This is a genomic window from Streptomyces smaragdinus, assembly GCF_009604385.1.
Lineage (GTDB): Bacteria > Actinomycetota > Actinomycetes > Streptomycetales > Streptomycetaceae > Streptomyces > Streptomyces smaragdinus.
In genome coordinates, this window is the sequence record NZ_WEGJ01000021.1 from 54,334 (window position 1) to 110,963 (window position 56,630).

Consider the following 56,630-nt stretch of genomic DNA (forward strand, 5'->3'; position numbering starts at 1 on the left):
ATCTCCAAATATTCATCGAATTGCACCTTACGCAGAGTTCGCTCCCCGCTCCGGGGACCCCGCGTCACGGTCTGAAAGAACTCGTCATCGGTATGGATGATCGCCCAACGAGTCGGGCCGATGCCAATACCGAGCGATTTCCCCGGGATGTCGACGCCCCTCCACAGAGAGACCCCGGCCAGGCAGCCTGCCCCCTCTACCTGGTAGAGACGTGCGGCCAGATCAGCTTGCACAACGACTTCTTCGACGCAGGTCACCCTGCAGCCGATCTCCGACAGGCTCCTCGGCTGCCAATACGACAGAGGAAAGGCTCTGCCCGCCACCTCCTCGGTCATACGTCTCCCGTTCGGAACTCGGCCGTCCCCAGCACCGGATGGCCTGGGATGTGCGCCGTCATTGGACCATGTTCGCGGTCGCGTGGAGGGGGAGGTCTCCCGGGAAAGACGGTCCGCGGTACCACCCGACGGCACTCACGGCTTCACGACCCGGTCGCACACCCACACGTACTATCCGCATGTGTCTCTGACTGATCTCAGCCACGGGTTTCGTGACGACGACCAGCGCGCGAGGGTTCGGCGAATAGTCCACGATCGCCTCGCCGACGATCGGCGTCCCCAGGAGTGCCGCTGCCTCATGCGGTTCTGGTGGCAACTCGGTATGACCTACCGAGAGGTCTCCATGGAGGAACTCCGCCGGAACGTGGGCGAGTCAAAACTGGAAGTGATCGAGGGACTGATCACCGCCATCCGGACGTCACACGCCAGGATCGAGACCTGGATCACCACCACCCGCCAGACCTTCCCCGTGATCCATGACCGCGGCTTCTGGGCCTACGACGAGAACGGCTGACGTCCACACACGCTCCTCCCTGGGCAGACCCGCGCCCAAGAGGCACCGGATCACGCCGCTCGCGCATGGTGTGGCCGTGCGGCGCGCACGATGGCGCGAAGCTCGGCGGCGCGTTCGACGACGTGCACGCCGGCTGAGGGCGCGTCCTCGGCGTGCCCGGCGACCCGGCCGGGCGATCCCGCGGACAGCGCCTGCGTGGAACAGCGGGCGCAGACGCGGGCGTGCGCGCCCCTGTGTAGCGGGGCGCCACAGGATGTGCACTCCGGTAGGGGTGCGGCCGGGGCGTACGGGTCGGAGTGGGCCCGTGGGGCGGGAAGTTTGCGGGTCAGGCGGTCGGCGAGGAGTGCGCGGGGGCTGTGGATCCGGGGTGGGAGGCCGGAGGTGAGGAGGCTGCGCGTTTCGAGCTCGGTGACGCCGTGCTCCAGCCAGCGGGCGGCGAGCGGGGCCAGGGCGAGGGTGTCGGCGGCGCCGAGGGTGAGGCGGGGTTCGGTGCGGGCCAGGCGGGTGAGGAGGGCGGCGGCGGGGGCGTGCTCCTCCGGCAGCGGTGCGGCGGCCGGCTGGTCGGCGCGCTCCCCCGCGTGCGCGCGGATCTCGCGCACGGGCGCGGGCGCGGGGTGGGTGGGTTCTTTCACCTGGTTCTTTTCCCCCTGGGGGGACGTTCCCGATTCCCCGGGTGTCGAGGAACCGGGTCCCGGTTGGCCGGGCATCGGTTCCGCCGAGGTCTGCGGAGTGTCATACACGGCGGTCAGCGTACGGACCCGCCCGTCGGTCCCCCGCACGGTGCGGCGCTCGTAGTAACCCAACTCGACGAGCTCATCGAGGGCATTGGCGATGCTCTGACGACCGAGGCCGGTGTTCCTCTCGGCGAGAGTGCGTACGTCCTCACGGGTCCCGTCGGGGAGGGAGAGAAGGTAGCCGAGGAGCCCTCGGGCGGTGAAGCTGAGGCGGCGGTCCTGGAGGACTTCGTTACCCAGGACGGTGAAGCCGCGCGTGCGCGCGGTAAGGTGAACTCGCATCGAAGAGTGCTTTCTTCGTTGTCGGGCCCCGGGGTGTTGGTAGCACCGCCGGGGTCGATCATTTATGGGGTTGTCTGGGCGCGAGCGTAACGGGAGCCGCCGCCGATTCCCTAATTGAGCTGGGGAGTTGTGGTTGCACGCGGGTTCGCCGCGCGCCCCCGCACATCCCTGGCGATCAAGCCAGCGGTTTCGGGAAATCATGTGGCCCCACATGGTGAACCGGGCTACCTACGGAACCCGAACCCCAGACCAGGCCCCGACGTCACATTGCCCGTCGGCGTTGTTCCCCGCAGCCACGACTGTGCCGTCGGCACGCAGGCCAAGGGTGTGCGTCGAACCTGCCGCCACAGCGACAATGCCACGCCACTCACCAACGTCGCACTGCCCGAAACGGTTGTCTCCCGCCGCGAGAACCCGCCCGGACGCAGTGACCCCGACGGTGTGATAGCTGCCCGCATCGAGCGCCACCACGCCCTCCCACTCACCTACCTCACACGCCCCACTCCCCCGGGCTCCGGTCGCCACCACCCGCCCACCGTTTCCGAGACCGACGGTATGGAGATACCCGGCCGACACGGCAACCAGATCCCGCCACCCCCCAACGGCACACTGCCCCCGCCGCCCGTTCCCCACAGCCACCACGGACCCGTCCGACCGCAAACCAACCGAATGCCAGTCACCACACGAGACGGCGACCATCTCACGCCAGAACCCCACGTCACACTGCCCTTCCGCCCCCCGCCCGACGGCCACCACACGCCCGTTCCCGAGCACCCCAAGCGTCCGACGCCACCCTGCGGCAACGGCCACGACATCCCGCCATCCGGCGACATCACACTGCCCGTCGCCGTTCCAGCCGGTTGCCAGCACGGTGCCGTCCGACCGGAGTCCGACCGTATGAGACCTACCGGTGTTCGTCGCGGCATGGACATTCCCGGCGGCCACCGCGACGACGCCTTCCCACCCCGCGACACGGCATTCACCGACGGCCGAATTACCGACGGCGACCACGGATCCGTCCTCACGCCGCGCGACCGAATGGCGCCTTCCGGCCGCCAGCACCGACGAGTTACCCATTCCACCTCCCCTGTCGGACTCCCGCTGCCGAGAACGTCACGGCACCAGTCTGTATCGGGCGCGTTGACGTAGTCCTACGGGACGTTCCAAGCGGAAATCACGGGTTGCCCGTCCTCCGTCCCCAAGAAGCTCAAAGTGCCCGGATGCGGATGACCGAGCAGCCGGCTCGCGGACGCGTCGAGGCCAAGCCACCGCACGGCGAGCACACGCGCCAGGTGGCCGTGCGCGACCACGGCGACATCCCCCTCATTCAGCAACGGCCGCAGGCGACCCAGCACCGCGTCCACACGCGCAGCAACCTGCTGCAGCTCCTCCCCGGGATGACCGACGTCACCGGAAACGACGCCGTCCCTCCACAAATCCCACCCCGGCCTCGCGTCACGGATCTGCTCCGCGGTCATGCCTTCGTAACCGCCGTAGTCCCACTCCACGAGGTCGGGATCCGGCTTGACGCCGGTCAGCCCGGCGAGCTCAGCAGTCCGCACGGCACGACGCAGAGGACTACTGAACACGGCGACCAGACGGCGGTGGGCCAACCGCGGAGCAAGGCCACGAGCCGCCGCCTCGCCCGCTTCCGTCAGCGCAACGTCGGTCCGCCCAGCGTGCTGGCCCGACAGACTCCACTCGGTCTGACCGTGCCTGATCACTATCAGCTCACCCATAGCCGCGCACGCTATCTGATCTTGTGGCGCTCCGAAGCAGCTTCTTCACCACGGCCGTTGACTGCGACCATTGCCCAGACGCCCTTCCCTACGGGAAGGTCCCGTACGCCCCACACGCACAGCCCGTCGAGAATGATCAGCCCCCGCCCCCGGTCATCCGAGGAGCCTGGCGGACTCGTTCGGAGCTGGCAGCGCACGGCGTCCTGCACCTCGATGCGGGTCACTTCGTCGGTGACGTGCACGACGACGTACAGCGACTCGGCGTCCGGCGTGCCGTATCGAATGCCGTTCGTAACGAGCTCGCTGGTGATCAACTCCACCGTGTCGAGGTGGTCTTCTCCAGCGCCCGGTCTATGGCGATCCACGTATGCACGTACGAACCGTCGGCCGACCGCCGCTGATGCGGGATCGCTGTCCAGTCTCAGTTGCTGCAACTGGTCGGGGTTGTCCCACGGGGTCGAATCCTCCGCGGCAATGACGTGATCCCTTGCCCTGGCCGGCATTGGCGCTCCCTGGTCGTTCGATCGGTCGAGCTCTCTCAAGAGGTAACCGCTCGATCACTCTCTGTGGGTATCGTTGAGAGCAGGTGGGACCGTGAACGTCATGAACGCCGTCGGGAGAAGACATGGCAGCGAGATTGCGCACACCCAACTCAGCACTCGCCGGGCTGCTCGACCAGGCGAGACTGACCCGCACACAGCTCGCGCAGCGCGTGAACCGCCTCGGCCGCCAGGCGGGCCTCGATCTCAGCTACAGCCAGTCCACGGTTTCGCACTGGATCGGCGGCACGGTTCCGAGACCTGAGGTCAGGCCGCTCATCGTCGCGGTCCTCTCGGAGCAGCTCGGCCGTCCGGTCACCCACACCGAAGCGGGTCTTCCGCCCGCCCCGTCCCTGCCCGGAGCAATCGGCACGGACACCGTGGAAGAGCTAATAGATCTCGGAAAGGCAGACATGGATCCGTCTCGTCGCAGCGTTCTCTCGGCCGGCGTCTTCTCGGCGGCGCTGTCTGTTCCCGGCTTCGCCGGAGCCTCCGCACTCGCGGCGGATCGATCACCGGGTCCGGGAAAGGCGACCGTCCGGGTGGGTGCCTCCCAGGTCGAAGCTCTGCGCACCATGACCGAGCGGATCGCTGACATCCTCGACGAGCTCGGCGCGGGGCACGCCCGCCCCATGGCCGCGGCTTTCCTGGTCAACACGGTGGGCCCGTGGCTGCGCGCGCAGGCGACGACGAAGGTGCGGCAGGACATGCTCGCCGCGGCGTCCGACCTGACGTATCTGACGGGCTGGATGGCGATGTACGAGAAGGCACACGGCCTCGGCCAGACGTACTACCTCAAAGCGCTGAAGCTGGCGAGCGAAGCCCAGGACCACGTCACGTACTGCCGGACCCTGCGCGGAATGAGCCTCCAGGCATCGAACCTCGGCCACGGACAACGCGCCCTCGAACTGGCGGACTCGGCCGCCGAGGCCGCCCCGTCGGCGGGACCGCGTCTGGTCGCGTTCCTGCGCGGCCAGCAGGCGCACGCCGCCAGCATGGTCGGGGACCGCCGCACGGCACACACCCGGCTCCAGGAGGCGGAGACGGCTCTGTCCCTCGCGGACAGCCGCCGTGACGCCATCGGGGGGTACGACCGGACGGCGTACCTGTTCCACGTCTCCCACGTGCTGTACCAGGAGCGCGATCTCCCCGGCAGCATCAAGGCCCTCCAACAATCGATCAAGGCCCAGCCGGCAGTCGAGCGCCAGGGACGGACACACGCGTACGCCGTACTCGCCCAGCGGCAGTACCGCCTGGGGCACCTCGACGCCTCGTGCGATTCGTGGGGCCGCTTCCTGGACGAGTACGAGCATGTGTCCTCGGCGCGCGGCGACGACCACTTCGAGACCCTGACCGCACAATTGCGCAAGCATCCCACCGTTCGGCCCGTACGCCTCCTGGCGGATCGCACGCGGCGGGTCGCTGCGCTCAAGAATTGATGTTCAGGACACGGCTGACCCGGTCGGCCCCAGGGTTTCCCTCTCGCGTCGCTCAAGCCATTCGAGGTACCAGGAACGGAAGTTGTGACGTCTGCCCTGGCCATCGACGATCGGTACATAGTCCGAGTTGGACCCGACGTCCCGGTCGCGGAGTTCTCCGCGACACGGGCCGACGACAATGAGGTAGCTCGTCATCCCGCAGCCGCTATCACTGATGACGATCGAGCCGCGGTCCCGGTCTTCGGCCCAGCGCCGCTCCGCGTCGGCGCCGAAGGCCGTGTAGTAGTCGTTCAGGTAGTCCTCGTGCTCGTCGCGGACGGTGGGCTCGTGTCCAGTCGCACGAAGGGCCGCCAGCTGGTGGTCGGCCCAGTCCTCCGTCTCGATGAAGGGTCCACTCGGGTTCAGCGGGATGAGTTGGAGGCCGCCGGTATAGACCCAGCCCCAGTTCCCGTCGACCTGACGCAACGACATCAGCCGGAACTCGGGTCCGGGCCCGCCCGCTCCCACCTCCGCCAGGAAGCTGCGGTATTCCGCGGGGAGCGTGACACCGTACTGCGCTTCAACCTCGGCGATTTCCTCGGCGGTCAGGACCGGCTCGAACACACCGACCACGGCCTGGACACGTTCCCGGACTCCGGTCCAGTTGCTCTGTGATTCCATGGCTCTCCTCTGAACGGCAAGCACGTTAGTCCCCGGCACCGACAGGGGGCACGAGCAGCCGACGGCGAATCCCAACCGGCCAACCGCATCAATGTCACACCTCGCTGCCATGCTCAGCGGCCATGGACATCAACCGCTTCTGGCACCTCATCGACGACGCCCGCGCCCAGGTCGCTGACCCCGCCGACGCCGAGGCGGTGGCCGCCCAGGCCGTCGTCATACTTGCCGCCCAGGACCCGGAGGAGATCGTCGAAGCGCAGCAGCGCTTCTGGGATCTGATGGCCGCCAGCTATCGGGCACCGCTGTGGGCCGCCGCCTATCAGATCAACGGCGGCTGTTCCGACGACGGCTTCGAGTACTTCCGGGGATGGCTCATCGCGCAGGGTCGTACCGTCTTCGAGCAGGCCGTCGGCGATCCCGACTCGCTGGCCGATCACCCTGCCGTTCTGGCGGCAGCCGACGGCGGTGATCTCGAATGCGAGGACGTGCTGGGCATCGCCTGGGAGGCGTACAAGCGCGCCACCGGCGAGGAGTTGCCCGGCGGGTCGTTCACCATCAGCTACCCGGCCCTCGACCCCGACTGGCGCTTCTGCTTCGACGATCCGTCGGAGATCGCTCGGCGCCTGCCTCGCCTCGACGCGCTCTTCTAGAGCCGCTCCGCTCCGTGGAGGGATGGACCCGAGCCGCTACAGGTAGTCCCGCGTCGCCGTGACCCGGCCGAAGCGCGGGAAGATCGTCGTCACCGCGAAGTCGTGTTCCTCCGCCGCCAGGCCCGACATGGCGTCGGCGACGAACTCGACCTCGTAGCCGAGGTCGCTCGCGGCCCGGGCCGTGGACTCCACGCCCATGTTGGTGACCAGTCCGCCCATGACGACCGTCTCCACGCCCAGTTTCCGCAGCTGAGCGTCCAGATCCGTCGTCCCGAACGCGCCGACGCTGCGCTTCACCACCACGACGTCCCCGTCCTGCACCACGCCGGGCGCGAAGTCACTGCCCGGGGGCTGCTCGGCGACGTTGGGGCGGTCTACGCGGACCTGAATCACCGGTCGTCCCTGGGCGCGGAAGGCGTCAGCCAGCTCGAGGCATCGGTTCAGCACCTCGTCGCCCGTGTGCGGGGCTACGGGTAGCGCGATGATGCGCGGCATCAGATCGATCAGTACCAGGGCGGTTGTCATACTGCCCGACTTTAGGCCCTGCTCTGCGGAATCACGTGGACGGGTGCGGGTAGCCAGGCATGATGCCGGAATGAGCACCATCGTTAGGTTCTTCGCCGCTCCCGATGACAAGTCGGCCTCTCGGGTTCTCCGGACCGGGCCGCGTCGCGTATTCGAGTCGCTCCCCTTCGGCAACTTCGATCCCGAAGAGGCCGTGCTCGAATGGGAGTCCCTGCTCACCGACGTCAGCTTCGAGGAACTCATCGCCGCCGGCGAGCCTCACCTCATCGCCGGCAAGGACGATGACGGGCCCGTCGTCTTCGCGTTCTCTCCCCTCCTGTGCACGGCGCTCGCCGAGGCCGGCCGGTCCGAGCTGAAGGACGCCGCCGCCGCATGGTTCCTGCGGCAGGAAGGGAGCCGCAGAGTCTTCAACACCGAGCTCGCCGACTTGATCCTCAGCGATGTGGCCGCCCTGGTCCGCAAGGCCCGGGACCAGGGCCGGAGCGTCTACTGCTGGGTCGGGTGAGCGTTCGCGATCGGCGTTACGCGCCGGGTCAGCCCATGCGGGCAATCGCGTCGAGCACCCCCCAGCCACCCACCACGAAGGCGGCGACAAGGGCCGTCGTTCGTACCGACGGGCGGGTGGTCACGCGCCACACCGCCACGTCGGCAAGCCCCGTCGCGATCAGCGCCCACGGGGCACCCGCCTCGCTGCCGGCCGCGAAGGCCAGCAGCGGCAGCACCAGTTGCCCCGCCGCGACGCACGCGGGCAGCGGCAGCCGCAGCTCCCGGAGCAGCAGGCCGTAGCCGAGCCAGCCAGCCGTGAGCAGCGCGAGGGCGAGGGTCCAGAAGCCGGAGTCGTCCGACGGGTCGACCAGCGCCTCCACCGCCGCCGCGGTCGCGAGCGTCAGCAGCAGCGTCATCGCCGCGAAAGCCTCCGCCGCCGGCCCCCGCAGCTGCGCGGACACACCGCCGGCGACAACGGTGACCGCAGCGAACGCCGCCACCCGGGCGCCGTTCCCCCACGAGCTCCAGCTCGCCAGCAGGTTCACCGACACAGTCAGCAGCAGCAGTAAGCCGGTGAGGGTGAGCAGCGGGCTACGGGGCGGGGATGCGTTGGTCATCCGAGGAGTGTGCCAGGAGGCGGGCGTTCGGATTCAGGATCCCGAGGTCGAGCGCGCGGCCAGGACCCAGGCCGCAAAGGCATCCACCCCGTCCACCACCGCCTCGAAGCGCGGCGAGTGGTAGACGTCGAACGAGTGCAGCCCGCCGGGGAGTTCGGCGTAGACCACGGCGTTCTTCGAGACCCGGCGGAGCTGCGCGGCGAAGTTACGAGCCCCCTCGACGGTCCCCAGGCCGTCCCGCGTGCCGTGGGCGATAACGATCGGCGGGGCGTCGGGGTGGACGTAGCCCTGGGGCTGGAGGGCGGGCGCCGGCTCGTCCGGGGGATCGCCGAAGTAGTGGCCGTAGTAGCCGTAAAAGCAGATCGCCCCGGTGACCGAGGTGTCCGCCGACTCGAAGCCGGGCTGGAACTTCGGGTCGTTCGGGGTGAGGGCGCAGACGGAGGCGATGTTGGAGCCGGCGGAGCTGCCCGCCAGGAAGAGGCGGGTCGGGTCGGCGCCGTACTCCGGTGTCAGTACGCCGGGACCTCCAGCTCCGCCCACACCGTCTTCCCCCAGCGGTGGCGGTCGTAGCCCCATCGGTCGCTCAGCATGTCGACGAGGAACAGGCCCCGCCCCCGCTCGGCCTCCGCGACCGGGTCGGCCATGTCGGGGGCGGTGCTCGATTTGTCGGTGACCGCTATCTTCACGCGGTGCGGGACGGGGCGGCTTATCGTGACCCTGAGCAGCGCGCACGGCGTGTGCTGGACGGAGTTGCCGACGAGTTCGGAGACCACCAGGGTCGCCGTGTCGGCTAATTCACGGACGTCCCAGACACTGAGGACGGTATGGATGAGGCGTCGCGCCCGGCGGGCCGACTGTGGTTCGCACGGCATCGTCTCGCTGTACCGGGGGGTGCCCGTCGACGCGGCTCTGGCGGTGTTCATCGACACGGGGTCACCCCTCCGACGGGATGGCTCTGCCCGGCCGTGGACTGAGCCGCTTCTCCACAGTCGCCGCGCCTGGAACATTGGTCGCGGCATCAACGACCGTACGAAGGCCCGGAGAGCGGGCTCAACGGTATTGCGAAAGATTGCGCGACCTCAGGTGAGAGTGCGGATCGCCGACTCGACGAGGGCGCGGGCGTCGGCGCCAAAGACGGCCATCGTCGCGAGTTCGGCGAACGCCCTGCGGTAGTCCGCTATTTCGCGGGGCTGCCTTATGTTGATCTCCGCCGTCAGCGTCTCCACCACGGTGTGGGCGTTGTCGAAGACGTAGAACGCCTCCAGCGGCCACACCACGCGCGGGGCGCTGAACGGGATGACGCCGAGCGAGACCGACGGCAGCGGCAGTACGTCGAGGAGATGCCTGAGCTGGTGCGTCATCGTCGCCGGATCACCTATCCGGGCGCGCAGGACCCACTCCTCCAGCAGTACGACGAAACGGTGCCCGCCCTCGTAGAGGAACCGGCTGCGGGCCAGCCGGGCGGCGACGGCGTCGGCGACGTCGTCGGGGGTCCCCTGGAAGTCGGTGATCGACCGCAGCAGCGCCGTGGCGTAGTCGGCGGTCTGGAAGAAGCCGGGGACGGCGTTGGAGCTGTACACCCGGCAGATCCCGGCCCGCTCGTGCAGGGTGTAGAAGTCCTCCTGGACCTTGCGCATGCCGTTCTTGTGTATGCGCCGCCATTCCACGTACATGGAGTCGACCGCCCGCGCCGTGGCGATCAGGTCCTCCGTCTGGTCCGCCGATCCGCAGGCCGTGCACCAGGCCTTGATGTCCGCGTCGGAGGGGGCGGACTCGCCTTTCTGGATACGGGTCGTCTTCGCCGGATGCCATCCGCACCGGGCAGACAGCTCCTTCCCGGTGAGGCCGGCGTCCTGGCGGAGATGCTGCAGACGTCTCGCCAGGGCTATGCGCGCCGCCTGGGCGCTGGAGGAGGGGGAGGCAGGCATGGGCTCGTACGCCGGATCAGACGGCGAACTTCGCGTGGTCGATGCCGCGGTCCCACACGGCCTCGAAAGCGGCGGCGGCCATGCGCACGATGTCGGGGTCCTCCGTACGTTCGTGTCCCGCCCAGTCGCCGTCACCGGTGAACCAGTGGAACACCACGCGGCGTCCGTCGATCAGCCACAGGTCGTTCCCGGGGACGGCGATGTCGGAGGCGAGGCGCCGGGGGAGCCAGCGGACCTGCTCGCCGACGGAGATGTTCATCGAGGTCTGGGCGTGCTCCCAGCGGATGTAGTCGGTGACCGGCTCGGAGACGATACGGGCCCTGCGTATCCGCACCCCCCGGGCGACGGTCTCACGGACGAGGGGGATCCAGCCCCGCCAGTGCGCCGAATCGGGGTCGGGGTCGGCCCGTCCGGTCCGCAGGAACTCCGTGAAGCCGCCCTCCTCGTCGCGGATGCCGTAGGAGTCGCGCATCTCCAGGTGCACCGCGGTGTGTTCGGCGGATCTCAGCAGGTCAGCGAAGTTCGGCACGCAGCTCGGCGACATCACACGCCTCCCTCAGGATCGGCACCATGCGGGCCGGGATGCGGATCACCGTCTCGTGCGCGGGAATCCCCGTGTCGTGTCCGGCAACCCACTCGGTCTCGCCCACCAGGGCCTTCGTCAGTCCGTCGGCCTCCTCGCCCTGCAGGACGAGATCGGCCGTCTCGCCCTCGACCCACACGGTCGGTGAACCGCCTCCCGTGGTCTCCGGGTCGATTCCGACGAACTCTAGGGCCATGTCGTGTTCCCGTTCCAAGCCAGTTGCGGATACTTGCGCACAACGCTTCCGGGGCGGTCGTCCCGAGGCAAGAGAAGGGGTCGGTTTTCACCCTGACGTGGTGTTCTCCGGGCGGAACCGTACGTTGACCGCTCTTGAAGTGATAGGCGGGTCTACGCTGCCTTTTCCTTGCCCCACAGCCAGGGGTGGTAGTGGGTGCGGCCCAGGACGTCGCCGCTGTGCACGGCCGCCACCAGGCCGATGACCGGTGTGCAGAGCAGCGCGCCCAGGACGGGGGCGATCGCGGCGTACGTGGCGGCGCCGATCACGAGGGCTTCGGCGAGGAAGACGGTGCTCGCGACGGCGCCCGCGAGGAGGCCGCGGAGCAGGGCGCGGGAGGCCAGCCACTCGGGGGCGCGGGCCAGGGCGGCGCCGGTCGCGGCGCCGAGGAGGGTGCAGACGGCCATCGTTCCGGCCGTCGCGGCGGTGCCGCGGAGGAAGACGTCGAGGGCCGCGTCGCGTTTGCCGGTGCCCAGGAACGCGGCGGCAGCCACGCAGGTGAGGGTCCCCCACAGGGCGGTCAGGGCCAGGCCGATGCGGACTCCGAGGCGGAGTCCCCTGCGGACCGTCTGCTTGGTCGTCACGCGTGCCACCGCCCGTCACATGTGCCCCTCACGGTAGGGCGTCGGCCGGGGACGTCGGCACCCGGGGGCGGCCTCCGCTCGCGGGAAAGTGGCCGAAAGCAGCCGGTTCCGCGGCGGACGCGGTGAGCGGGCTGAGCCGACAGTCGGCGGGTTCGGGTGAGGACATGGACCGCTTTGCGATCGTACGGTGCGACCGCCGGCCGGCCGCGTCCGAGGGAGTACGGACAACCTCAGACGCCCCGGCCCCGCCGGTTGTCATGGACAGGAGCCGTTTCTAGTCTGGGAGCGCTCCCGCATCGATTCCGGCACCCGCACCCCGCTCGACACCAGCACCGACTGCCACGCCGTCTCCCGTGCCCGCGGCACGGGATGGCCAGGACGGCGGTCCGGAACCGGCGCGCTCTCACCCCCCGCCAACCGGCGTGCGCCGATGGGCCGTCCAGGCCTGCCCTGCTCCCGCGCGTGCCCCCTCCGGAGGTAGTCCCCCCATGCGCATACGCCTGCACAGATTCCTGCCACGGGCCTGGGTCGCCACCCTCGCCGTCGTCACCGTCACCGGCCTCGGGATCGCCACCCTGAACCCGCTCTCCGGCGACCGGGACATCCCGGCCGCCTCCGTGGCCGGCGAACCCGAGCACGACGGCGCCGACTGCGCGGTCGGCACCACGCCGGCCGGGTCCAACACGCTGCTCCCCGACCCGTTCACCCGGATCAACGGCACCCGCATCACCAGCAAGAGCGACTGGCGGTGCCGCCGCGCCGAGATCCACGAGCTGGCCGAACGCTCCATCTACGGCCAGAAGCCCGCCAAGCCCACCGTGACGGGATCCGTCTCCTCCACCAGCATCACGGTGAACGCCTCCGCCTCGGGCAAGAGCGCGAGCTTCTCGGCGCGGGTGGAACTGCCGAGCGGTACGGGCCCGTTCCCGGCCGTGATCGTCTTCGGCGGGCTGGGGGCCGACACCGCCACCATCAAGGCGGCGGGCGCGGCGGTCATCAACTTCGACCCGTACACGGTCGGACGTGAAGGCACCGCCCGTAACGCCAAGTCCGGCGCGTTCTACACGCTGTACGGCTCCACGAGCAGCACCGGTCTGCTGATGGCGTGGTCCTGGGGCGTCTCCCGGATCATCGACGTCATCGAGTCGAACGGCGGCAACATCCTCAGCGCCGACGGCACCGGCGTGACCGGCTGTTCGCGCTTCGGCAAGGGGGCGATCACGGCGGGCGCGTTCGACCAGCGCATCGATCTGACCATGCCCATCGAGTCGGGCACCGGTGGTGTGCCGGCCATGCGGTCGATCGCGCAGGAGAGCGGCTCGCAGCCGCTGAGCAGCGCATACTCCGAGCAGCCGTGGCTGGGTGACGCGTTCAGCTCGTACACCGGGAACCCGGGCAATCTGCCCGTCGACATGCACGAGGTCGTCGGGCTGGTGGCGCCACGCGGGCTCTTCATCATGGAGAACCCGCACGTCGACTGGCTCGGGGCGCGCTCCGGCAGCGTGTCGGCGCTCGGGGCGGCGGAGATCTACAAGGCGCTCGGCGCGCAGAGCAACATCAGCTACTGGTCGGACGTCGCCGACGGCACCCACTGCGCGGTGCGCAACGAGTGGAAGACGCCGATGACGCAGAGCATCAACCGGTTCCTGAAAAACTCGGGCTCGGCTCCGGGCGTGTTCCGTATCTCGTCCAAGAAGGCCGGAAACCTCGCGAGCTGGCGGAACTGGACCACGCCGACGCTGACGGACGGCGGGACGACCGACGGCGGCACCACGGACGGCGGCACCACCGACGGCGGTACGACGGACGGCGGCGTAACGGACGGCGGGAGCTCCGACGGCGGGTCGGGCCAGGACGGCTGCACGGCCACGTACCGCCTGGTCAATCCGTGGAACGGCGGCTACCAGGGTGAGGTGACGGTCACCAACACGGGCTCGGCAGCCATCACCGGCTGGCGCGTCGGTATGACGATGCCGTCCGGCCAGACGATCACCAGCGTCTGGAACGGCACCAACACCGGCACCTCAGGCGCGGTCACGGTCCGCAACGCGGCGTGGAACGGCTCCCTCGGCGCCCGCGCGTCCACGACGTTCGGCTTCACGGTGAACGGCAACTCGTCGAACCCGACGAACTTCACCTGCACGGTGGGGTAGCGCGATTCATGCCTTACGGCCCTTCCCGGCGCGGTGCCGGGAAGGGCCGTTCGTCTTGCGGCCAAGGTCGGTGAGCAGGGCGCTCAGCGCCTGGGGGCCAGGACAGTCGCGAACCTGTTCGGGCGAGCGCCGGTAGACTGAGCGGCGGCTTGTACCCATTACTGCGTCTTCCCCGCGAACACAGGCGAATGGCCGGAGAGGAATTACACGTCGTAAAGCCAGGACTCGTCACCCGGCTCCTGCTCATCCCGTGACTCACCGGTGTGCAGACGCAGCGCGAGGTCCTCAGCCCATGCAGTAGCCCATGCGTACAGAACCCGAACCTCATCCGGCGTAAGACCGTACTCGGTGAACTCCTCCTCGCCGTACCACTGAGCGGCCTCAAGCCGGTTCTGGAGGCCCTCGAGGGTGAAGCGACCTCGGGAATGAGCTCGTCCCAGGGACTCCAAGTCGGAGCAACTCCACCAACGGGACGCGGAGTGGATGTCAATCAAGTCACGCGGTACGCCGCGCTCGGACAAGGCACGCATCTTCGTCCCGAGCACATCGGGTTCAGCCAGAACGGGCCCGTACGCCATCTGCGCCGGCTTCCGGGTGAAGAACTCACGCAAGACATCCACTTCGCACTCTTCACCCTCCGCGCCGTTGACCTGAAGCCGGGCGGAGTTCTTGCTCGTCTCGATCACCTGTACCCGCCACCCGCGCGCCGTGAGTCCGTCGACGAGGACGTCCGCAATGTCGGGCAGCGGCCGCTGACTGTCGGTAGCGAAGTCAAGGTCCTTGCTCAGCCGCGAGACGATCTCGTGAGCCTGGACTGCGTATCCCCCGGTAAGGACAAGGGGCAGAGGCTCACCGATCTCGATCACGTCCGCCAAGAGACGGGCATGCAGAGCCGGCATTTTCACGCTGCGGCGTCCAGGAAGGCCGGGCGGGTCATCTCGGGCAGGGCGGCGAGTTCGGGGAATCGTCGTTCCCATACCCGACGGGCCGCCGGCACCAGGACACGGCGAAGGAGCGGCCACTGCTCCTCAAGAAGCCGACGGTTGAGGAGAGCACAGATGTCCTCTCGCATCCCCTCTGCCAGCACGTTGCGGTACAGGGAGAGTCGCTGGCGCGGGTCGCTCAGGTCGAATACACGCAATCCAGACCAGACAACTGTGAAGGGCGGCTCGATCAACCCTTGACTGGGACCGCACAGATCAGACAGGCCGAGCGGCACGCGCTTCGCGTACTTGCGGTGATAATCCGCCAGCTCATCGGCCAGATCCGCCTCAGTCACGTCCATGGCCGGATTGTCCCACAGAACGGGTCGACCCCACGGCATGAAGTACGTTCTGTAACCGCAGTCCCACAATCAGCGAGCGTCCGGCAGGTTCGCCGACGCCCGGCGGGCCGCCGTGACGAAATCTGCTCTGGCAGCGCTCAGCTCGTCCGCTCGGGCGTGGCCGCGCAGGGCGGCGACCAGAGCGTCCGCGGCCGTGGTCACCTCCTCGGGGCCTTCGAGGGCGATGCCGCCGTGTGCCCGTTGGAGGTGGGACTCCTCGTCTCCGGTGCCTCGGCCCCGGCGGTCGAGCAGCGTGCGGGCGTCCGCCGCGGCGAGGAAGTCGGCGTAGGTCTGGCGGCGGAGAGTCAGGCGGCGTTGGGCTTCGGCGCCCTCGAGGGTGAGTCTTACGGACTCCAGCAGCGCCTCCGCCTGGCGGTCGCCCGCGTGGCGGGCTGCCTCGGCCTGGCGGAGGCCGGCGCTGCGGGCGTACCAGCCGGTGACGATGCTGCCGGCGAGTGCCGCTCCGGCCGCGATCAGTGCGATTCCCCAGTCGCTCATGTGCCCCCGCCTCTTCGGATTCTTCCTGCACCATGCCCTGGTGGGCTCGTCCGTGCATCGGGTATCGGGCAATCGCGGCGGTACGATCGGTCGCATGCCGCCGGATGATGTCCGTAATACTGCTTCTACCTGCGGAAACAGCGCGTATCTCCGTTCGGGCACCGGTAAAATGGAAGGGTCGGAGCAACGAGCAACGAGCAACGAGCAACGAGCAACGAGCAACGAGCAACGAGCAACGAGCAACCGTGCTCCTTGCCGCCCGATCCGCCGTCGCCCTGCACCGGCTCCTCGACGCCGTCCTCGTCTTCGCCGGTGACGAGCGCGTCACCCGGCTGTTCACCCTCGTCCCCGGCTCCGACTTCGGCGTCGACGCCCTCGCCGCCGTCGAGCGGATCGGCGGGCGGACCGTCCCGTGGAGCGAGGCCCTGCGCGGGTCGTACGACCTGGTCCTCAGCGCCAGCCCCAAGGGCGACGTCCGGCTGATCCGCGGTACGCACGTGCTGTTGCCCCACGGCGCCGGGTACAGCAAGTCCCTCCCGGGCGAGGGCTCCGACTCGGCGTCGGGGCTCGATCCCGTCTTCCTGCGGCGTACGGACCTCGCGCTGCACGCCGTCGCGCATCCCGATCAGGCCGCCCGCCTCGTCGCGTGGGACGACGCCGCCCCCGCCAAGGTCGTCGGCGACCCCACCCTCGAGCGCCTCCTCGCCTCCCGCCCCCTCCGCGACCGGTACCGGGCCGCCCTCGGCACCGGCTCCCGCACCCTGGTCGTCCTCGCCTCGACCTGGGGCCCCGAGTCGCTGCTCCACCGCCACCCGGGGCTGGCCCAAGAACTGGCCGCCCGACTGCCGTACGACGCCTACCAGCTGGCCCTCGTCCTCCACCCCAACGAGCACAGCCGCCTGGGGTCGTACGAGCTCGCCCAACGCCTCGCCCCCGCCTGCGACGCCGGCCTGATCATCGCCGACCCGTACGAGGAGTGGGCCTCCCTCCTCATCGCCGCCGACGCCCTGATCACCGACCACGGCTCCGCCGCCCTGTACTACACCGCCGCCGCAGACCGCCCCGCCGTCGGCGTCCACGAGGACGACGGCGCCGAGCTGATCCCCGACAGCCCCATGCACACGCTCCTGCGCGGCATCCCCCGCCTGAGGGACGCCGGCGCCCTCATACACGCCCTCCGAGCCTGGCGCCCCGGCCCCGGAGCCCAAGCCGCCCGCCAGGCCTTCGACCGGCAGGGGCAAGCCCTCGACCTGCTGAGGTCCGAGCTGTACGCCCTCCTCGGCCTGACCCCGCCGCCCACACCCGCCCGACCCCGCCCCCTGCCCGCGCCCCGCCCCGCCGTCCGCACCCCGGCGGCGTTCGACGTCGACACCGACGTAACGGCCGCCGACGAGATACGCGTGACCCGCCGCCCCGCAGGCCTCGGACCCCCCGGAGACCACCTCGCCGCGGAGTACGACGCCGCGAGCGAGCCGTACATCCGCTCCGCCGGCCTCCTGTACCGCCGCCCCCTGCCCCAGGCCCCCTGGGCCGCCGACGCCTGGATCCGGCACGCCCTCGACGCCTACCCCGGCTGCCGCACGGCCGCGGCGATCCTCCCCGACGGGCTCACCCTCCTCGGCACCCGCGACCGCCCGGCCCTCCACGCCGTCCGAGCCCACCCCCGCAACGAGGCCGGCCGCATCATCCACCCCGACCCCGCCGCCGTGGCCTCCGCCGTCCACACCGGGCGGCAGCCGTCACATCTCCGCTGCCGCATCGGCGACCGCACCTACGACGTCACCGTGCGCCCGGCCACGCCTACCGAGTCCGCCACCCCGTTCTAAAGCCCCTGCCCCCGCCGAATCACCCCCGCCGCCGCCCGACGCTCCCCCGCCTCCTCCCGAAGCCCCTCCGCCTCCGCCAGCTCCGCCATCGCGTCGAGCACCCGCGCCTCGTCGAAGGCGGACCGCCGCCCACGGGCGGACTCCAGCGACTCCTCGTACAACGGCCTCGCCTCCCCGGTCCGCCCGAGCCGGCACAGCACCCCGGCGAGCGCGAAGCCGGTCCGGCGCGTCATCCGCTCACGCCCCAGTGCCAACGCCCGGTCACGCGCCTCGGCAAGCAGCTCGCGAGCCACCTCCAGCTCACCGAGCTTCGCCCGAGCCTCCCCCGACCGATACGTCATCAACAGCACCCCGTACGGATTGGAAATCGCGTCATGCAGCGCGAGCGCCCGTGCGAACTCCCCCGCAGCCGCCTCCCAATCCCCCCGCACCCCGCACAACATCCCCCGGAACTCGACCAGCGAGGCCGCCAGCTTCTCCTCGCCGGCCCCCAACAGCCGGAGAGCCCCCGCCGCCTCATCGAGCTCCCGCCCGGCCTCATCGACCAGACCCGCCTGCCACAGATGACGCGCGAGCTGACACCGCGTACGCATCATCCACGCAGGCCGCCCCCCATGTCGCAGAGCCGAATCCACCGCCATCTGCAGCGCACCGACCACATCAAGCTGCTGAGGATGATCGAGCGCATACGTCCACAACGGCTCGGACAGCGCCACCACCTCGACATCCATCCCCCGCTCATGGGCCAGACGCAGCGCCGCGAACAGCGTGTGCCGCTCCTCGTACAGCCACCCGGCAGCCCGCCCCTCCAACGGAACGTCCGGCGCCCCTTCGACAGCCCCGACCGAATCCGCCACGATCAGCCGAGACCCCGCAGCCAACAGATCCGCCCGCTGAAACTGCCGCACGAGCCAGCGCACCAACCGCACGAGCGCCGCGTCCACACCCCCGTCCCCCCGCGACCGCCGCAGCGCGTGGGCCCGCAACGGACCGGGCAGCCGCAGCCGCCCGCCCTCCCCCGCCATCAGCTCACCCAGATCAAGTAACCCCGCCCGGTCGAGCTCCTCAAGTGCCTCCTCGCACGCATCGGGCCCCAGCCCCAACAGCGCGGTCGCCGACTCCACCGTGAAAGCGGGCCCAGGGTGATGCGGCAGCAGCCGATACAGCCGAGCGGCGCCGTCCGACAGCCCGTCGTACACCACGTCCCAGAACCGCTCGACCCCATCGACCCCCGCCACCTCCCACTCCTCCCGCAGCTGCGGCACCAGCCGCGTCAGCGACCGCAGCCGATGCCCCCGCACCCAGCCCCCGGCCACATGCAGCGCCGCCGGCAGTCCCTCGCACAGCCGCACCAGCGCCCGCACCGCCTCGGGCTCCGCCGCGGGCCGCGGGTCCCGCACGATCAGCTCCAGCAGCTCGGTGGCCGCCCACTCCTCCAACGGCGGCAGCGCGAGCCCCAGCGCCGCCCCGTCCGCCAGATCACGCAGCGGGGCATGGCTGGTGACGATCACCAGGCTCTCCCCGGACGCGGGCAGCAGCGGCACGACCTCCGAGGCGTACCGGGCGTTGTCGACGATCAGCAGCAGCCGGGCGCCGGCGGTGCGGCTCCAGTACTGCGTGCACCGCGCCTTGAACGATCCGGCGACGAAGCCCGGCTCCACGCCCAGGGACTCGAGCAGCTGTCCCAGCACATCGCCGGGGTCCAGGCTCCCGCCCAGCCGGTAGTCGTCGAGGTCGACCGACAGCACCCCGTCCGCGTAGCGCTCGCGCAGCAGCCGGCCGATCAGCCGGGCCAGCTCCGTCTTCCCCATCCCCTGCGGTCCGCTCAGGGCGACCAGCAGCGGCCGGTCCCGGCCCGTCCACTCGTCCACCGCCGCGAGTACGCGGTCCCGCTGCTCGTACCGGTCGACGAAGCACGCCGGCTCCGGCGGAAGCTCCACCCTCGTCACGTTCCTGTCCTCTCCCCGTCGGCGGTCCCGTCCATACAACAGCGCACTGCAGCACCGTAGTTACCCGGCGCCACAAACGGGTTAGCTTCCCGAACGGGAATTCGGCTACTGTGCGGCCTCGTTACTCACCAGCCTCAGGGGAAAACATGCGTCTCATCTCCGCCGTCGGCGTCTCCGCCGCCCTGCTGTTCGCGCTCACCGCGTGCGGGGGTTCCGACTCCGGCGACAGCGACTCCGCGTCGAGCGCCGAGCCCAGCGCCGTCGCCACCGACTCCGGCTCCGACTCCGGCAAGGACACCGGCTCCGAGCCCGATCTCGAGGCCTGCAAGGCCGCCCTGGCCAAGCAGTTCGCCGACGAGAGCACCGAGAACGCCTCCCGTCCCCCGGAGTGCGACGGCGTCGACAACAAGGCCATCGGCGAACTCACCGAGGAGGTCTTCAAGGAGGAGTTCGACAAGCTCAAGGACATGGACCTCGAGGACCTCGACACCGCGACGCCCTGACCTCCCGCCACGGCGCCCGATCCGGCATCGGCCGGGCCGGGCGCCGTGCGCGTTTCCCGCCGGGGTGTTGACAACAGGCCATCACCCCTGGCTTCATGAAACATATCGATGGGAGCGCTCCCACTCCTGTGCGTGTACAACCTCTTTCATCAGCGACGAGAGAAAGCAGCACATAGTGGGACTCATACGACCGCTCCACATCCAGACCCTCTCCCCGCGCACCCGCCGTTGCGCGCCGCCGCCCCCCTGAGCCGACCCGCCGCATCCGCACGCCCGCACCACGGTCCGCCGCCCTTCCCCCGGCGCGACCGCCCCCACACGCGGGCAGGCACGGCGTGACGCGCCGGCACCCGGGCCGCCACCTTGCCCGGGTCCCGGCGCCGTGTCGCCACCGGCTGCCCATCGACGACGGAAAGGGACTCCGTTGCGCCTCCCCGACCTGCTCCGGCGCGGAAAGCCGGACACGCCACACCCCCGCAGACGCCCCGCCGGCGTCCTCGCCCTCGCCGCGACGGTCGTCGCCGGGGCCCTGCTCCCCCTGTCGGCGCCCACCCCCGCAGCCGCCGCCCCGGCGTTCGCGTACGGGGAGGCGCTGCAGAAGTCGCTGCTGTTCTACGAGGCCCAGCAGTCGGGCCCGATCCCCGACTTCAACCGCGTCAGCTGGCGCGGCGACTCCGGGATGGACGACGGGAAGTCCGCCGGACTCGATCTGACGGGCGGCTGGTACGACGCCGGTGACCACGTCAAGTTCGGGCTGCCGATGGCGTTCTCCGCGACCATGCTGGCCTGGGGCGGGATCGAGCAGAAGGCCGCGTACACCTCGTCCGGCCAGCTGGAGCACCTGAAGAACAATCTGCGCTTCGTCAACGACTACTTCGTCAGGGCGCATCCCTCCGCCAACGTCCTGTACGGCCAGGTGGGCAACGGCGAGGCCGACCACAAGTGGTGGGGCCCGGCCGAGGTGATGCCGATGGCCCGGCCCGCGTACAAGATCGACGCCTCCTGTCCCGGCTCCGACCTCGCGGGCCAGACGGCCGCGGCGATGGCGGCGTCCTCCCTGGTCTTCCGCGACTCCGACCCGGCGTACGCGGACCGGCTCGTCAGCCACGCGCGCCAGCTCTACACCTTCGCGGACACCTACCGCGGCAAGTACAGCGACTGCATCACCGACGCCCAGGCGTACTACAAGTCCTGGAGCGGCTACAACGACGAGCTGGTGTGGGGCGCGATCTGGCTGCACAAGGCCACCGGCGACGCGTCGTACCTGGCCAAGGCCGAGTCGTACTACGACAACCTCTCGACCGAACCGCAGACCTCGACCCGCTCGTACCGGTGGACGATCTCCTGGGACGACACGTCGTACGGCTCGTACGCGCTGCTCGCCAAGGAGACCGGCAAGCAGAAGTACGTCGACGACGCGAACCGCTGGCTCGACTGGTGGACGACCGGGGTGAACGGCCAGCACGTCCCGTACTCCCCCGGCGGACAGGCCGTCCTCGACAGCTGGGGGTCGCTGCGGTACGCGGCCAACACGTCGTTCGTCGCCCTGTCCTACTCCGACTGGCTGACCGGCGACGCCACCCGCAAGCAGCGCTACCACGACTTCGCCGTCCGGCAGGTCAACTACGCGCTCGGCGACAACCCGCGCCACTCCAGCTACGTCGTCGGCTTCGGCACCAACCCGCCGACCAAGCCGCACCACCGCACCTCGCACGGCTCGTGGACCGACCAGATCAACAGCCCGGTCGAGAGCAGGCACGTGCTGTACGGGGCACTCGTCGGCGGTCCCAGCTCGCCGAACGACTCGTACACCGACGACCGGTCGAACTACACCAACAACGAGGTCGCCACCGACTACAACGCGGCCTTCACCGGCGCGCTGGCCCGGCTGTACGGCGAGTACGGCGGCGCACCCCTCACGAACTTCCCGCAGCCCGAGCAGCCGGTCGGCACGGAGATGTCCGTCCAGGCGTCGGTGAACGCCGCCGGGACCAACTTCACCGAGATCAAGGCGTACCTGGTCAACAAGTCGGCGTGGCCGGCGCGGGCGCTGACGGACTCGTCGCTGCGCTACTACTTCACGCTGGAGGACGGGGTCAGCCCCGGTCAGATCAGCTACACGACGAACTACAACCAGTGCGGCAGGGTCAGCGGGCCGACGCAGTACGAGGGCAACGTCTACTACCTGACCGTGGACTGCTCGGACACCGTGATCGCCCCGGCCGGACAGTCGGCGTACCGCAAGGAGGTCCAGTTCCGGATCTCCTCCTCCGGTGCCTGGAACCCGGCGAACGACTGGTCGTACCAGGGGGTCTCCACCACGCCCGGCTCGACGCCCGTGGACGCGGCGAACATCGTGCTGATGGAGGGGCCGGACAAGCAGTGGGGCGCCACGCCCGACGGCACGAACCCGGACCCCGATCCGGACCCCGACCCGGACCCGGATCCCGACCCCGACCCCACGCCCGACGGGCCGTGCGCCGTGACGTACACCGTCAACTCCTGGGGCACCGGCTTCACCTCCGAGGTCGTCGTACGCAACACCGGCACCGCGGACATCACCGGCGGCTGGAACCTCCGCTTCACGTTCAAGGGCGCCGAGCGGGTCACCAGCGCCTGGAACGCCACCGTCACCCAGTCCGGCGCCGGCGCGAGCGCCACCAACGCCCCGCACAACGCCAACATCCCCGTCGGCGGCTCGGCGTCCTTCGGCTTCCAGGGCTCGGGAGCGTCCACGGACCCGCCCGACGACTTCACCCTCAACGGAACGGAGTGCACGTCATGATGCGGACCGCCCTGCTGTCCGCCGCCGTAGCGTTCCTCACCCTCACCGGGGCGACGAACGCACAGCCCCCGGCCGAGGCGGCCGCCGCGGACTACCGTGACTCGACGGCCGCCGTCGACGACCGGGTGGACGACCTGCTCGCCCGGATGACGCTCGACGACAAGATCGGCCAGATGACGCAGGCCGACCGGGACGCGATCCTCACGCAGTCGGACGTGGCCACGTACCGCCTGGGCTCGATCCTCTCCGGCGGCGACGGCACCGTCAGCCCGAACAACGCGCAGACCTGGGCCGACACGTACGACAACCTCCAGCGCCAGGCCCTGTCCACCCCGCTCGGCATCCCGATGATCTACGGCATCGACGCGGTGCACGGCGCCAACGCCGTCCGGGGCGCGACGATCTACCCGCACAACATCGGCCTCGGCGCCACCCGTGACCCCGAGCTCGTCGAGCGGATCGGCGGGGCGGTGGCCGAGGAGGTGTCCGGTACGGGCATCGACTGGACGTTCGCGCCGTGTCTGTGCGTGGCGCGCAACGACCGCTGGGGGCGGACGTACGAGTCGTTCGGCGAGACGCCCGAGCTGGTGACGTCGATGGCGACGATCGTCGACGGCTTCCAGGGCACCGGCGGACCCGGCTCCAAGCCGTCGTCCGTGCTCGCCACCGCGAAGCACTACATCGGTGACGGCGGCACGACGAACGGCACCGACCAGGGCAACACCCAGCTCACCGAGGCGGAGCTGCGCGCGTACCATCTGCCGCCGTTCAAGGAGGCGGTGGAGCGGGGCGTCGGGTCGGTGATGGTGTCGTTCAGCAGCTGGAACGGCGCCAAGCTGCACGGGCACAAGTACCTGCTCACCGATGTGCTGAAGGGTGAGCTGGGCTTCGACGGCTTCGTGGTCTCCGACTGGGCGGGCATCGACCAGCTCGACGGGCGGACCGGCTTCACCGGGGCCGAGGTGAGCCAGGCGATCAACGCCGGGCTCGACATGATCATGGTGCCGAACGACTACAAGACGTTCATCGGCCTGCTGCGCGACGAGGTGAACGCCGGGCGGATCCCGATGTCCCGCATCGACGACGCCAACCGGCGCATCCTCACCAAGAAGTTCGAGCTCGGCCTGTTCGAGCACCCGCTGACGGACCGCTCGTACACCGGGACGGTCGGCTCCGCCGCACACCGGGACCTGGCCCGCCAGGCGGTGCGCGAGTCGCAGGTGCTGCTGAAGAACGACGGCGGAGTGCTGCCGCTCGCCAAGTCCGGCAAGCTGTTCGTCGCGGGCAAGTCGGCCGACGACATCGGCAACCAGAGCGGCGGCTGGACGATGAGCTGGCAGGGCCACAGCGGCGACATCACGCCCGGCACCACCGTGCTCGAGGGCATCCGGGCGGCCGTCACCGACCCGTCACGGGTCACCTTCGACCGGTACGGCAACGGCATCGACGGCAGCTACACCGCCGCCGTCGCCGTGGTCGGCGAGACCCCGTACGCGGAGGGGCGCGGCGACCGGACCGGCGCGATGGGGCTGGACACGGAGGATCTGCAGACGCTCACCCGGCTGCGGGCCAGCGGGGTGCCGGTGGTGGTCGTGCTGGTCTCCGGTCGGCCGCTGGACATCGCCGCGCAGCTGCCGGACTGGCCGGCGCTGGTCGCGGCGTGGCTGCCGGGGACGGAGGGCGGCGGGGTGTCGGACGTGCTGTTCGGCGACTACCGGCCGACCGGGAAGCTGCCGATGACGTGGATGCGCAGCGTCTCGCAGCAGCCGATCAATGTGGCGGACGGGAAGGATCCGCTGTTCGAGTACGGGTACGGGCTGACGTACGACGCCGGCACGGACCCGGATCCGGATCCCGATCGCGACCCGGGTGACGAGTCCTGCACTGCGACGACGAAGGTGGTCAACGCCTGGTCGGGCGGCTTCCAGGCGGAGGTCACGGTACGCAACCCCGGCACCGTCCAGCTGACCGGCTGGGAGGCGGCCTGGGACCTGGGCTCGCGGACGATCACCAATCTGTGGAACGGCCAGCTGACGACCTCCGGGGGCCGCGCCACCGTCCGCAACAGTCCCTGGAACGGCACGGTGCCCCCGGGCGGCACGGTCACCTTCGGCTACACGGCGAACGGCTCGGCGGACAACCTCCCTCCGCCGGCCTGCACGGGCGCGACGACCCCCTGACCCGTCGCGCGTCCCCGCCGGTCACCGCCCATCGCCGGCACGGGCGGTGGCCGGCGGCGTTGTCAGGCGAGCCGGAGCCAGGTGAGGCCGAGGTCGCGGGCCCGGGCCGCCTCGGCCGGGTCGAGGGGGGTGCGGCCGGAGACCTTGGCGAGCAGGGTCGGGCGGTCCCAGCCGAACTCCGCGACGCGGTCGGCGCCTTCGCCGAGCAGCAGGGCCTCCGCCACCCGGGCGGCGGACGGCGTCGTCCAGGGCGGGCGGCCGAGGGACAGGGCGAGGTCCAGGCCGTGGAGGACGAGCTCGTTGACGCGGGTGGCCATGAACTCCGTGAGCAGCATCGCGTCGCCGTGTCTGGTCGCGACCCGCCGGCCCTCGGGCTGCGCGGCGGCCAGCTCCAGCGTCCGGCGCCAGGCCGCGTCGAACGCCCCCGCCGGGTCGGTGAGCGCGGCGGCCTCCTCCCGCGCCGCCGCCTCGCGGCGGGCGTTGGCCTCCGGGGTGAAGATGGCGGGCCGGAAGTAGGCCACCGCGTCGGTGTCGGCGGTGGGTGGCTCGGGGGCGGCGAGCATGCCGTCGAGGCGGCCGGTGGCGGTGACGATGTGCGCGATCAGCTCGCGTACCGTCCACGGCGGGCAGACCGACGGGCGCGCGTGGTCCGTGTCCGTCAGGCTCGTGAGCGCCGGGCCCAACGCCTGCGCCTCGTCGCGGAATCCGTTCAGTATGTGTGCGGTGATCATCTCCGCACGATACCTACGGCTCCCTCGCGGGCGCGGGGATCACGGGGCCGCCGTTGACGGCGGGGAGGGCGAACTGGCTGGCCTGGGCGGTGTACATCGCGGCGTACCGGGCGCCGGCGGCCATCAGGTCGGCGTGGGTGCCGTGTTCGGTGAGGGCGCCTTCGGTGAGGACGTAGATGTGGTCGGCGTGCTGGACGGCGGCCATGCGATGGGTGACGAGGACGACCGCGCGGTGGGGTGTGGCGAGTTCGCGGATCTTGTCGAACGTGGCGATCTCGGCCTCGGGGTCGAGGGCGGAGGTCGGTTCGTCGACGATGAGCAAGCGGGCGTCGCGGCGCATCCAGGTGCGGGACAGGGCGATCTTCTGCCACTGTCCGCCGGACAGGTCGGACGCGCCGCGGAACATCCGGGCCAGGAGGGTGTTCCAGCCGTTGGGCAGCTCGTCGATCAGCTTGTCGGCGCCGGACCAGGCCGCGGCGGCCTCGAGCCGTTCCGGGTCGCGGGGGAGGTCGGGGCGGCCGATGTGCAGGTTGGCGGCGGCGGTGAACGGCCACTCCTCGAAGTCCTGGCCCAGCAGCCCGATCTGGGCGAAGACCTCCGCGCGGTCGGCGTCGGTGATGCTGGTGCCGTCCCAGCGGATGTCGCCGCTGTCCGGGAGGTACAGGCCGGCGAGGAGCTTGACGAGGGTGGACTTGCCGGAGCCGTTGGCGCCGACCAGCGCGATCACCTGTCCGGTGCGGACCGTGAGGGAGACGTCCTTGAGGGCGGGCGTGTCCCGGTCGGGGTACGTGAACGTGATCCCCTCGACGGTCAGCGTGTGCAGGGGGCCGGCGAGCGGGGCGCCGGTGGCGGGGATGGCGTGGTCGTGGGCGCGGGCCAGGAAGCGGTCGAGGTCGCGGACGTACAGGCTCTCCTCGTGCAGCTGGTTGACGTTCATCGCCAGGGCGCCCAGGGACGCGGCGCCGGAGCGGATGCCCATCACCGCGGTGCCGGCGGCGGCGAGTTCCATCCGGCCGCCGACGATCAGCGCGATGAGCAGCCCGTACGTACACAGGGCCATGGCGCCGGAGAGGGCGGAGGCGAGCAGCTGGATGGCGGCCTTGTCGTGCGCGAGGCGGGTCTGCTCGCCCTCGGCGGTCTCGGCCATGCTGCGGTAGTGCCGCAGGAGGTACGAGCCGACCTGGTGGGCCCGTACCTCCGCGGCGGCCTCGCGTTTGGTGAGCAGATTGCCGATGAGGCGGCTGGCGCGGACGTGCTCGATCCACTGCATCACCGACACGTACCGCTGCTGCGAGACGCGCATGGCGCCCCAGCCGCGCGGGACGGCGATGAGGAGCAGCAGGGGCAGCAGCACGGGGTGCAGGATGCTCAGCACGCTGCCGGCCGCGATCATCCCGAAGACGGAGTTCACCGCGGGCACGCAGGCGCTGATCATGCGGCGGGCGGAGGCGGCGCCGAACTGGGCGACGTCGATGAGGCGCTGGAACTCGGGTGACTCGACGGCCTCCATCTCCACCCCCGCGACGGCCGTCAGATAGCGCTCGGTGGCCAGCCGCTCCACCTTCGGCTCCAGGCGCCCGGCCGCGGCGGTGGACAGCGAGGCGAACAGCGCGCTGACCACGGCGACCACCCCGCCGGCCACCAGCGCGGGCACGGCGTCGCGGAGCCGGTCGGCGGCCGTACCGCCGGCGAGCAGGGCGTGCAGCACGGCGTTGACGGCGAGCAGCCCGAGCGCCTCGCAGATCCCCTGGCCCACCTCGGCCGCGGCGACGGTCCGCAGGGCGCGCCGGTCGGCGGCCCAGGCGAGGCGCAGGCAGCTGCCGACGAGGCCGGGGAGGGTGCGGATGGCGGACCACATGGTCAGCTTCAGGCGGGCGTCCTCGTGCTGGTTCCACCCCATGTCGTACCGCAGCGGCCCGCCGAACAGCGCCTTCTCCGCCTCGGAGACCTCCGGCTCCACCACCTGCGGTCGCCGCAGCCAGCGCCTCACCCTTCCGCCCCCGGCGCGCTGATCGTCTCGACAGCCATCGGCATCCCCCCGCCCGTACTCCCCATACAGCCGGATACCAGTAATAGCGCCCGACATCACCGCGGGATAGGGCGCGAAGGGCCCGGATCGGACGGCCGACAGTAAGCCACTCATCCGAGTGAAAGGTGAAGGACCCCCCGGCCGCCGACCGGCCGGGGGGTCCCGTCGTGTCACCGGGTCAGCTGGCCCGGAAGCTGTGCATCGCCCCGTGGCTCACCCACGAGTGCAGGTCGAGCGACGGCGCGACCAGGGCCGTACCGGTGCAGTCGGTGCTCGGGTAGAACGAGACGCTCCTGTCCGTGTAGTTGAGGTCCGCCAGCACACCGAACGGCAGCGTCACGCACTCGTCACCGAGGTCGGTGAACACGGCCGTACGCCCGGAGAAGGCACCTTCCCAGACGCACAGGGCGCCGGGGTCACCGCAGCCGGCCGCGGTGGTCGCCGCCGACGCGGGGGCGCTCAGCGCGCCCATCAGCAGGGCAACGGACGCCACCGCCGCGCCGGCCACGACGCGTCCGGTTTTACGGATGCGCATATGAACTCCTGGGGTGTGGGGGACAGAAGACGATCAAGCTTTTCCTCCACTCCTGGAAAAGTCAAGAATTCAACCACCTATGGCGCGTTCACGTCACCAACCCGCACCGTCTCCACCCACGACGGCGGCTCCTGCCCCAAGTCCCCGATCAGCGCCGCGATCAGCCGGCAGGACGTCGGCTCCTCCGGCCACGGCGTCATCCCGTCCGTGAGCACCACCACGATCCCCGGCCGGTCGGGCCGCGCCAGCGCCGCCTCGATACCCACCCGCATGTCCGTCCCGCCCCCGCCGGCCAGCGTGACGTCCTCCACCGAGGTCACCTTCGTCACCGCATGCACATCGGCGTCGCAGGCCAGCACGGTCACCCGGTTCCCCCGCACCCCGACCTCCCCCAGCACACCGGTGATCTCCCCGAGGGCGGCGTCGAGTTCCGCCTCCCCCATCGACCCGGAGGTGTCGACGACCACCGCGACCCGGGGCAACGGCCGGCGCAGGCTGGGCAGGACGACGCCGCGCAGCGCCGGGGTACGGCGCGACGGACGGCGGTACGTGTAGTCGACGGCCCCGCCCGCCCAGGCGGCGGCCTCCCGGACGGCGCCGGTGAGCACCTGCCGCCAGTCGACGGTGGGCTCCAGCACCTCCTCGGCCCAGCGCTGCCAGCCGCCCGGCAGGGATCCCCGGGCCCGCTGGTGGGCACGCATCGCCTCGGCGGTGGTGCGGCGCAGCGCCTCCGCCTCGACGGGGCCGAGGCGCGGGGGGCCGTCGGCGATCTCCCAGGGCGACGGCACGCCGTGGGCGCCCGAGCCGCAGTCGAGCGATATCTCGTGGCTGGGCGGGATACGCGGAAGATACGCCTCGAACATGCCGCCCGGGTCCAGGCCGAACAGCCGGGGCTCCATCCGCCCCTCGGGCAGCGGCAGACGGTCCGCGATCAGATCGTCGTTGATCTCGCAGTCCTGCGCGATGTTGAGCCGCCGCGCGTCCCGCTGGTCCGCGGCCGGCAGCCGTTCGGCCCGGCCGTGATGGTCGCGCAGCAGATGCGACACCTCGTGGATCCACACCGCGGCCAGCTGGTCGACGGGCGTGGTCTCGACGAATCCGGGCGATACGTAGCAGCGCCACTGCCGGTCCACCCCCATGGTCGGGACCCGCTCGCTCGGCACGACGGTCAGCGCGTACAACGCGGAGGCGAGATACGGGCGGTCGCTCGCCGCCCGGTAGCGGGCGGCGAGCAGCTTCGTCGTATCGAGGCGCGTCATGCGCCGGGCAGCGCGCCGGACAGCTGGAGCAGGTCCACGAACGCGTCGATACCGTCCGGCACCCGCCAGTCCGTGTCCCGCATCGCCGCCAGATCGACGGCCGCGCGGGCCGCCACATCGGGCACCCCCCGGTTGACGGCCTTGGCCAGCACGGTCCAGCCCGCCTCCCACCGCTCACGGGTGAGATCGCTCTGGACGGCCGCGACCACCGCGATCAGGAACGCGAGCTGCCGGTCCCCGCGCTCCGGCAGGGCGAAGGCGTCCGGGTTGGCGAGCACCCGGTCGGGGTCGGGCAGATCGAGGTTCTCGACGTACGACAGGAACTCCATCCCGGCGCCGTCCCCGATCACCCCGGTGAGCGCGGCGGCCACCGCCTCGTGACCGGCGTCGCTCGCGTACCCGGTGGCGAGGAGCCTCAGCGCCATCTCCCAGGTACGCGGCGACGGCCACGCCCGGCCGCGGGACTCCGCGTCGCCCGGCAGCTGATGCACGAGGCCCGGCCGGGCGGTGAGGAACCCGGAGACGGCACCCCGCGCCCTGGCCACGGCGCCGGACACCCGGGCGCGGTCGACGACCGGGACCGTGAGCCGGGGCCAGGTGCCCGTCATGCCGCGGGCCACGGTGCGGGGGTCGTGCGTCCAGTGGAGGTGGACGAAGCGGTTGGCGAGGGGCGGGCTGAGGTGCCAGCCGTCGGCGGCGCTGGACGGCGGATTGGCGGCGGCGACGATCCGCACCGCCGCGGGGAGGACCAGGCTGCCGACGCGGCGTTCGAGGACGACGCGCAGGAGGGCGGCCTGGACGGCGGGCGGGGCGGAGGACAGCTCGTCGAAGAACAGCAGGCCCCGGCCCGTCCGGGCCAGCCGTACCGCCCAGTCCGGCGGGGCCATCGGCACGCCGGTGGTGGCCGGGTCGTCGCCCACGATGGGCAGGCCGGCGAAGTCGGACGGCTCGTGGACGCTGGCGATGACGGTCTCCAGCTGGCAGCCGAGGCCGGCGGCGAGCTGCTCGATGCCGGCCGACTTGCCGATGCCGGGCTCACCCCAGAGCAGCACCGGCTGATTGGCCGACACCGCCAGGGACAGCGCTTCGAGCTGGGGGCTGGCGGAGGGCTCGGTGCGGCGGATGCTCAGGCGGGCGTTGAGGTCGTCGGCTGCGTCGAGGGGGGTGGTCGTCATCGATACTCGTCCTCGTCGTCCTCGTCCTCGCGCCACTCGTCCCAGTCCGTATCGCCGATCCCCGGGTGTTCCGCGAGAACCCGCCGGGAGAGGAAGGCCAGGTCACGCCGCTTGTACCGGCGGATCGTCTGGGCGAGCGACAGATACATCTGGCTGTAGGCGTCGGTCGGCGCCGTGACGTCGATCCGCGCGCCGGCCGCGATCATCGCCTCCACCAGAGCGCGCGATCCGCCGTCCTGGACAACGGAGAACAGCGGCGTACGACCCTGCCGATCCTTCCCCTCGAGGTCGAGGCCCGCTTTCAACAACCGGGGCAGCAGCACCTCGTGGTCCATCAGATGCAGGGTGTGCAACAGCGTGCGCCCCCGCACATCCCGTACATGCGGATCCATACCGGCGTCGAGCAGAGTCAGCACGTTTTCCGAGTCGCCGTTCTCCACGCGCAGGAAAAGCTCCCGCCGCTGGGTGCGCAGCAGCCGGGGCAGCCGGCCCTCGCCCGACCGCCATGCCTGCTGGACCGCGAAACAGCCGGAGACCGCCCCGCCGAAGGCACGCATCGCCTGCTCGCGGCGCTGCTCCTCCTCGCTGTGCGGCATGTCCAGCCGCCCCTCGCGCACGGTCATCTCATGCCAGGCGGAGTCACGGCAGCGGACCCGAACGGACCGCGGATCGTCGAGCCCGGGCGGACCGACGGGCTCGTCGCCCTCGGGTAGCCGGGGGAACAGGGACGCGGCGACCAGAGGGTGCAGATGGCGGGGCTCCACTCCCCCGACGCGCAGCAGGTCGAGGTCGGGCAGCCGGCGCCAGACAGCGGGGGCCAGAAGGGGCTTCCCCCTCACTCCCTTCTGGTCGATCACCCGCACGGACAGGCGGTCTCCCTGGCGTTCGATCTGTACGCGACTGGTCCAGTCACCCGGCAGCAGCCACCGCTCCGCGCGGGTCTCGGCCGTGACACGGCGCAGCTCACGGTCGAGACCCGCCAGATCGAACGCCAGCTGCCCCAGGATGGGACGCGCCGACGTGTTCCGCCACTCGCTGACCTTGACGTCGCTCAGGTCCAACTCGATTCCCGCGGCGGCGAACCCCGCCTCGAGGCCGTCCCGCTCCCGGATCAGCGTGATCCATTCGCTGCGGGCGGCGATATCGTCGGGACCGGGGTCCTCCACCGGAACCTCGGCAAGGTCACGCGGGGTGCCGTCCGAGTGGAAGAAGGGCGCACGGTCCGGACCGCCACCGATACGCTCCCGGAGTTCGTGGGTGTACCGGTCGTCCCAGAGATGACGGACCACGGTCCAGTCCTGAATGCCGGCGGCCGATCGGAATCCCCCGTGCCGGTAGTCGGGCTTCCCGAACCGCAGCTCCACCCGCTGGGGCCCCTTGACCATCGCCGGCGTGGTCACGTACAGCTGCGCGTCCTCCGCACCGTACCCGGCCAGAACCACGACCTCCCCCGTGGCCAACGCCGTCCACCCGCCCAGCGTCCGGGGCAGATGCCAGCGGAGCAGGTCGGGCACCAGATGCCCCAGATCCTCCTCGAGCCGGGCCGCGACCTCGACCCCGTGCGTAAAGGCGACATCCGCCACGGTGAAGTCGACGTCCACCATGCACACGGCACACGCCTGGGCCCAGTCACCGGCGCGGCGGTGCTCCGCCGACCGCTCGATCATCCACCGGGGCACGGTGTACCGCCGGATGAGCCGCCAGGACGCCTGCTCGTCCCGGGGGAAGTCCGTGGGATCCGGGCTCACCGGTAGACGCTCCCTATCGCGCACAAGTCGGGATGCGCGGCGGACTCGGGCCGCAGCCGCTGGGCGAAGGACCGCTTGACCTTACGCGGCAGGCCGGGCCCCAGCCCCACGTACTCCAGGGGCGACCGCTCCCCGACGGCGGACAGCAGCGCCTTGGCGCCGCGCCCGGTCAGCCCGGTGTGCCGCAGCTCGAGCCGCCGCAGGGGACTGCCGGGCAGGGCGTCGGCGAGCGCGTGCACACCGTCGTCGCCGACGACGTTGCCGGGAGCGCCGAGGCTGCGCTCGGAGGGGGGCCGGCCGAGGTCGAGCACCTCGATGCCGTGGAGGGCATCGGCGAGGGCCCTCGCACCGGCAACGCCGATGCCGTTGCCGCCGAGTCCGAGGCGGACGGGGTGCGCGGGGTCTGCGGCGGCGGCCAGGATCCGGGCGCCTTCGTCGCCGAGGTGGTTGGCGGGGAGGTAGAGCTCGCGGACGCCTTCGCGCAGGAGGGCGGCGAGGAGGGGCGCGGCCTCGGCGGTGAGCCCGTTCCCCCCGAGGAACAGCCGCTCCAGGGGCTGGGGACGCCCCGGCAGGACGTCGAGCAGGGCGCGCAGCCCGTCGGGCCCGACGCCGGTGTTGACCAGATCAAGAGTGCGGAGGGTGGAGTTGGTACGCAACATGGCAGCCAGCGCCCGCACACCGTCGTCACCGACGGGATTGCGCTTGAACCAAAGAGCCTGAACGGTCTGATCCGCCCCCAACGCCCCGGCAATCACCGAGGCACCCTCCGGCCCGATCCGATTACAGCCGAGATAAACGGTACGCAGCCCATGCTCGCCCTCAAGCACACCGGCCACAGCCCGGGCCCCGACATCCCCCATGGCGTTGGTCCCCAACAACACATGCGTGGCATGCACCGAAGCAGCCACCACAGGCAACACCTTGGCGACACCCACCGCCCCAAGCCCCTGCTTACACAGATCAACCCGCCCGTCGGCACGCACCGTCCCCAACGGAAACGCCTCATCCGCGACAACGGGCTCCGCAGACTCCAGCCGCCCGATAAGCGGCTCAAGCAACGCCGGATCGGCGACCGGAAGATCCGGATACTCAACAGCAGGGCAGCGCACGGGTGTCGGCTGCGTCATCACCACTCCACCGGTCCGTCCGGGCCGACGCCTCTCCTACGGGCGGACGGCAAAAGCAAAAAGACGGCAAGACCGGTCGGATTCGAACCGACGTCCTCCAGCTCGCAGCTCGGGCGCGACGACCTCTGCGCTACGGCCTTGCCGCTGGCGAGCATAACGGCTCCCACTGACAACCCCGTTCCCCACCCGCACACCTGTGCCGGACCTGCGGCGATTCGACGGCGATCATCCCCCACTGGTACAGCGGCGAGTTGTACGGGCCCGCCACCGCACCCCCGGCGCGACGCCCGCGTTGGACAACGCACGGAGGTCGGCACAAAGGGGCGTGGTCACATGGGCGGCAACCAAACGCCGAAGCGCAGCAGCAGCAACAACGACCGACCGGCGATCTGGGTCGGATACGGCAGACTCGTCAAACTCTTCCGCGAACGGGCGGGGATGACACAGATGGCTCTGGCGGACGCCATCGGCTATTCGGTGGAACTGGTGGGCGCCGTCGAACAGGGCCGCAGACCGGCGAAGACCACCTTCACCAAGGCGGTCGAGCCCATCTTGAACACCGGCGGGGTACTTCAGGCCCTGCAGGACCAGGTCGACCTCGCAAAACTCCCGCGATTCTTCCAGGACTTCGCGGCAATCGAAGCAGAGGCGGTCAGCCGCTTCTCATACGACCCACTACTGATCCCCGGCCTGCTACAGACGGAGGAATACGCACGGGCGCTGTTCGCCGGACACTGTCCACCGCTGGGCGCGGAGACCATCGAGCAACACGTCGAGGCCCGTCTCCACCGCCAGGGGATGCTGCACCACGATCCCCCGGTCGCACTCAGCTTCATCATCGCCGAGGGCGCCCTCACCAACCCTGTCGGCGGAGGGGACATCATGCACCGCCAGATGCTGGCACTCACCGAAGCAGCATCGCTGCACAACGTGGAGATCCAAGTCATGCCAACCACACCGGGAGTCCACCCCGGTCTGAACGGCCCCATGGTGCTCCTCGAAACCACGGAACACCGCCACATCGGCTACGTCGAATCACAGGAGATCGGTACCGTGGTGTCCGATCCGGCCAAGGTCAGCGCATTCGGTCTGCGGTATGGCAAGCTGCGCTCACAGGCGTTGAACGTCGAAGAGTCCGCACGACTCATCAATCGCATGGCGGGAGACACATGGAATTCAGGCATGCCGGTCGCGGCAACAGCACCCTGAAGTGGTTCAAGAGCACGTACAGCGGCTCCGGAGGCGGCGACTGCATCGAGATCGCTCTCACCCCCACCACTATCCACATCCGAGACTCGAAGAACCCCACGGGCCCCGCCCTCCACGTACCCCCCGACGCCTGGGCTGCCTTCATCTCGTTCGTCAACAACCTCCCGAAGGCCCTCCACACCTGACCGTTCAGGGCTTATCCCGCTGCCGGGCTATCCCGGCGTGGGAACACCCGTACACCCAACCCGACAAGGCGGACGCCAGTCCTTCATGCCTCAACTTCCCCCGCAAGGGAACCGCTGCGATCTAGAGTTGGCATGCAAGCGCCGATGGCTGCGGTTGGGGGAAACGGATGGATCTGCAAGAAGTCCATGAGGACACCACCCTGTCTTTCTGGGTGGCGGACGAGGGGGATGATCCTCAGGACACCATGGGGATCTTCAGCCGGGACAGCGATGCCGTCCTTCGATCGGTACCCCTCGGCCCCCTCCGCAAGAATCTCGCCGACACCGTGGAAGCCCTGCAGACCATCTTCGCCGAGGTCTCCCAGCGATCCGGGACCCTGCCGCTGGCCGAGGCGCAGCTGAGCTTCCAGGTGACGGCAAGTGGCGGGGTCCAGCTGATCGGCACGAGCCAGGTCCAGACCGGCCGTGGTCTGACGCTGACCTTCCGACGCCCGTAGGCAGGGGTCGTGGCGGGTTTCAGGGCGCTGCTGATCGGCGCGACGGACTATCAGGACGACGCCATTCCGTCCCTTCCGTTCGTACCGGAGGACATGGCGAAGATCGGCAAAGCACTCGAAGAGCGCGGATTCGATCCAGTGGACTTGCGCCGTCCGGAGCGGGGGACCACCGCAGGCTTCGTTGTCGGCACGGTGACGAAGTTTTTGAACAGTGCCAGGCCGGGTGACCTGCTCCTGGTCATGTTCAGCGGTCACGGCGTCCACTTCCAGGGCGACGACTATCTCCTGCCCGAAGACGCGCACGGCCACGTCCTGGACCGCACCGGAATCAAACTCGACTGGTCGGACGACATCTCGACCAGCGCCGCCGAACGCGTGGTGTTCTGCATCGACGCCTGCCGCGAGGGAATCCAGCGCGATTTCATGGCGGCCTCGGGTATCAGCAGATGGACCAAGCGCAAAATCGGTGCCGCGGCCAAGCGCAAGGTCGCATACGTCTACGCCTGCTCCCCCGGCGAGGTGGCACGCTTCGTCACCGGCAAGGAGTCGGTCCAGCCGGACGACGACATCGGCACGAAGCCGGGCGACAGCTTCAGCCTCTTCTCCCGGGCGCTCGCCGACACCGTCGCCGCCACCCGCATCAGCACCCTCGAACAACTGGAACAACACACCCAGGACCGCATCGATCGGATGCACCACGCGTACGGAAAGCCCGGCGTACCCCAACAGCTGAGGGTGCTCACGGACGTCGACAAGGGAGACTTCCTCGTCTTCCCGGGACCGCCACCGACCCAGCTCCCCGAGCTCTCGATGGACCCCACACAGCCCATCACTCACTTCCAGCCCACCCAGCACCCCATGCTCTCCAAGGCCCTGGACGCCTCGGGCCTTCGCGACGTCTCCGTGCTGATGGGCTTCGCACTGCCGCTCAGCAGCACGAAAATCTCAGCCATACTGGCCGGTCAGGACCCCGTCAGCGGCGAGCCGTCGTATGTCGTGGTGGAGCTCAAGGACTGGAATCAAGTCGCTCCGGCAGACGGAATCCCCGCGCTGTGCCAGGCGGACGGCGGCAGCGAACCGGTCCTGAACCCGGTGGAACAGGTCCGAGCCTACGTCGACTACCTGACGGCGTTCCACGAGACACTCAGCCAACACCCCGACCGAGTCTCCGGCGTGGTGCTGCTGCCCAACACCACCAATACCACCGCACGTGCGGTGCGCAGCGTCCCCGAGAACGAACGCGGACGCGCCTTCACCGCGGACCAGGCGGATGACTTCGCCGATTACCTCCGCCGGCGACTTGTGCCCTCCCCGACGAACAGGGCGACGGAACTGCTCGTAGAACCTGCCTCGAAGCCAACCACCCAACTCTTGAAGGTGGCGGCCCGGGAGATCATCGAGCACGAGCAGTTCATCCTGCTCGACGCCCAGCGGGAGGCATACGAGCTGGTGCTCGGCGCTCTCCGGAAGGCGGACAGCGCCGGAGGCTCCGAGGTTGTCGTCGTGACCGGAGGCCCCGGTTCGGGAAAGAGCGTGATCGCCCTGTCCCTGCTCGGCGAACTCTTCCGGGAGGGCCGGAAGGTGATGCACGCGACCGGTTCACAGTCCTTCACGAAGACGCTCCGGAAGCTCGCCGGTCACCGACGCAGGAACGTACAGGCCCTCTTCAAGTACTTCAACAGCTTCATGACCGACAAGCACGGTCAGATCGACGTGCTGATCTGCGACGAGGCACACCGGCTGCGGGAAACCTCGGTCAACCGGTGGACCCGCTCCGAACAGCGGAAGACGAATCGCAGCCAGATCGACGAACTGATCGACGCGGCAAAGGTGACGGTCTTCCTCCTGGACGAGCACCAGGTAGTGCGACCCGGCGAGGTGGGAACTGTCGCGGCGATCAAAGCGGCCACAGCCGCGCGCGGGGTGAGCTGCACCATGGTCTCGCTGGCCGACCAGTTCCGCTGCGGCGGCAGCGAGGCCTACCTCCAGTGGGTACTGAACCTACTCGGACTCTCCCGCGGCAACCCCGGCCCCACTCGGTGGCAGCCTGACGGCAAGGTGATCCTCCGGATGGCATCAACCCCGGCCGAGATGGAGGCGTTCCTCAAGAAAAAGAAGGACGACAACCTCAGCGCCCGGATCTCCGCCGGCTACTGCTGGGAATGGACCAAGAAGCCCCTGCAGGACGGCAGTCTGGCAACCGACGTGACGATCGGCGACTGGGCCAAGCCCTGGAACGTCCCCGGCGACAAGGCCGTCAACGGCGCCCCGCCCTCAGCCCTGTGGGCAACAGACCCCGGCGGCTTCGGCCAGGTCGGCTGCGTCTACACGGCCCAGGGTTTCGAGTACGACTGGAGCGGCGTAATCCTGGGCCCGGACCTGGTCTGGCGCACCGACAAATGGGTATTGAATCGCGACGCCTCCTGGGACCCCGCCTTCACGAAAACCACCCCGGACGCGGAGGTGGACCGCCTGATCCGCAACGCGTACAAGGTCCTGCTGACCCGAGGCAAGGCAGGGACAATCGTGTACTCGACCGACGCGGAGACCCGGGAACTGTTGCATCGCCTCATCGGGTGACGGTCTGGCCGATGATGGCGCGGTCAGGCATCGAAGCATCAACAACAATCCGGCGCCTGTCCGTTGTGTGTCACAATCACGCTGTGCTACTGACTTACGTCGACGAATCGTACGACCAGGATCACTACTGGATGGTCGCGTTAGTCGTGGCCGAAGGGCACCTGCGCCCGTTGCACAGAGCGCTCGACGCTGTCGTCGGCAAAGCAGCTGACAGCTACCCGGTGGACCCGTACGCCGAACTGCACGGCCACGCGCTGGTACAGGCGCGGGACGACTGGGAGCGTATGGGGAACAAGGGCAGCAACATGATCCGCGCTCGGATCGGCATCTACGCCGACGCGATGCGCGCGATCGGCTCGCACGACGTCCGGATCATCGTGCGAGGCCTTGACCTCCCCGCACATTTCGCCTCCCAGGAGTCGTCGGTCCCGCCCCACCAACTGGTCCTCATGCACTTGCTCGAGCAGATCTGTGACCATGTGGAGCAGCGCGAGACGCTTGGCCTCGTGATCGCGGACGAGATCGAGGGTGCGGACGACCATCGCAGCCACTTCCGCGACTACCAGACCGTCGGAACGGGCGGGACCATAAGCAGCAAACTGCCCTGTCTGGTGGATACGATCCACTTCGCGCCGTCGAAGGCGAGCCGACTGTTGCAGGCCGCCGATCTGGTGGCGTACCTCCACCGTCGGCTGACCGCGGGACAGGACCGGGATCCGCGAGCACGCAAGGCAAACGAGAAGCTCTGGTCGCTGGTGGCACCACGGGTCACGCACCTCGAATGTTGGACACCGCAAGCCTGACCACCTGCCCACGCGGACCCCACAAGCACGAAGGCCCCGCATCCGCGGGGCCTAAGGCGATCCGGGCGTCAGGTGCTGTCGACGTCCCTGCTGTCGAGGCTAGCACGGGGGGACCTCGGATGCCCTCCGCGCAGCGGAATACACCGTCCGTCCGGGTGACGGATCATCACAGCTCGGCGAAGAACCGAGGTACCCCCGGCCTACTCCTCGAGTCCGAACTGGGTCTTCAGCCAGGTCAGGTTGAGCCTCAGCGTCTTGTTGTCCGGAAGGAGCTCCAGTACCTGGATTCCATCGGTGTTCAGAAGCTGGGTGAGGACGGTGGCGTAGCCGCGAGCGCGGGTCGGCGGCAGGCCGGCGGCAGCGGCCACGGCCGTCAGCGGGAGGGTGTTGCTCTCCCAGAGCGCCGCGAGGGCCTGGCGGAGCTTGTCCGGGTCCTGTCGGCGCGGGAGGAGCGCGAGTTGGCCGGTGGCGCCGCGCGTCACGCACAAGGAGTGCTGGACACCGCGGGACTGATCCGCCCGTCCCCGGTGTGGGCCTCCCGGCACAGGCGCACGGATCGTCCGTCCGGGTGATGGTTCAACGGTCAGTTCCTCGCCGGGGCGCCGCAGCACTTCTTGTACTTGCGGCCCGAGTCGCACCAGCACGGGCCGTTGCGTGGTGGGGGCCATGCCGACGTCTGCTCCGGGTGGGTGTCCACGATGTGCCGGCTGAACGCCCGGCGGGTTTCCGGATCGTCCGCGTCGCGGTACTCGCGGGCGGCGAACCTCTCGTACGCGGTCAGTCGCGCTGACCAGATGCACCCGGACGACGCCGGCGTCGGCGTAGGCGCGGGCGTCGGACTCCAGCCGCTCGGCGTACGCGGTGTAGTCGTCGCCGTAGGAGTCGGTGGACCGCGGCCAGCGGGCGCGTACGGCCGCGAAGTCCGGGCGTACCCAGCGCAGCACGACTCCGTCGAAGGGGCCGCCGTCGTCGGGCACCTCCACCCGTCGGCCCGGGGGCAGTCCGTCCAGCGCCGCCATCAGCGCCTCGCCCGCCGCGCTGAGTTCAGCCTCCGCCTCGGCCTCGGCGGCCAGGTCCTCGTCGGTGAGCGGAAGGCCGAGTTCCCGGCGCAGAAACGCCCGGCTGGTCCGCAGCCCGCGGCTGAGCTCTGCGGCCGCGCCGTCGCCGGTGGGGTCGGCCTCCCGTGCGGCCGGGTGGTCCAGGCCGGCCAGGCACCAGTCGAGGGCACGGTCGGACCTGCGGATGTCGGAGAGCATGGCGACCATGGCGTCGTAGACCTCCAGGGCGTCCGCCGCAGCGCCGCCCGGCCCGGCCAGTTCCTCGCGCAGAACCTGCTCGGCCTCTCCGGCCTCCTGGTCCCGGCCCAGCGCGTACAGCACCTCCACCGCCCCGATCCCCGCCTGCCGCCCGGCCGGTCCGCCGAGCACGGCCGCCCGCGTGAACAGCTCCAGCGCCTTGGCCGGGTCGCCGCCGCCCCGGCGGCGTTCGCCGCGGGCGGCCAGCCACCCGGTGTCGACCAGGGCCTGTGCCAGGTCCCCGTCAGTGGGGTGTTCTTCGACCCACCGCTCGAATTGCATCACCGTCGGCCGTCCGCCCAGCGATGCACGGAACTTCTCGTACGGGGTGTCGACGGCCCGGGGCGTCGGATCATGCGTGGCGCTCATGTCCACAGGCTAGGGCGGTCCCGACGGCCCAAGTTCCTTTGGGTTTCCGGTCATACGCCGGGTCGGCCTCTGTGGTAAGGGGTGAGGGCCCCCACTGCGGCGGTGTCCTGCTTGGCCGACTCATGACTGGGGGACGCCCAGTTCGTCGAAGCGGCGAATGAGTGCGGGCTTTCCCCGGTGGGCGGCGCGCAGTTCCGCGGCTCTGTGCTCGAAGTCGGCCGTGCTGCCCTGCCGGGCGTGCAGCGCGCGCAGATCGTCGAGCAGGGCGGCGGCTTGATCGTAGGCGGCCGGTTTGCGTTGGTCGATGAACGCGTCGACCCGGCGCCAGGCGGCCGGCTGGTCGAGGGCCAGGCGGTCCAGCCGCTCGTTACGGGCTTCGGCGACCGCCTGTGCGCGAGCCTGCTCCTCCGCCCGGCGAGCGGCTCGCTCCCGTGCGGTCCGCTCGGTGCGGTGCTGGTGGGCGGCGTCCAGGAGTTCGGCAGCGTTGCGGCGGGTCCGGACGGCGTCCTCACGGGTGGTGTGCAGGGACTGCCGGAAGCGAGCGAGGAGTCCCGGGCCCGGCGAGCGGCCGAGAGCCGCCTGGAGCAGCAGTGCGTTCTTCTCGCGGGCGGGGAGGCCGGCGATGAAGGCTGCCAGGCGGTCGGGGTCGGTCTCCGGAGCGGTAGCGGCGGCGCTGCCGGAAGCGGCGGCGGCCAGCAGGTCCGGCGGGACGCGAAGGAAGTCCGCGAGCGCCCGCTGCGGCCCGGTCAGCTCCGACAGCCCGTCGGGCACCGGCGGTTCCATTTCGCGCCGGTACTCCTCTTCGTCGTCGTCCGCGAGTTCCCAGACCGCGACGGCGGCCAGCCACGCCAGGTACAGCGGGCGCATGTCTCCGGCCGCGAGCTCGGCCCGGAGCCCGGCGAACGAGGCGAGCTCGAAGGACGTCCCGAAGTCCCACTCGGCGCCGTCCTCCCCGTCGAGGGAGAAATCCAGCAGGGTGTGACCGCCACGCGTCCACACCGAGAGAGTCTCTTCCAGCGCGTAGCGCTGCGCGACCCGTGTCGGGAGGGTGGCTGCAGGCAGGCGCAGTACCAGGCGGCGGCTGCCCCAGTTCGCGTAGTGGAGGTGGGCGTCGTAGAACCGCTCCACGAGCTTGGTGGTATCGCCGTGGAAATCACCGAAGTGGTACTCGTTGACAAAGCTGGTGGCGGTGATCGTCGCTCGCGTGGACAGCGCCCTGACCTGGGCGATCTCGGATTTCGACAGCGGGCGGTCAACGGCCAGGAACTCGTAGTACTGGTACTCGCTCACGGCCCGGCATCCTAAGCGGCGCCCGCGGTGTCGTGGGATGCCGGGTGAGCTGCCGGCGGTACGACCGACCGAAGCAGGCATATCCGGCATCTCGCCGCCTCACCCCGCGGAACCCGGACAGCCACTCACAAACACCTCGTACCCTGTTCCCAGTCATGGCACAGCACAGGAGGCGCGTTGGACCACTCGATGCGGGTCCCCTCCGACATGTTCCGGTTCACCACCGGGGAGCTCGCGCCGCTCTACAGCGCCATCCTGCACGCCTTCGGTGAGGCGAACGAGCGGCTGGAGACCGCGCTCTCCCTCGACGAGGTACGCGAGCGGCTGCGCGGCGTGGGCTGGTTCGACGCGCTCACCGACGAGGACCTCGTGGCCGCCCTGACGAAGCTGCGCGAGTGGAGGCTGCTGGACGCCGTCCAGAACCACGCCGGTAATTACCGCACCGCCGAGGAGTACGAGCGGCGGAATCTCCAGTACTCGCTGACCCGACATGGCGAGGCCGCCTTCGCCGGAGTGCAGCACGCGCTCGCCTTCCTGTCCTCCTCCGGCGCGCTGCAGACGGCCGTACTCGACGCGATCGCCGATCGGCTGAGTGCCCTCGCCGTGCTGCTCGCCGACCCCGCCTCAGCCGACCGAAAGGTGTTCAGCACCCTGCAGGAGCTCGAGACCCATCTGGACGCGCTGCGCTCGGGCACCAAGCAGTTCAACAGCGAGCTGCAGCGCCTGCTGCACGCCGACGGTGCCGACCTCGCCGTCTTCCACGAGGTGAAGGCGGCCACGGTGGCGTACCTCCAGGAGTTCCTCAGCCACCTCGACCAGCGCGCCCACGCCATCGCGACCGCGGTGGCCCGCGTCGAGGAGCTCGGCGTGGACACGCTGCACGAACGGGCGCTGGCCGGCGCCGAGCTGCCCCCGCTGGCGGGCGGCGACCCCGCGCCCGCCTGGCTGGCGGTGCGGCGGGCCCGCTGGGACGGTCTGCGTGCCTGGTTCCTGCCGTCGGACGGTGCGCCGCCCAGGGTGGAGCAGCTGCACGACGTGGCGCGGCGGGCGATCGTCACGCTGCTGCAGGTCCTGGACCGCATCACGCAGACCCGGCGGCGGGCGTCCAGTGCCGCGGAGGACTTCCGCGAGCTGGCGCGGTGGTTCGCGCTGGCCCCGGGCGACGAGGACCTGCACCGGCTGTGGTCCACGGCGTTCGGGCTCTCGCCGGCCCGCCACGCCCATCTCGTGCACGGCGATCCCGAGACCGTTCCCGGAGGCAGCAGCTGGGGTGACGCCCCGCCGGTGGAGGTGTCGGCCCTGCTGCGTACCGGTGGCCGTACCGAGCGCTACGCGCGCACCGGACGGGTCCGTGATGTGGCGGCCGTGCGGTCGGCCCGGGCCGGGCGGGCGCAGGCGGAGCGGGCGGAGCTGGAGGCGGCCTGGGACCTGTTGTGCACCGCCGCTCCGGTACGGCTGTCCCAGTTCGGCGCCCTGGACGACCGGGTCTTCGAACGGCTGCTGGACCTGCTGGGCCGCGCGCTCGCCGCCGGCCCCGACGCCGTGGGCGTGCGGCGGGCCGCGACCGGTGACGGGCTGGTGGAGGTCGTGCTGGCACCCCCGCGGGGTCCCGGACAGGCTGTTCTGACCACGCCCCGGGGGCGTCTCACCGCACCGGACTATGTCGTGGAGATCCATCCGGCGGGCGCGGCCGTATGAGCAGCCTCGCCAACCAGCTGGCCGTCGCCGAACGCGACGAGGTCACCCGCGGCATCCGCCTCCTGCTGGCCCGGCCGCTGCTCACCGAGCAGGACGACCCGGCCGCCTTCGATCTGGTACGCCGCCGCCGCGAGCCCCTCACGCGGTGGTTCGACTACACCGTGGGCTGGCCGCTGGTGGTCGAGGCCCGGCAGGGGTACGCGCGTCTGTCGAAGGTCCGCTCGTACGGTACGGGCGCGGCGGGCCCCCGCCCGGCGCGGCGGCGGCGGTCCGGGCGGGCGCCGCTGGACCGGCGCCGTTACGTGCTGCTCTGCGTGGCCTGCGCCGAGCTGCTCTCGGTGCCGGTAACGACGGTGGGGCTGCTGGCCGACCGGGTGGTGCGGGCCATGTCCGCCGACGAGGCGCTCGACGGGTTCGACACCGCGCAGCGTTCGGAGCGGATGGCCTTCGTCGACGTACTCCGGCTGCTGGAGTCGTACGGGGCGCTCACCGTGCTCGACGGCGCGACCGAGTCGTACGGGGAGTCGGCGGACGCCAAGGTGCTCTACCGCGTCCAGCCGGGAGTGCTGATGCGGCTGCTCGCGGCGCCGGGGAGCCCGTCCCGTATCGCGGGCGGCGAGCAGCGCTTCGACGAGCTGCTGGCCGCGCTCGCCCAGGAGCGGCGGTACGGCGGCGACGGCGACACGTCCGCGGCGCAGCGCACCCTGTGGCTGCGGCATACGGTGCTGCGGCGACTCTTCGACGATCCGGTCGTCCATCGCGACGAGCTCAGCACCGACCAGCTCGCCTACCTCACCTCGCTGACCGGGCGCCAGGTGCTGCGGCGGGCGGCCGAGCAGGCAGGCTTCGTACTGGAGGAACGGGCGGAGGGGTGGCTCCTCGCCGATCCCGACGCCCTGGCGACGGACGAGAAGTTCCCCGACGACGCCTCGAACGACAAGGTGGCCGCGCTGCTCCTGCTCGACACCGTCGCGGCCGCTCCCCAGGGCTGCGCACCGGCGCGGCTGGCCCGGGAGGCGGAGGCGATCCTCGACCGCTTCCCCGGGTGGGGGAAGGCGTACCGCTCCGAGGACGGAGCCACGCGGCTGGCGGAGGACGCCGTACGGGTGCTGGCCAGGTTCGGGCTCGTGCGCCACGCGGACGGACTGGTCGTCGCCCGTCCCGCCGCGGCCCGTTACCGCCTGCGCGGCATCGAATCCCACAGCGACAGAAAGAACGCCCCGTGATGACACCGGTCCCCCCACCACGCGACCCGTATACGGAGCGCTGGCGGCCCGAGCGGGCCGGGGTGCTCAACGTATGGCGTTACTACGACGAGGTGTTCGGCTTCCACCGCGGCCGGCTGCTGCTGCGCGGGCCCAACGGCAGCGGCAAGTCCAAGGCCCTGGAGGTGTTGCTGCCGTTCCTCTTCGACGCGAGCCTGAAGCCCGGCCGCCTGTCCACCTTCGGCGGCAACGAGCGCACCATGCACTGGAACCTGATGGGCGAAGGCGCCACCGGCGTCACCCGCGTCGGCTACGTCTGGCTGGAGTTCTCCCGGCTGACGGCGGACGGCACCGAGTGGTTCACCCTGGGCGCGCGGCTGCAGGCGACATCCCGTACGACGTCGGTGGGTGCCGTCTTCTTCACCGTCCGCGCCCGGATCGGCCGGGACGAGGGGCCGGCGCTGGTGAACGAGGCCGGGCAGCCGCTCACCGTCGCCGCGCTGAAGGAGGCCGTCGCCGGACGGGGCGAGGTGTACGACTCCGCCTCCGACTACCGGGCCGTGGTGCGTCAGACGCTCTTCCCCGGGCTGTCGGAGCAGCGGTACGACGCGCTGATCACGGCCCTGCTGCAGTTGCGCACCCCCAAGCTGTCGGAGCGGCTCGACCCGTCGCTGCTGTCCACGCTGCTGTCGAAGGCCCTGCCACCGCTGGACCGCGACGAGGTCTCCGAACTGGCCGACGGTTTCGAGCGGCTGGACCGCCAGCGCGTCGAACTGTCCCGGATGGACGAGCGTGCCGAGGCGGCCGACCGGCTCGCCGCGCGGCAGCGCTCGTACGCCCGGCGTGTCCTGCGGGCCCGGGCCGCCGGGCTGATCTCCGCCACCACCGAGATGGACAACCTCACCCGGGTGGCCCGCGAGACCGAGGAGGCGCACGAACGGGCCCTGGCCGACCGGACGACCGCCCAGCGGGAGCTGGCCGCCGACGAGGAGTTGCAGGAGGAGCTGGGCCGCCGGATCGACGTGCTGACCGGCTCCCCGGAGTACCGGCAGGGCACGGAGCTGGACCGGCTGCGCGAGCGCGCCGCCCGGGCCCGGGAGGCGGCCGACCGGCTGCACGGCGACTGGGAGACGGCACAGGCCGACGCCGAGGAGGCGGAGCACCGGGCCGGGCAGGCGCGACTGGAGGCCGAGGCGCAGGCGGGTCGCGCCCGGGAGGCCGAGGAGGAGGCCGGGCAGGCGGCCCGGGCCGCGGGTCTCGGCACCGTGGCGGCCGAGGCGGCGGCGGTGCTGGCCGAGGGCGCGCAGGAGCGGGCCCGGCAGCTTCTCGACGGGGCGGTACGTGCCCGGCTCGACCAGATCGCCGGTGTACGGGCCGCCGCGGCCGGCCACCGGCAGGCGGTGAACGCCCGGGAGACCGCCGAGCAGGCCCGTGACCAGGCCCGGTCCGCGCTCGGTGCCGCGACGGCCCGGCAAGAAGAGGAGGCCGTCCGGTACCGCGAGGCGGTGGGGGCCAGGGCCGGGCTGCTGCGGGACTGGGCTCGGAGCTGTGCGGAACTGCGGTTCGCCGACGCCGACATCGAGGAGCTGGCCGATTTCGCCGACCAGGAGGCCGAGGTCCTCGCGCTGATCGGCCGGGCGGCGCACGCCACGGAGCGGGAGCTCACCGCCGCCGAGACCACGGTCCGCCGGCACCTGGAAGACCTGCACCGCGAACGAACCGAGGCCGCCGCGGAGGCCGAACGGCTGCGCCTCGACCGCGATCTGCCGCCGCAACCGCCCCGGACCCGCAGCGGTGACCGCACCGGCCGGCCCGGCGCACCCCTGTGGAAGCTGATCGCCTTCCACGACGCCGTGCCCGCCGGGGAACAGGCGGCCGTCGAAGCGGCCCTGGAGGCCTCCGGCCTGCTCGACGCCTGGCTGAGCCCGGACGGTACCCTCGCCGCCGCCGGACACGACACGTTCGCCGCCCCCGACTGGGCGCCCGCCCCCGCGGCCGGGCGCGGTCTGGCCGCGGTGCTGCGGCCCGAGGCGGACGCCGCCGTCCCCGGCGAGCGCGTCGAGCGGCTGCTGGCGTCCATCGCGTACGGCCCCACCCTGCCGGCCGGCCCGGCTGCCGTCGGCGCCGACGGCAGCTGGCGGCTCGCCGCCGCCACCGGCACCTGGAGCAAGCCGGAGTCCGCCCACATCGGCGCGGCGGCCCGGGAACGCGCCCGGCACCGGAGGATCGCCGAACTCGGCGCGCGCATCGAGGAGCTGGACGTGTCGATCGGCGCCTGCGACAGCGAACTCGCGCTGCTCGACGGCCGCCGCCGCACCCTGGACCTGGAGCGGCGCGGCTGCCCGCCGTACGCCCCGGTGGCCACCGCCCAGCGGACACTGGACCGGGCGGAGGCCGAGGCCGCCGCCCGGGCGGACACCCATCGGGTCGCGGCCGCCCTCCTCACCGAACGCGAGCAGGACGTCGCCGTGGCGCTGCGGGATCTGCACGCCGTCGCGGCCGAACACCAGCTCCCCGCCGACGACGAGGCCCTGGGCCGGCTCGCCGGACGGTGCGAGTCGCTGCGAGAGGCCGCCGGCCGGTGGCTGCTCGCCGCGGTGCAGTCGGCGGCGCTGCTGCGCGCGGCCGACGCGGCGGATGAGCAGGCGGCCCGGGCCGGGCGCAGCGCCGCAGACCACGAGGCCAAGGCGCGGACGGCCGGGCGGGAGGCCGCCGCCCTCGCCGCCGCCGTCCAGGAGGCGGAACGCACCGTCGGCGCCCCGTACCAGGAGCTGCTCGCCCGGATCGGTGAGCTGCGTACCCAGGTCGGCGTCGCCCGGAAGGCAGCGGAGCAGCACAACATCAGCCTGCGCGAGCTGGCCGCCCGTATCGGGCAGTTGGGCGAGCGGCGCACCACGGCGTCGGGGCAGCGGGACGACGCCGTGGCCCACCGGGACGAGGCAGCCGGGCGGCTGCGTGCCTGTATGGCGGCGGGCTTCGCCGAGGACGCCTCGGCGGCGGAGCTGCGGCTGCCGGCGGACGCGCGGGTCACCGCCACACTGGAGGCGGCTCGTACGATCGCGGCCCGCTGGCCCTCCGTACCGCATGAGGCGAAGAACATCGCCGAAGCCCTGGAGCGGTTGGCGGAGACGCGTTACGCGACCGCCCAGACGCTGCAGGAGCGGGCGGACATCCACCTCGAGGCGGAGGATGACCTGCATGTGCTGTCCGCCTCCATCGACGGGGCGCGACTGGGGGCGGCCGGGCTGCTGACAGCGCTACGGGAGGAACGCGACCGTGCGCAGGACGACATCACGACCCGCGAGCGCGGCCTCTTCGACCGCATTCTCACCGGCGACACCCGGCGGCATCTGGCCTCGCGTATCCGGCAGGCGAACGCGCTGGTGGACGCCATGAACTCCCGCCTGGAGCGGGTCCGTACCGCGTCGAAGGTCGCCGTCCAGCTGCTGTGGCAGGTCGACCCCGAGCTGCCGCCGGGCACCCGGGCGGCCCGCGACCTGCTGCTCAAGGATCCAGTACGGCTGACCGACGCGGACCAGGAGGCGCTGCACCAGTTCTTCCGTGAGCGGATCGAGGAGGCCCGGGCCGATCAGCGGGCCGTCAGCTGGGAGGAGCAGCTGGCGCAGGTGCTGGACTACACCGCGTGGCACCGCTTCACCGTCCGGCTCGACCGGGCCAACGGTCAGGGCTGGCAGTTGCTGACGAAGAAACTGCACGGTGCCCTGTCGGGCGGCGAGAAGGCCATCGCGCTGCATCTGCCGCTGTTCGCGGCGGTCGCGGCGCACTACCACTCGGTGCCGGACGCGCCCCGACTGATCCTGCTGGACGAGGTGTTCGTCGGCGTCGACGCGGCCAACCGCGGACAGGTCTTCGCGCTGTTGTCCTCACTCGACCTGGACCTGCTGCTGACCTCGGATCACGAGTGGTGCACCTATCGCGAACTCGACGGTATCGCGGTGCATCAGTTGCTGGTGGACGACCTCGATGACGCGGTGACCACGGCGCGGTTCGTATGGAACGGGTCCGGGTTGCTGTCCGCCGAGGGGGCGCCGCTCCCACCCGACGACACCCGGACACCGGCACCCGGCGGGACGTGGTGACCGTGGAGGATGCCCCGAACCGGGCGGTCCGGCACATACTCGATCGGCCCGAACTCGCCCCGTTGTGGCAGGCGGTGCATCAGCGGCTGTCCTCCGGCCACCCCGTCCAGCGGGTTTCACTCGGTCCGCTGGACCCGGCGGCCCGGGAGGCCCTGGCCGACCTGATGGGCCTGGACCGGCTGCCCCCGGCTCGTACGACGGTGACCATGGCCCGTCTGGACTCGGCGCTGCTGGAGAGCGTCGGCACCGACGCCCGGGCGGTCGCCGAGACGATCCTCGGGCCGACCGGGGACCGGGCGGCGCGGCGGCGCTCCGGCGTGGCCGAGCGGGATGCCCTGTGGCACTGGCTGGAGAGTCACCCCGTCGTCGCGGGCCGGCCCTCCCTCGCCGCGTGGTCCGCGCAGATACGCAGGTCGGGCCTGGTCCATGGGTCGACGACCGCCACCCGCCGGCTGCTTGAGGCCGCACTGACCGTCCTCGAGGCTCTGCCCGCCCAGGGCGAGCCGTTGCCGGTGTTCGCCGCCGCACTGCTCGGCGACTCACATGCCCTGGACGACGGCACCCGCCTGGCCGGCCTGGTACTGCGCGCCCTCACGGCGCTGCACGACACCGGTCCGGCCCCCTCGGACGGGAAGGACCTCCAGGCCACGGCAGCCGGGCGCCGCACGCTGTGGGGTCTGGCGGGCATCGCGGACGACGCCCTGTCCAGTACGGTGCTCACCGCGGGCCTGCGCCCCTCGGGCACCAGCCCCGTGGCCCGCGCCCTGAGGGTGTGCACCGACGCCGGCCACGCCATGCACCTGACGCTGGCCCAGCTCCGGGACACCAGCACCCTGCTGTTGCCCATGGCCGACGTGCACATCACGGAGAACCCGAGCATCGTCGCACTCGCCCTGCGCCGCTTCGGCGCCGGCTGCCCACCGCTGGTGTGCACCTCGGGCTGGCCGGGCAGCGCCGCCCTGCTCCTGCTGCGCCACCTGTCCGCGACGCGGGCGCGCCTGCACTACCACGGCGACTTCGACGGTGAGGGCTTGCGCATCGCCACACACGTCATGAAGGTCACAGGTGCCCAGCCGTGGCACATGTCGTGCGCCGACTATCAGGCAGCGCTCGCCGACAACGCGAGCGGCCCGCCGGCGGGACGTGTCACCGCGGCGCCCTGGGACGGGGATCTCGCGGCGGCGCTGGTCGCGCGGGGCACCGCGGTGCTGGAGGAGCAGATGGCCGGGGTGCTGATGGATGATCTGGCGGGGTACGCCGGCGGCTGAAATCGGATGGCCTGCGGGCGTCGCCAGAGCCGTCCCGCGTCCGTCCAGCACCTTGGCCGGCAGATCGAGTCGGTTCGCCGTGCCGAAGTTGCACAGGACGGCGTTGTCCGGGAAGAGCCAGGCATCGGCGGGCATTGGCCGGTTCGACAGGAACCCGTGACGTGCGGGCGTCCGTCCGCCGGAAGTGGCATTCCTCGATCCGTCCGCTCAGGACGTGGCAGAGCTCGGTGGTGAATCCGCGCAGGCGATTACGCGAGCTCTGCCCGTGCCGCGCCGATCTCTCTCTGGCATCGGGAAGTTGACGGCGAAGACGTTCGCACGAACCTCGGAGTAGTCCGTCTGTCTGCCCGGCGCAGGACCCGCTTCCGTCAGCAACTCCTGGGCGTCGCCGGCCAGGATGTGCCCGAGTTCGTGAACGAGGGTGAACCGCTGGCACGTCCAGGTGTCGGTCGTCGCGAGGAAGACGAGCCGGAAGCCGTCCGCCTGCCAGGCCGGTCCGCACGGGGGACGGGAAGCACAGGGAGTTCCCGCGAACGGCCGATCAGCCCCAACACTTCGTACGCGGTGAGGAACCAGCGCGTCACCGCCTCGAACTACCCGGAGGCCAAAGAGACCTCAGTGCCCCAAGTCGTGATCCCCCGCCTCCACCAGCCCGCTCTCGTACGCGAAGATCACGACCTGGATCCGGTCCCGCAGCCCCAGCTTCGTGAGGATGCTCGACACATGCGACTTCACCGTCGCCGCCCCGATCACCAGGCTCTCCGCGATCTCCGCATTGCTCGCCCCCCGCGCCACCGCCGTCATGATCTCCCGCTCCCGCCCCGTCAGCCGGTCCAGCCGCGACGCGACCGCCGCGTTCGGCGGGCGGCGCTCGGCGAAGCGGTCGATGAAGCGGCGTGTGATCGACGGGGCGAGGAGTGTGCCGCCCTCCGCCACCGTGCGGACCGCCGTCGCGAGTTGTTCGGGTGGGATGTCCTTCAGGACGAAGGCGCTGGCGCCCGAGCGTAGGGCCTTGTACACGTACTCGTCCGGGTCGAACGTCGTCAGGATCAGCACCCGGGGGTTCCAGTCGGACTCCGTCAGGATGCGGGACGTCGCCTCCAGGCCGTCCAGCTCCGGCATGCGGATGTCCATGAGGATCACGTCCGGGCGGTGCAGGCGTGTCGCCTCGATCGCCTCGAGGCCCGTGCCCGCCTCCGCGACGACCTCGATGTCCGGGTTGATCCGGAGGATCATGACGAACCCCCGGCGGACCAGCGCCTGGTCGTCGGCCACGACGACGCGGATCGTCACGCGGGCTCCCCCTTGACCGGGAGGCGGGCCGTGAGGCGGAAGCCGCCGGTGGGGCGGGGGGCGGCGTCGAGGTGGCCGCCGAGGAGGTGGGCGCGTTCGCGCATGCCGACTATGCCGTGGCCCGGTGGGCCCTTGGGGGGCTGGGCGGTGCCCGTGCCGTCGTCGGTCACCTCGATCGTGATGCCGTCCGTCGAGTCGCGCAGGTGTACCTCGGTGCGGGTGCGGGGTCCGCTGTGCTTGAGCACGTTGGTCAGGGCCTCCTGGACGATGCGGTACGCCGACAGGTCGACGCGGGCCGGCAGCGGGGCACGTATGCCGTTGGTGAGCGTGACGTCCAGGCCCGCCTCCCGTACCGAGGCGACGAGCCGGGGCAGGTCGGCCAGGCCCGCGCGGGGGCCGAGGTCCTCGCGGCCGGGGTCCGGACGCAACACTCCCAGCAGATGGCGCAGTTCGTCCAGGGCCTGGCGGCCCGCCTCCTCCACCGCCGCCATCGCCTCCAGCGCGCCCGGCAGGTCCTCGGCGGCGACCATGCGGGCGGCGCCGGCCTGGACGGTCATCATGCTGACCCGGTGGGCGACGACGTCGTGCAGCTCGCGGGCGATGTGGGTGCGTTCCTCGGTGACGATCCGGCGGGCTTCGGCGGCCTGTTCGGTACGGAGCTGGGCGGCGCGTTCCGCCCGTAGCCGCAGCCGGCGGCCGAGGTACCAGGCGCCGGCGAAGACGGCGGCGCCGAAGCCGAGGTCGCCCCAGGGGGAGGTGAGGAGGAGGCCGTCGATCAGGAGCGCGGTGACGGCCACCGCGACGGCGAGCGGGCCCCGGCGGGCGTCGTCGCCGTAGCGTCCGACGCTGTACAGCGCGACGATCACCAGGGCGCCCAGCGTGGAGTATTCGCCGCCCAGCACCGGGGCCCAGGCGGCGAGCACCACGTACGCGACCTGGACCGGCCTGCTCCGGCGGAAGAAGAGCGCCACGCCCGCGACCGCGAACAGCAGCAGCGCGGGGTGGAGGATCTCGGCGGCCGAGCGGACGGCCGACTCGCCCTCCGGGGCGTCCTCGAAGAGCCCCGCCACCAGGGTCATCGCCGCCGCGAGGACGGCGTCCGCGGTCCTCGGCCAGCGGGTGAACGGGCCACTGAACCTGCTGCGCTCCATCGTCGCTCCCCCCATCACCCGGCGTCGGGGACGTCATCGTAAATCCGCCCCGAACACACCGTCACCCGCCGCCGGACGGATCCCCGCCTCCCCCGCCGGCGGGAGGCACCGCCCCCTCGCGAGGGAGCCCCGAACCAGTCCCGCGGCGGGAGACCGCGCCCGGTCCCGGCGGCCACGCTGGATCCGCTCCCGCGGAAGGCCGGAGCCCCCATCGACGTACAGGAGCCCCTGCCATGAACCGACTCACGCGCCGCATCGGCGACGCGAGCGCCCGCCGACCGTGGCTGACCGTCGCCGCCTGGCTGGCCGCGCTGGCCCTCGTACTGCCCCTGGCCGCGCTGGCCGGCGGACCGTTCGTCGACGATCTCGTCGCCCCCGGCAGTCAGAGCGAGCAGGCGATGGAGCTGCTCGAGGAGCGCTTCCCGGAGGCGTCGGGCGGCGGCGCGGTGGCCGTGTTCGCGGCGCCGGAAGGGGAGCGGATCGAGCCGCACCGGCGCGCGGTCGAGGCCGCGGTCGGCCGGATCGCCGGCACGGAGGACATCGCGGCGGTCGGTGAACCCTTCGCCGCCGGTACGGTCTCGGCCGACGGGCGGATCGCGTTCGTCGAGGTGACCTTCGACGTACCGACGATGGAGGTGACCCCGTCGCACATCGACGACCTCGAGAACGCGATCGAGCCGCTGCGTGAAGACGGTGTCACCGCGGAGCTCGGCGGCGACACCGTCTTCATCAACGCCGAGACGCCTTCGTCGGGCGCGGAGGCGGCGGGGCTGCTGGCCGCGCTGGTGATCCTGGTGATCGCGTTCGGTACGGTCGCCGCCGCCCTGGTCCCGGTCGTGCTCGCCCTGGTCGCCGTGGGCGCCGGGCTGGGTGGGGTCACGCTGCTGGCGCACGCGATGGAGGTGTCCTCCGCCGCGCCCACGATCGGGGCGATGATCGGTTTGGGTGTCGGCATCGACTACGCCCTGTTCATCGTCGCCCGTTACCGCGAGAACGTCGCCGCCGGGCAGGAGCGGTCCCTGGCGCTGTCGAACGCCATGGGGTCGTCGGGCGCGGCCGTCCTGTTCGCCGGCGGGACCGTCGTCGTGGCGATGAGCGCGCTGGCGGTGACCGGGCTGGGGTTCCTGACGTCGATCGGGCTGAGTACGTCGCTGGTGGTGCTGTTCGCCGTGGCGACCGCGCTGACGCTGCTGCCCGCGCTGCTGACGCTGATGGGCGGCCGTGTCCTGAAGGTGCGGCGCCGTACGAAGGGGCCCGAGGACACGGCGTGGTGGCGGTTCGCGCATCGCGTCTCCGGGCGGCCGTGGCCGTACCTGCTGGTGGCATGCGTGGCGCTGCTGACGCTGGCCGTGCCGACGCTCGACATGCGGACCGGCTTCCCCGACGCGGGTGACGACGCCACCACGACGACCCACCGCCGCGCCTACGACCTGCTGTCGGAGGGCTTCGGCCCCGGCTTCAACGCCCCGCTGCTGATCGTCGCCGACCTGCGCGGCCCCGGTGTGGACGCCGGGGGTATACCCGAGCTGTCGCGGCGCCTGGCCGACGACCCCGGCATCGGGTCGGTCGGCGAGCCCCGCTTCTCCGCGGCGCGGGACACGGCCGTCCTGCCCGCCGTCCCGACCACCGCCCCCGCGGACCCCGCGACCGCCCGTACCCTCGAACGCGTCCGGGACACCGTGCCCGGCAACGTCGCCGTGGCGGGGGTGACGGCGATGACCGACGACCTCACCCGGCAGCTCTCCGACACCCTGCCGGTGTTCGTGGCCGCGATCGCCCTGGTGTCGGTGCTGCTGCTGATGCTGGTGTTCCGGTCCGTCGTGCTGCCCCTCAAGGCCGCCGTGCTGAACCTGCTGTCCATCGCCGGCGCGTACGGGGTCGTGGTGGCCGTCTTCCAGTGGGGCTGGCTGGGCGGGCTGTTCAACCTCGAGGAGACGATGCCGATCGCGTCCCCGCTGCCGACGATCTTCTTCGCGGTCCTCTTCGGCCTGTCGATGGACTACGAGGTGTTCCTGCTCTCCCGCGTCCGCGAGGAGTACGGGGCGACGGGCGACGCCAGGGAGGCGGTGGCCCGCGGGATGGCGGTCACGGGCCGGGTGATCACCTCGGCGGCGCTGATCATGACGGTGGTCTTCCTCAGCTTCGTCACCAACCCGTCGCCGCTGGTGAAGATGATGGGCCTGGGCCTGGCGTCGGCCATCGTGCTGGACGCCACGATCGTACGGCTGGTCCTCGTACCGGCGTCGATGGCCCTGCTGGGCCGCGCGGCGTGGTGGTTCCCCGGTGCCCTCGGCCGCCGGCTGCCCCGGATCGGCACTGACCACATGGGCGATGCGACAACGCGGGCCGCGGCTCCGTCCTCGCACATATACGCGGGTGACACGAGCCACTGAAGGCACCGCCCTCTGTCACAAAACCCACCACCCCCAGGTCAAAGCTCCGGCGGGACGGCACCGGTCGTCCCACGATCCGGAGGCTCCATATGAAGGTCGCGGTCATCGGCGGTACCGGACTCATCGGCTCGCAGGTCGTCACGCTGCTCAACGCGGAGGGGCATCAGGCCGTCCCGCACTCGCCGGCCACCGGTGTGGACCTGCTCACCGGTGACGGGCTCGCGGGGGCGCTCGACGGGGCGGACGTGGTCGTCAATCTGAGCAACTCACCCGTCTTTGACGAGACTGCCGTCCCCTTCTTCCGGACGAGCATGGACAACCTTCTCGCCGCTGCCGCGAGCGCCGGCGTCGGGCACGCGGTGATCCTCTCGATCGTCGGGGTGGACCGGGTGCCCGGTTACGCGTACTACCGGGCCAAGGTGCTTCAGGAGGATCTGCTGAAGGCCGGGCCCGTGCCGTACTCGATCGTCCGGTCCACGCAGTTCGACGAGTTCCTGAACCGGCAGATCAGCGACGCCGCGAAGGACGCCGACCCGGTGCGGCTGCCGGCCACGAAGGTGCAGCCGGTCGCCTCGGCCGACATCGCGCGGGCCGTCGCCGACGTGGTGGTGGGCGCCCCGCTGAACGCGACGCGGAACGTCGCCGGGCCCGAGGTGTTCTCGATCGCGGAGCTGGGCCGGATCACCCTCGCGGAGTGGGGCGACCCGCGGCGGGTCGTGGAGGACGCGCCGGAGGCCGACGACGAGGCCCGCATCCTGCAGCCGGGGGACGAGGCGTCGATCTCGAAGACCCCGTACCGGGAGTGGCTCGCCGGGCGGTAGCCGGGCCGGGGTGTGTACCCGCTTACGGGCACACACCCCGTCAGTCGCCCGCCCCCGGAGGCGAGGTCAGCGCGCTGTGGGCGGCGATCGCCCGCCGGACCTCGTCCGGGTCGCCGTCCGCGATCGCCTCCACCAGCGCGCGGTGGATGCGGGCGCCCCGGATGACGTCGACGGCCGCCTGTTCCGTCGCCACCCGCTGGACGCGGCTGCCGACGTACTCCAGGACCGACTGATACGTGTGCCGCAGCACCTGGTTGGGCGTCGCGTCGGCCATCTTGAGGTGCAGCTCCCAGTTCAGCCGCATGTACTCCTCGGCCTCCACCCCCGGCCGCTCCATCCGCCAGACGATCTCGCGCAGCTCCGCCAGACCGTCCGCCGTCACATGCCTGGCGGTCTCCTCCATGACGAGGGGTTCGAGCGCGTTGCGCATCATCAGGCAGTCCGCGACGGACACCGAATCGCCGCTGAGCTCCAGCATCTTGCGCCCCAGCCGCACCAGCACCGGCCGGGAGGCGACGAAGAGGCCGCCCTTGACGCCGGGGCGGACGTAGATGACGCTGCGATCGCTGAGCAGGCGTACCGCCTCGTTCATCGTGGCGACCGCGACCCCGTACTCCTCGCGCATCTTCGCCTTCGTGCCGATCAGGTCACCGGCGACCAGGCCCTGCTCGGCGATCCGCCGCTCGATCGCCCGCGCCACGGACTCCGCGCGCGATCCGGTGCGCAGTTCCCCCGCCAACTGCCTGGTCATCCATGGCCTCCCCCGAGTCGTGAACCAGGGACGAAACCTGGAACAGACGC

Annotated in this window: 52 protein-coding genes, 1 tRNA gene and 1 pseudogene (2 of these 54 only partly in view); 20 read left to right on the forward strand and 34 right to left on the reverse strand. The window is 71.1% G+C overall.

Annotation, left to right across the window (positions count from 1 at the left end; all coding sequences use genetic code 11):
• Nucleotides 1–335 carry the 5' portion of a hypothetical protein gene (locus SRB5_RS23165; protein ID WP_153455149.1) on the reverse strand. 112 nt of this gene lie to the left of the window's left edge, so the window shows 335 of its 447 coding nt (coding positions 1–335); the start codon lies at nt 333–335; the stop codon falls past the left edge of the window.
• 322 nt (nt 336–657) lie between these two features.
• On the opposite strand from SRB5_RS23165, the gene SRB5_RS23170 reads away from it, so the two are divergent.
• Nucleotides 658–849: a hypothetical protein gene (locus tag SRB5_RS23170; RefSeq protein WP_153455151.1), complete on the forward strand. Its 192-nt coding sequence runs from the start codon at nt 658–660 to the stop codon at nt 847–849.
• A 50-nt stretch (nt 850–899) separates the two neighbouring features.
• Here the strand turns inward: SRB5_RS23170 and SRB5_RS35930 are convergent, their stop codons facing one another.
• From SRB5_RS35930 to SRB5_RS23190, 5 genes and pseudogenes are all read right to left on the reverse strand, one after another.
• Entirely contained in the window at nt 900–1,481 is a 582-nt protein-coding gene (locus SRB5_RS35930; RefSeq protein ID WP_194293006.1) for a hypothetical protein, read from the reverse strand.
• Nucleotides 1,482–1,655: 174 nt separating this feature from the next.
• A pseudogene (locus SRB5_RS37755) lies at nt 1,656–2,078 on the reverse strand (hypothetical protein); the annotation flags it as partial.
• A gap of 15 nt (nt 2,079–2,093) precedes the next feature.
• Nucleotides 2,094–2,942, reverse strand: coding sequence for an RCC1 domain-containing protein (locus tag SRB5_RS23180; RefSeq protein ID WP_153455155.1), 849 nt, complete (start codon nt 2,940–2,942; stop codon nt 2,094–2,096).
• 74 nt (nt 2,943–3,016) lie between these two features.
• Nucleotides 3,017–3,604: a histidine phosphatase family protein gene (locus SRB5_RS23185; protein ID WP_153455157.1), complete on the reverse strand. Its 588-nt coding sequence runs from the start codon at nt 3,602–3,604 to the stop codon at nt 3,017–3,019.
• Between the two features lie 11 nt (nt 3,605–3,615).
• Entirely contained in the window at nt 3,616–4,107 is a 492-nt protein-coding gene (locus SRB5_RS23190; protein ID WP_153455159.1) for an ATP-binding protein, read from the reverse strand.
• A 122-nt stretch (nt 4,108–4,229) separates the two neighbouring features.
• Here SRB5_RS23190 and SRB5_RS23195 point away from each other — a divergent pair, with 122 nt between their 5' ends.
• Nucleotides 4,230–5,582, forward strand: coding sequence for a hypothetical protein (locus SRB5_RS23195; RefSeq protein ID WP_153455162.1), 1,353 nt, complete (start codon nt 4,230–4,232; stop codon nt 5,580–5,582).
• A gap of 3 nt (nt 5,583–5,585) precedes the next feature.
• Here the strand turns inward: SRB5_RS23195 and SRB5_RS23200 are convergent, their stop codons facing one another.
• On the reverse strand, nt 5,586–6,242 hold the full coding sequence (locus SRB5_RS23200; protein WP_194293007.1) for an SMI1/KNR4 family protein: 657 nt from the start codon (nt 6,240–6,242) through the stop codon (nt 5,586–5,588).
• 122 nt (nt 6,243–6,364) lie between these two features.
• Here SRB5_RS23200 and SRB5_RS23205 point away from each other — a divergent pair, with 122 nt between their 5' ends.
• Entirely contained in the window at nt 6,365–6,892 is a 528-nt protein-coding gene (locus tag SRB5_RS23205) for a DUF4240 domain-containing protein (RefSeq protein WP_153455166.1), read from the forward strand.
• Between the two features lie 36 nt (nt 6,893–6,928).
• Here SRB5_RS23205 and SRB5_RS23210 read toward each other — a convergent pair whose 3' ends face one another.
• Nucleotides 6,929–7,417: an isochorismatase family protein gene (locus SRB5_RS23210; RefSeq protein ID WP_153455168.1), complete on the reverse strand. Its 489-nt coding sequence runs from the start codon at nt 7,415–7,417 to the stop codon at nt 6,929–6,931.
• Nucleotides 7,418–7,487: 70 nt separating this feature from the next.
• On the opposite strand from SRB5_RS23210, the gene SRB5_RS23215 reads away from it, so the two are divergent.
• Nucleotides 7,488–7,922 (forward strand): hypothetical protein, encoded by a 435-nt coding sequence (locus SRB5_RS23215; RefSeq protein ID WP_153455170.1) that lies wholly within the window; start codon nt 7,488–7,490, stop codon nt 7,920–7,922.
• A 28-nt stretch (nt 7,923–7,950) separates the two neighbouring features.
• On the opposite strand, the gene SRB5_RS23220 is transcribed toward SRB5_RS23215, so the two are convergent.
• The 7 genes from SRB5_RS23220 to SRB5_RS23250 form a co-directional block, all read right to left on the reverse strand.
• Complete coding sequence (locus SRB5_RS23220) at nt 7,951–8,520, reverse strand: hypothetical protein (protein ID WP_153455172.1); 570 nt, start codon at nt 8,518–8,520, stop codon at nt 7,951–7,953.
• A 33-nt stretch (nt 8,521–8,553) separates the two neighbouring features.
• Nucleotides 8,554–9,060 (reverse strand): alpha/beta hydrolase, encoded by a 507-nt coding sequence (locus SRB5_RS23225; protein ID WP_153455174.1) that lies wholly within the window; start codon nt 9,058–9,060, stop codon nt 8,554–8,556.
• Nucleotides 9,030–9,443 (reverse strand): ATP-binding protein, encoded by a 414-nt coding sequence (locus tag SRB5_RS23230; protein WP_153455176.1) that lies wholly within the window; start codon nt 9,441–9,443, stop codon nt 9,030–9,032. The genes SRB5_RS23225 and SRB5_RS23230 overlap by 31 nt, the downstream gene beginning before the upstream one ends.
• 156 nt (nt 9,444–9,599) lie before the next feature.
• The gene (locus SRB5_RS23235) at nt 9,600–10,448 is read right to left on the reverse strand and encodes a helix-turn-helix domain-containing protein (protein ID WP_153455178.1); all 849 of its coding nucleotides are present in this window, start codon (nt 10,446–10,448) and stop codon (nt 9,600–9,602) included.
• A 16-nt stretch (nt 10,449–10,464) separates the two neighbouring features.
• Nucleotides 10,465–10,992, reverse strand: a complete 528-nt coding sequence (locus tag SRB5_RS23240; RefSeq protein WP_153455180.1) for a DUF6879 family protein — start codon at nt 10,990–10,992, stop codon at nt 10,465–10,467.
• Nucleotides 10,961–11,227 carry a hypothetical protein gene (locus tag SRB5_RS23245; RefSeq protein WP_153455182.1) on the reverse strand — a complete coding sequence of 89 codons (267 nt, stop codon included), beginning with the start codon at nt 11,225–11,227 and terminating at the stop codon, nt 10,961–10,963. The genes SRB5_RS23240 and SRB5_RS23245 overlap by 32 nt, the downstream gene beginning before the upstream one ends.
• Before the next feature lie 152 nt (nt 11,228–11,379).
• Entirely contained in the window at nt 11,380–11,850 is a 471-nt protein-coding gene (locus tag SRB5_RS23250; protein ID WP_153455184.1) for a hypothetical protein, read from the reverse strand.
• 488 nt (nt 11,851–12,338) lie between these two features.
• On the opposite strand from SRB5_RS23250, the gene SRB5_RS23255 reads away from it, so the two are divergent.
• Nucleotides 12,339–14,003 carry a cellulose-binding domain-containing protein gene (locus SRB5_RS23255; RefSeq protein WP_153455186.1) on the forward strand — a complete coding sequence of 555 codons (1,665 nt, stop codon included), beginning with the start codon at nt 12,339–12,341 and terminating at the stop codon, nt 14,001–14,003.
• 203 nt (nt 14,004–14,206) lie between these two features.
• On the opposite strand, the gene SRB5_RS23260 is transcribed toward SRB5_RS23255, so the two are convergent.
• The 3 genes from SRB5_RS23260 to SRB5_RS23270 form a co-directional block, all read right to left on the reverse strand.
• Nucleotides 14,207–14,902: a nucleotidyl transferase AbiEii/AbiGii toxin family protein gene (locus SRB5_RS23260; protein ID WP_153455271.1), complete on the reverse strand. Its 696-nt coding sequence runs from the start codon at nt 14,900–14,902 to the stop codon at nt 14,207–14,209.
• Between the two features lie 2 nt (nt 14,903–14,904).
• A complete protein-coding gene (locus SRB5_RS23265) occupies nt 14,905–15,288 on the reverse strand; it encodes a hypothetical protein (RefSeq protein ID WP_153455188.1) in 384 nt (127 codons plus the stop codon).
• 69 nt (nt 15,289–15,357) lie between these two features.
• The gene (locus SRB5_RS23270; RefSeq protein WP_153455190.1) at nt 15,358–15,825 is read right to left on the reverse strand and encodes a hypothetical protein; all 468 of its coding nucleotides are present in this window, start codon (nt 15,823–15,825) and stop codon (nt 15,358–15,360) included.
• A gap of 245 nt (nt 15,826–16,070) precedes the next feature.
• Between SRB5_RS23270 and SRB5_RS23275 the strand changes: the two genes are divergently transcribed.
• Nucleotides 16,071–17,651, forward strand: coding sequence for a translation initiation factor 2 (locus SRB5_RS23275; RefSeq protein ID WP_323378334.1), 1,581 nt, complete (start codon nt 16,071–16,073; stop codon nt 17,649–17,651).
• Here SRB5_RS23275 and SRB5_RS23280 read toward each other — a convergent pair.
• Nucleotides 17,648–19,600, reverse strand: coding sequence for a tetratricopeptide repeat protein (locus SRB5_RS23280; RefSeq protein ID WP_153455192.1), 1,953 nt, complete (start codon nt 19,598–19,600; stop codon nt 17,648–17,650). The genes SRB5_RS23275 and SRB5_RS23280 overlap by 4 nt on opposite strands.
• A 146-nt stretch (nt 19,601–19,746) precedes the next feature.
• On the opposite strand from SRB5_RS23280, the gene SRB5_RS23285 reads away from it, so the two are divergent.
• The 3 genes from SRB5_RS23285 (at nt 19,747) to SRB5_RS23295 (ending at nt 25,068) form a co-directional block, all read left to right on the forward strand.
• Nucleotides 19,747–20,103: a hypothetical protein gene (locus tag SRB5_RS23285; protein ID WP_153455194.1), complete on the forward strand. Its 357-nt coding sequence runs from the start codon at nt 19,747–19,749 to the stop codon at nt 20,101–20,103.
• A gap of 424 nt (nt 20,104–20,527) precedes the next feature.
• Nucleotides 20,528–22,888 (forward strand): glycoside hydrolase family 9 protein, encoded by a 2,361-nt coding sequence (locus SRB5_RS23290; protein WP_228390374.1) that lies wholly within the window; start codon nt 20,528–20,530, stop codon nt 22,886–22,888.
• Nucleotides 22,885–25,068 carry a glycoside hydrolase family 3 N-terminal domain-containing protein gene (locus SRB5_RS23295; protein ID WP_153455196.1) on the forward strand — a complete coding sequence of 728 codons (2,184 nt, stop codon included), beginning with the start codon at nt 22,885–22,887 and terminating at the stop codon, nt 25,066–25,068. The genes SRB5_RS23290 and SRB5_RS23295 overlap by 4 nt, the downstream gene beginning before the upstream one ends.
• 62 nt (nt 25,069–25,130) lie before the next feature.
• Here the strand turns inward: SRB5_RS23295 and SRB5_RS23300 are convergent, their stop codons facing one another.
• From SRB5_RS23300 to SRB5_RS23335, 8 genes are all read right to left on the reverse strand, one after another.
• Complete coding sequence (locus SRB5_RS23300; RefSeq protein WP_153455198.1) at nt 25,131–25,799, reverse strand: maleylpyruvate isomerase N-terminal domain-containing protein; 669 nt, start codon at nt 25,797–25,799, stop codon at nt 25,131–25,133.
• Nucleotides 25,800–25,812: 13 nt separating this feature from the next.
• Nucleotides 25,813–27,789: an ABC transporter ATP-binding protein gene (locus SRB5_RS23305; protein WP_323378335.1), complete on the reverse strand. Its 1,977-nt coding sequence runs from the start codon at nt 27,787–27,789 to the stop codon at nt 25,813–25,815.
• A 217-nt stretch (nt 27,790–28,006) separates the two neighbouring features.
• The gene (locus tag SRB5_RS23310; RefSeq protein WP_153455201.1) at nt 28,007–28,363 is read right to left on the reverse strand and encodes a hypothetical protein; all 357 of its coding nucleotides are present in this window, start codon (nt 28,361–28,363) and stop codon (nt 28,007–28,009) included.
• Between the two features lie 77 nt (nt 28,364–28,440).
• The gene (locus SRB5_RS23315; RefSeq protein ID WP_153455203.1) at nt 28,441–29,622 is read right to left on the reverse strand and encodes a vWA domain-containing protein; all 1,182 of its coding nucleotides are present in this window, start codon (nt 29,620–29,622) and stop codon (nt 28,441–28,443) included.
• Nucleotides 29,619–30,797, reverse strand: a complete 1,179-nt coding sequence (locus tag SRB5_RS23320; RefSeq protein ID WP_153455205.1) for an AAA family ATPase — start codon at nt 30,795–30,797, stop codon at nt 29,619–29,621. The genes SRB5_RS23315 and SRB5_RS23320 overlap by 4 nt, the downstream gene beginning before the upstream one ends.
• Entirely contained in the window at nt 30,794–32,545 is a 1,752-nt protein-coding gene (locus SRB5_RS23325; RefSeq protein WP_194293010.1) for an ankyrin repeat domain-containing protein, read from the reverse strand. The genes SRB5_RS23320 and SRB5_RS23325 overlap by 4 nt, the downstream gene beginning before the upstream one ends.
• Complete coding sequence (locus tag SRB5_RS23330) at nt 32,542–33,672, reverse strand: leucine-rich repeat domain-containing protein (protein ID WP_153455207.1); 1,131 nt, start codon at nt 33,670–33,672, stop codon at nt 32,542–32,544. Before SRB5_RS23330 ends, SRB5_RS23325 begins: the two co-directional genes overlap by 4 nt.
• 67 nt (nt 33,673–33,739) lie before the next feature.
• Nucleotides 33,740–33,812 (reverse strand) — tRNA-Arg (locus tag SRB5_RS23335).
• 193 nt (nt 33,813–34,005) lie between these two features.
• On the opposite strand from SRB5_RS23335, the gene SRB5_RS23340 reads away from it, so the two are divergent.
• The 5 genes from SRB5_RS23340 to SRB5_RS23360 all read left to right on the forward strand — a co-directional run bounded on the left by SRB5_RS23340 (nt 34,006) and on the right by SRB5_RS23360 (nt 38,946).
• The gene (locus SRB5_RS23340; protein WP_153455209.1) at nt 34,006–34,881 is read left to right on the forward strand and encodes a helix-turn-helix domain-containing protein; all 876 of its coding nucleotides are present in this window, start codon (nt 34,006–34,008) and stop codon (nt 34,879–34,881) included.
• Nucleotides 34,842–35,066, forward strand: a complete 225-nt coding sequence (locus SRB5_RS23345; protein ID WP_153455211.1) for a DUF397 domain-containing protein — start codon at nt 34,842–34,844, stop codon at nt 35,064–35,066. Before SRB5_RS23340 ends, SRB5_RS23345 begins: the two co-directional genes overlap by 40 nt.
• A gap of 167 nt (nt 35,067–35,233) precedes the next feature.
• Nucleotides 35,234–35,563, forward strand: coding sequence for a Pepco domain-containing protein (locus SRB5_RS23350; RefSeq protein ID WP_153455213.1), 330 nt, complete (start codon nt 35,234–35,236; stop codon nt 35,561–35,563).
• 9 nt (nt 35,564–35,572) lie between these two features.
• Nucleotides 35,573–38,143, forward strand: a complete 2,571-nt coding sequence (locus SRB5_RS23355) for a DNA/RNA helicase domain-containing protein (RefSeq protein WP_153455215.1) — start codon at nt 35,573–35,575, stop codon at nt 38,141–38,143.
• Nucleotides 38,144–38,226: 83 nt separating this feature from the next.
• Complete coding sequence (locus SRB5_RS23360) at nt 38,227–38,946, forward strand: DUF3800 domain-containing protein (RefSeq protein ID WP_194293011.1); 720 nt, start codon at nt 38,227–38,229, stop codon at nt 38,944–38,946.
• 200 nt (nt 38,947–39,146) lie between these two features.
• Here the strand turns inward: SRB5_RS23360 and SRB5_RS37850 are convergent, their stop codons facing one another.
• Together SRB5_RS37850 and SRB5_RS23370 are read right to left on the reverse strand one after the other, a co-directional pair.
• Entirely contained in the window at nt 39,147–40,610 is a 1,464-nt protein-coding gene (locus SRB5_RS37850) for a hypothetical protein (protein ID WP_228390376.1), read from the reverse strand.
• Nucleotides 40,611–40,730: 120 nt separating this feature from the next.
• The gene (locus SRB5_RS23370) at nt 40,731–41,900 is read right to left on the reverse strand and encodes a hypothetical protein (protein WP_323378338.1); all 1,170 of its coding nucleotides are present in this window, start codon (nt 41,898–41,900) and stop codon (nt 40,731–40,733) included.
• A 177-nt stretch (nt 41,901–42,077) separates the two neighbouring features.
• Here SRB5_RS23370 and SRB5_RS23375 point away from each other — a divergent pair, with 177 nt between their 5' ends.
• Genes SRB5_RS23375 through SRB5_RS23390 form a run of 4 tightly spaced genes read left to right on the forward strand, consistent with a single transcriptional unit; the run spans nt 42,078 to nt 50,171 of the window.
• Nucleotides 42,078–43,598 carry a TIGR02677 family protein gene (locus tag SRB5_RS23375; protein WP_456114912.1) on the forward strand — a complete coding sequence of 507 codons (1,521 nt, stop codon included), beginning with the start codon at nt 42,078–42,080 and terminating at the stop codon, nt 43,596–43,598.
• On the forward strand, nt 43,595–44,824 hold the full coding sequence (locus tag SRB5_RS23380) for a TIGR02678 family protein (protein ID WP_153455220.1): 1,230 nt from the start codon (nt 43,595–43,597) through the stop codon (nt 44,822–44,824). The genes SRB5_RS23375 and SRB5_RS23380 overlap by 4 nt, the downstream gene beginning before the upstream one ends.
• Nucleotides 44,824–48,903 carry a TIGR02680 family protein gene (locus SRB5_RS23385; RefSeq protein WP_153455281.1) on the forward strand — a complete coding sequence of 1,360 codons (4,080 nt, stop codon included), beginning with the start codon at nt 44,824–44,826 and terminating at the stop codon, nt 48,901–48,903. The genes SRB5_RS23380 and SRB5_RS23385 overlap by 1 nt, the downstream gene beginning before the upstream one ends.
• 2 nt (nt 48,904–48,905) lie before the next feature.
• On the forward strand, nt 48,906–50,171 hold the full coding sequence (locus SRB5_RS23390) for a TIGR02679 family protein (RefSeq protein WP_323378339.1): 1,266 nt from the start codon (nt 48,906–48,908) through the stop codon (nt 50,169–50,171).
• 207 nt (nt 50,172–50,378) lie between these two features.
• Here SRB5_RS23390 and SRB5_RS37765 read toward each other — a convergent pair whose 3' ends face one another.
• From SRB5_RS37765 to SRB5_RS23405, 3 genes are read right to left on the reverse strand one after another with little or no spacing between them, the layout of a single operon-like run.
• Nucleotides 50,379–50,747, reverse strand: a complete 369-nt coding sequence (locus SRB5_RS37765; protein WP_153455283.1) for an ImmA/IrrE family metallo-endopeptidase — start codon at nt 50,745–50,747, stop codon at nt 50,379–50,381.
• 39 nt (nt 50,748–50,786) lie between these two features.
• The gene (locus tag SRB5_RS23400; RefSeq protein ID WP_323378340.1) at nt 50,787–51,464 is read right to left on the reverse strand and encodes a response regulator transcription factor; all 678 of its coding nucleotides are present in this window, start codon (nt 51,462–51,464) and stop codon (nt 50,787–50,789) included.
• Nucleotides 51,461–52,615: a sensor histidine kinase gene (locus SRB5_RS23405; protein ID WP_153455225.1), complete on the reverse strand. Its 1,155-nt coding sequence runs from the start codon at nt 52,613–52,615 to the stop codon at nt 51,461–51,463. The genes SRB5_RS23400 and SRB5_RS23405 overlap by 4 nt, the downstream gene beginning before the upstream one ends.
• A 233-nt stretch (nt 52,616–52,848) precedes the next feature.
• Here SRB5_RS23405 and SRB5_RS23410 point away from each other — a divergent pair, with 233 nt between their 5' ends.
• Together SRB5_RS23410 and SRB5_RS23415 are read left to right on the forward strand one after the other, a co-directional pair.
• On the forward strand, nt 52,849–55,008 hold the full coding sequence (locus tag SRB5_RS23410) for an MMPL family transporter (RefSeq protein ID WP_153455227.1): 2,160 nt from the start codon (nt 52,849–52,851) through the stop codon (nt 55,006–55,008).
• Nucleotides 55,009–55,097: 89 nt separating this feature from the next.
• Nucleotides 55,098–55,829: an SDR family oxidoreductase gene (locus tag SRB5_RS23415; protein WP_153455229.1), complete on the forward strand. Its 732-nt coding sequence runs from the start codon at nt 55,098–55,100 to the stop codon at nt 55,827–55,829.
• 40 nt (nt 55,830–55,869) lie between these two features.
• On the opposite strand, the gene SRB5_RS23420 is transcribed toward SRB5_RS23415, so the two are convergent.
• A complete protein-coding gene (locus SRB5_RS23420; protein WP_153455231.1) occupies nt 55,870–56,580 on the reverse strand; it encodes a FadR/GntR family transcriptional regulator in 711 nt (236 codons plus the stop codon).
• Nucleotides 56,577–56,630 carry the 3' portion of an amidohydrolase family protein gene (locus SRB5_RS23425; RefSeq protein ID WP_153455233.1) on the reverse strand. The gene runs 999 nt beyond the window's last position, so only the last 54 of its 1,053 coding nucleotides appear in the window; its start codon lies beyond the right edge, outside the window; it ends in the stop codon at nt 56,577–56,579. Before SRB5_RS23425 ends, SRB5_RS23420 begins: the two co-directional genes overlap by 4 nt.

Bases quoted from the DNA above. Each gene is read 5' to 3' on its own strand.
- SRB5_RS23345 (WP_153455211.1), top strand. From the start codon at position 34,842: ATGGAATTCAGGCATGCCGGTCGCGGCAACAGCACCCTGAAGTGGTTC.
- SRB5_RS23295 (WP_153455196.1), top strand. From the start codon at position 22,885: ATGATGCGGACCGCCCTGCTGTCCGCCGCCGTAGCGTTCCTCACCCTC.
- SRB5_RS23255 (WP_153455186.1), top strand. From the start codon at position 12,339: ATGCGCATACGCCTGCACAGATTCCTGCCACGGGCCTGGGTCGCCACC.
- SRB5_RS23240 (WP_153455180.1), bottom strand. From the start codon at position 10,992: ATGTCGCCGAGCTGCGTGCCGAACTTCGCTGACCTGCTGAGATCCGCC.
- SRB5_RS23385 (WP_153455281.1), top strand. From the start codon at position 44,824: ATGACACCGGTCCCCCCACCACGCGACCCGTATACGGAGCGCTGGCGG.
- SRB5_RS23215 (WP_153455170.1), top strand. From the start codon at position 7,488: ATGAGCACCATCGTTAGGTTCTTCGCCGCTCCCGATGACAAGTCGGCC.
- SRB5_RS23170 (WP_153455151.1), top strand. From the start codon at position 658: ATGACCTACCGAGAGGTCTCCATGGAGGAACTCCGCCGGAACGTGGGC.
- SRB5_RS23180 (WP_153455155.1), bottom strand. From the start codon at position 2,942: ATGGGTAACTCGTCGGTGCTGGCGGCCGGAAGGCGCCATTCGGTCGCG.
- SRB5_RS23230 (WP_153455176.1), bottom strand. From the start codon at position 9,443: ATGAACACCGCCAGAGCCGCGTCGACGGGCACCCCCCGGTACAGCGAG.
- SRB5_RS23245 (WP_153455182.1), bottom strand. From the start codon at position 11,227: ATGGCCCTAGAGTTCGTCGGAATCGACCCGGAGACCACGGGAGGCGGT.
- SRB5_RS23330 (WP_153455207.1), bottom strand. From the start codon at position 33,672: ATGACGCAGCCGACACCCGTGCGCTGCCCTGCTGTTGAGTATCCGGAT.
- SRB5_RS23315 (WP_153455203.1), bottom strand. From the start codon at position 29,622: ATGACGCGCCTCGATACGACGAAGCTGCTCGCCGCCCGCTACCGGGCG.
- SRB5_RS23380 (WP_153455220.1), top strand. From the start codon at position 43,595: ATGAGCAGCCTCGCCAACCAGCTGGCCGTCGCCGAACGCGACGAGGTC.
- SRB5_RS23300 (WP_153455198.1), bottom strand. From the start codon at position 25,799: ATGATCACCGCACACATACTGAACGGATTCCGCGACGAGGCGCAGGCG.
- SRB5_RS23340 (WP_153455209.1), top strand. From the start codon at position 34,006: ATGGGCGGCAACCAAACGCCGAAGCGCAGCAGCAGCAACAACGACCGA.
- SRB5_RS23320 (WP_153455205.1), bottom strand. From the start codon at position 30,797: ATGACGACCACCCCCCTCGACGCAGCCGACGACCTCAACGCCCGCCTG.
- SRB5_RS23235 (WP_153455178.1), bottom strand. From the start codon at position 10,448: ATGCCTGCCTCCCCCTCCTCCAGCGCCCAGGCGGCGCGCATAGCCCTG.
- SRB5_RS23205 (WP_153455166.1), top strand. From the start codon at position 6,365: ATGGACATCAACCGCTTCTGGCACCTCATCGACGACGCCCGCGCCCAG.
- SRB5_RS37850 (WP_228390376.1), bottom strand. From the start codon at position 40,610: ATGAGCGCCACGCATGATCCGACGCCCCGGGCCGTCGACACCCCGTAC.
- SRB5_RS23350 (WP_153455213.1), top strand. From the start codon at position 35,234: ATGGATCTGCAAGAAGTCCATGAGGACACCACCCTGTCTTTCTGGGTG.
- SRB5_RS23405 (WP_153455225.1), bottom strand. From the start codon at position 52,615: ATGGAGCGCAGCAGGTTCAGTGGCCCGTTCACCCGCTGGCCGAGGACC.
- SRB5_RS23260 (WP_153455271.1), bottom strand. From the start codon at position 14,902: ATGCCGGCTCTGCATGCCCGTCTCTTGGCGGACGTGATCGAGATCGGT.
- SRB5_RS23220 (WP_153455172.1), bottom strand. From the start codon at position 8,520: ATGACCAACGCATCCCCGCCCCGTAGCCCGCTGCTCACCCTCACCGGC.
- SRB5_RS23420 (WP_153455231.1), bottom strand. From the start codon at position 56,580: ATGACCAGGCAGTTGGCGGGGGAACTGCGCACCGGATCGCGCGCGGAG.
- SRB5_RS23265 (WP_153455188.1), bottom strand. From the start codon at position 15,288: ATGGACGTGACTGAGGCGGATCTGGCCGATGAGCTGGCGGATTATCAC.
- SRB5_RS23310 (WP_153455201.1), bottom strand. From the start codon at position 28,363: ATGCGCATCCGTAAAACCGGACGCGTCGTGGCCGGCGCGGCGGTGGCG.
- SRB5_RS23270 (WP_153455190.1), bottom strand. From the start codon at position 15,825: ATGAGCGACTGGGGAATCGCACTGATCGCGGCCGGAGCGGCACTCGCC.
- SRB5_RS23415 (WP_153455229.1), top strand. From the start codon at position 55,098: ATGAAGGTCGCGGTCATCGGCGGTACCGGACTCATCGGCTCGCAGGTC.
- SRB5_RS23410 (WP_153455227.1), top strand. From the start codon at position 52,849: ATGAACCGACTCACGCGCCGCATCGGCGACGCGAGCGCCCGCCGACCG.
- SRB5_RS23185 (WP_153455157.1), bottom strand. From the start codon at position 3,604: ATGGGTGAGCTGATAGTGATCAGGCACGGTCAGACCGAGTGGAGTCTG.
- SRB5_RS23190 (WP_153455159.1), bottom strand. From the start codon at position 4,107: ATGCCGGCCAGGGCAAGGGATCACGTCATTGCCGCGGAGGATTCGACC.
- SRB5_RS23195 (WP_153455162.1), top strand. From the start codon at position 4,230: ATGGCAGCGAGATTGCGCACACCCAACTCAGCACTCGCCGGGCTGCTC.
- SRB5_RS23210 (WP_153455168.1), bottom strand. From the start codon at position 7,417: ATGACAACCGCCCTGGTACTGATCGATCTGATGCCGCGCATCATCGCG.
- SRB5_RS23285 (WP_153455194.1), top strand. From the start codon at position 19,747: ATGCGTCTCATCTCCGCCGTCGGCGTCTCCGCCGCCCTGCTGTTCGCG.
- SRB5_RS23200 (WP_194293007.1), bottom strand. From the start codon at position 6,242: ATGGAATCACAGAGCAACTGGACCGGAGTCCGGGAACGTGTCCAGGCC.